This window comes from Amycolatopsis sp. NPDC051903 (assembly GCF_044452505.1).
Taxonomy (GTDB): domain Bacteria; phylum Actinomycetota; class Actinomycetes; order Mycobacteriales; family Pseudonocardiaceae; genus Amycolatopsis.
Genome location: NZ_JBITBT010000014.1, coordinates 55,954 through 113,624, shown reverse-complemented (window position 1 = coordinate 113,624; position 57,671 = coordinate 55,954). Strand labels below are relative to the sequence as shown.

The window sequence follows — 57,671 nt, the reverse complement described above, 5'->3', positions numbered from 1 at the left end:
CCGGCACCGTGCTGAGCCAGCGCAGCGGCGACACCGACCTGCACCGCCACCTCGAACGCGTGGAGCTCGTCCCGGGGTTCAGCTACGGCGAGCGGTTCGTGGGCACCAACGGCATCGGCACCGCGCTCGAGGACGACCAGCCGACGCACGTGTTCGGCCACGAGCACTACGCGGAGCACCTCGAAAACCTCGCGTGCGCGGGCGTGCCGATCCACCACCCCATCTCGGGGAAGCTCATCGGGGCGATCGACCTGACGTGCTGGCGCAAGGACGCCGGCGGGCTGCTGATCGCGCTCGCGCGCAGCACCGCCGAGCAGATCCAGCAGGCGCTGCTGACCCACAGCAACCTGCGCGAGCTGATGCTCTTCCAGTCCTACTTGCAGGCTTGCCGGCGCACGACCGGGATCGTGATGGCGTTCAACGACGACATCGTGATGATGAACGACAGCGCGCGCCAGCTGCTCAACTCCGCCGACCAGTCGATCCTGCTCGGGCACGCCGCGCAGGCGCTTTCCGAGCACCGGCGCAACACCGCGACCGTGGGACTTTCGGGCGGGGGCAAGGTCAAGATGCACTGCCGGCGCGTGGCCGGCCAGCACGAGGACGACGTGGTGGGCGGCGTGCTTTCGGTGAAGCTGCTCGTGTCCGAGGACGAGACGAGCGGCGTGCCCGTGCCGATGCTGCCGATGTTCCTGCCCGGGCTCGTGGGCTCCGCGCCCTCGTGGCTGCGGTGCACGCACGACGTCGACGCCGGGTACAGCCGCGGCGAATGGCTCGTGCTCGCCGGTGAGCCGGGCACCGGGAAGCTGAGCCTGGCCCGCGGTGTGCACCAGCGGCGCAACCCGACCGGGCGGCTGCACACGCTCGACGCGCGCGAGGCGGCGGAGGACGACTGGTTGTCGGACCTGCGGCGCGACCTGGTCGACGACCCGGTCGACTCGCTCGTGGTGCAGCACCTCGAAGCACTGCGCGGCGAACAGCTCAAGGCGTTCACCGCGGTGCTCGACGAGGTCCGCACGGCGTACGGCGCCAACGCACCGTGGCTCGCGGTCACGCTCGCGCCCGAGGCCGAGACGACCCCGGATCTCGCGGAGCCGCTGGCCTTCTTCCCGCGCACCGTCACCGTGCCGCCGCTGCGCCGGCACGTCGACGACCTCACCGAGCTCGTGCCGTTCTTCCTCGCGAAGCTCTCGCGGTCCAACCGGCTGACGTGCTCGCCGACGGCGCTGCACCTGCTGATGCGGGCCGACTGGCCGGGCAACACCGCGCAGCTGAACCAGGTGCTGCGCAAGGTCGCGCAGCACCGGCGGCTCGGCTCGATCCAGCCGAGCGACCTGCCGGCCGAGTACCAGGCCGTGGCGAAGCGCCCGTTGAAGGGCCTCGAATCGATCGAGCGTGACGCGATCGTGCGCAGTCTCGAAGAGGCGCACGGCAACAAACCGCGCGCGGCGCAGCTGCTCGGCATCTCGCGCGCCACGATCTACCGCAAGATCCACGAGTACGGGATCGTCACGCCCGATCACTGATCAGCGGGCCCACCGTCCCCTTAGGGTGACGGCATGGATCTCGCGCGGCGCTACGCGGCGGGCACGCTCGCCGACGTCGTCCCCTCGGCTCTGGCCGGGCTCGGCGTGCCCGGCGAACGCGACGCCCTCGGGCTTCCCGCCGCCGAGCGCGTGTGCGTGCTGCTCGTCGACGGGCTCGGCTGGGAACTGCTGCGCCGCCACGCCGAGACGGCGCCGTTCCTGTCCTCGCTGGCGGCTCGCCCGCTCACGGCCGGGTTCCCGAGCACGACGGCGACGAGCGTCGCGTCGCTGGGCACCGGGCTCACCCCGGGCGAGCACGGCGTGGTCGGCTACGCGTTCGAAGCCGGGCGCGACGTGCTCAACGTGCTCGGCTGGCGGCGCCACACCGGGGGCAAGCCGATCGATCTTCGCCGGCGCGTGGTGCCCGAAGAACTGCAGCCGCGCCCGACCGCGTTCGAGCGCGCGGCCGCCGCGGGCGTCGGCGTGTGCGTGGTGGGGCCACGCGACCAGCGCGACAGCGGCCTGACCCGCGCGGCTCTGCGCGGCGGCGAATTCCGTGGCGTGCACGCCTTCGGCGACCTGGTCTCGGCGGTCGGCGCGGCGCTCGCCGAGCCCCGGTCGCTGTGCTACGCCTACCACGCGGACCTCGACCTGCTCGGCCACGTCCACGGCCCGGGCAGCGAGCCGTGGCGCTTCCAGCTGTCCTTCGTCGACCGCCTCGTCGAGACGATCGCCGGCACGCTGCCGGCCGGCTCGGCGCTGGTGGTCACGGCCGACCACGGCATGGTGACCGTCGGCGAGCGCGTCGACTTCGACGCGACGGCGGACTTGCAGGCCGGGGTGCGCGCGGTCGCGGGCGAGGCGCGGGCCCGCCACGTCTACGCGAGCGACGGCGCCGCGCCCGACGTGCTGGCCGCCTGGCGCGAAACGCTCGGCGAGCGCGCGTGGGTGCTCGGCCGCGACGAGGCGGTCGCCGCGGGCTGGTTCGGCCCGCGCGTGAGCGCGGAAGTGCTGCCGCGCATCGGCGACGTCGTGGCCGCGGCCCGCGGCACGGCGGCCGTCGTGCGCACCGAGGCCGAACCGCGGCTGAGCCGCATGATCGGCCAGCACGGTTCGGTGACCGACGAGGAACTGGTGGTACCACTGCTGATCGCGCGGCGCTGACCGTCCCTTGTGGACAGCCGGACGCGCTCAGCCGGCGGTGTGCGGCGTGCCGTGCTCCGCGAGCTGGTCGATCGCCCCCACCAGTTCCGCGAGCGCCGGCACGGCCGACGCGATCAGGTGCCGCCACGCCGGGTGCAGGCGGTCGATCGCCGCGGCGAGGATCTCGGCGTTGTGGTGCTGCCAGCGGTCCACGGCGGCGCGGCCGCTGTCGGTGAGCTCGAGTTCGACCGTGCGGCGGTCCGCGCTGCCGCTGGTGCGGGTCACGAGGTCACGCGCGCGCAGGCCGGTGACCATCGTCGTCACGGAGTTGGGTGCGAGCTTCAGCAACTGGGCGACGCGGCTGGGCCGCGCGCCGGGGTTCTCGGCCAGGCACGAGAGCAGTTCGAGCTGCGCGACCGACAGCGTGTTGTCCGGGTCGGCGGTGCGCGCGGCGCGGCGCATGGCGCGCCGCAGCCGGGCGACGACGTCGGCGAGGTTCGGTTCGGGGGTCATGCGGTGCGAGGGGTGCGCGGCGAAGCCAGTCCCGTGACGGCGGCGAGCACGGCCGCCCCGGCGAGGACACCGAGCGCGAGCGCCTGACCGCCGGTGCCGCCGGCGTGGAGGCAGAGCGTCACGAGCGCTACCCCGAGCGCCGTGCCGAGACCGCGGGCCATGTTCACCAAACCTCCTCCGGTGGCCGACATCCGGGTCGGGATGGCGCCCATGACGGCCGAGTTGTTCGCCGGGATGAACACTCCCAGACCGAGGCCGACCGCGAACAGCGACACGCCAACTTCCCACGGACCGGACACCAGCACCAGGACCACGCAGCCGGCCGCCGCGAGCACGGCGCCGGCGCCGATGCGGGTGCGCGAGCCCAGGCTCGCGGGCAGCACGCGGTCGGCGGCGATCGCCGACCCGGCGAAGCCCGCGGGCAGGCACGTGAGCACCGCTCCGGTCGCGCCGTGCGCACCCAGGACCTGCGGCAACAGCGCGAGCGGGCCGAAGAGCACGAGGTATCCGCACAGCGCCCCGACCAGGCCGAGCGACACGACCGGCGGCCGCAGCACCGACAGGTCCAGGATCGGGCTCGCCGCCGAGCGCTCCCGCACCACGAACGCGGCCGCCGCCGCGGCCCCCGCCACGAACAGCACCGGGATCGCCCACCCGGGCAGCTCCAGGCCCGACAACCCCGACACGGCGAGCAGCACGGCCGTCGACGCGGTCGCCAGCAGCGCGACGCCGGCGCCGTCGAAGCGGCCCAGCGGCGTGCGCTCGCGGGTGCGTGGCAGCAGGTACCGCCCGGCGATCAGCCCCGCGACCCCCACCGGCGCGTTGACGAGGAACACCCACCGCCAGCCGACGGTGTCCACGAGCAGCCCGCCGACCGCCGGCCCGAGCGCGAGGCCGAGCGCCTGCGCGGCGGCCTGCACCCCGAGCGCCGAGCGCATCTTCTCGCGGCGGACGCTGCCCACGACCAGCGCGACGCTGTTGGCCTGCAGCATCGCCGCCCCCAGCGCCTGGACCACGCGGAACACGACGAGCCAGGTCAGCGTCGGCGCGAGGCCGCACGCGACCGACGCCGCGGTGAACACGCCGAAGCCGTAGACGTAGGTGAGCTTGCGCCCGTACGCGTCGGCGAGCCGGCCGACCGCGGCGAGGATCCCCACAAGCGTCAGCAGGTACGCGAGCGACACCCACTGCACGGCCGCCAGCGGCTCCCCGAACTCGCGCTGCAGCGCCGGGAACGTGAGCGTGACGATGCTCGCGTCCAGCTGGCCCATGAACGCGCCGAAGCACACCGCGCCCACCGCGAACCAGCCCGCGAGCCGGTGCTCGCGCACCGCCCGCGGCCGCGGCCGCTCCGCCAGCACTGCCACGGCGTCCCCTTCCCTCGACCATTTCGTTCTCCTACAGAACTATATGGGCGGAGCTTTCGCCAGTGCAGCGCGAGCGACACCACAAAATTAGTTCGAGATCCGAAGCACTATCCCCGACTGTCGCACATTGAGACCCGCACCGGGGCCGAGGTGCGCTCTGATGACGGCAACGTTTGTCGCCGGCAGGACAGGAGCGTCCCGGATGTCCCACCCCACGGCACCGGTCACCAGCGCACGCCAGCTCAAGACACCGCTGGCGCTCTCGCTGGCCGACCTCGCGGCGATCTTCGACGACCTGCAGTTCACGCTGCGCTGCTGCGAGCGCCTGCTCGTGGAGCTGGACCGCGGGGTGCAGAGCGACCCCGCCGTGGTCGAGTCGCTGTGGATCTCGGCCCTGAACTCCTACGCCCGCTGCTTCCGCCCCGGCGAGCGCGGCATGGGGCTGACCGAGGCGGACCTCAAGGCCACCGGCGTCGAGGGCGACGTCGTGGAGTGGCACGGCCTGCTGCGCAAGATCCGCAAGTTCGCCGTCACCGGCGAAACCAACCCGCGCGAGACCTACTCGATCGGGGTCACGCAGGACGCGGACGGACGGCCCGAGGGCATCGTCATCACCTCGGTCGTCAACCCGGTCGTGGACGACGTGACCGTCCGCCAGACCGGCCGGCTCGCGTTCGAGCTGAGCAAACTGCTCGACGAGCGCATCAAGGAGCACCAGAAGAAGGTGTTCGCCGCCGTCGAAGAGCTGCCGCGGGCGAAGCTCGACGAGCTGCCCGCCATCGAAATCACTTCCTGAGCCCCGCCGGGATGTCCTTCGGGCACCAACCGGCGAGAAACGGGCACTCCCGCCCGGCCGCGCGTGCGCGCGGCGGGGCGGGAGCGATGACCTGGTGTGGACGCGGGTGCGGGAGCCTTCCCTCGCGCACCCGCGTCCTTGCCAACCGGCGGCCGGCACTCAGCCGGTGATGCTGTCCGAACCGTTCTCCAGGTGCCCGACGTAGCGGCGCGACCAGGAGCTGTCGCCGACCAGCGTCACGCTCAGGTCGTACCAGCCGTGGGAGGAAGCGCACGGGTCCACCGAGTGCAGCGCGCGGCCGTGCGCCGGCACGCGGTAGGTGCGCGGGCGGTCGTTCGAGTAGTGGTTCGGCGCGACGGTGAACGTGACGGCGCGCGAGCCGTCGTTGACCAGTTCGAGCAGCAGCCGCGGCGCCGAGCCGAGCCCGCCGTCGTGGTAGGTCGCGGTGACCTGCGCGGTGCGGCCGGCGGCGTCGACGTCACCGGTGAAGTGGCGCAGGAAGCGGTTCGGGCCGACGACCGTGAGGTCGTAGGTCCCGCCGCCGATCTCCACCGAGCCGGGCACGGTCTTGTCCTGGACCGCCTTCGACGGCGCCACCGTGTACTGGCCCGGGAACTTCGCCGGGTAGTCCGCCAGCGACGGGGTCGGCGCGGTGTTGTCGTACACGGAGAAGTGGCTGGCCTTGCTCACGTGCTTGCCGTTGTTGCTGAACGACAGCTTCGCCGTCACCGAACCGCCGGAGCCGAAGGAGAACCCGTCGAGGTTCGCGTTGGGCTGGTAGGGCAGAGCCCGCGCCTTCTTGGTCCCCGCCTCCTGCACCGGCAGCTTGTTCGTGGTCACCGGCGGCTGGTACGCACCACCGGCCGGGTCGCCGATCACGGCGGTCTTCGGCAGCGCCGGCAGGCCGTAGACCGGCGCCTTGAAGTCGAACGCGCCGGTGAGGTCACCGCACACGCTGCGGCGCCACGCGCTGATGTTCGGGCAGTGCGCGGGTTTGCCGAGCGCGTCGGTCCACTTCTCGAGGAACTGGATCACCGACGTGTGGTCGGAGACCTCCGAGGTCACCCAGCCGCCGCGCGTCCACGGCGAGATCAGGATCAGCGGCACGCGGAACCCGAGCCCGACCGGCATCGGCTGCGTGGCGCCGGCGTTGGCGAGCGCGCCGGAGGTCTCGAGGTAGAACTCGTCGGTCGTGCCCGGCGCCGGCACGGGCGGCGGCACGTGGTCGAACTGCCCGTCGTTCTCGTCGTAGTCGATGATCACCAGCGTCGAGTTGAACACGTCGGGGTCGGCGTTGAGCGACTCGAGGACCCGGTTGACGTAGTAGGCGCCGTCGTTCGGCGGGCCGTCGGGGTGCTCGGAGAAGGCCTGGTTGGTGACGACCCACGACACCTGCGGCAGCTTGCCGGCCACGACGTCGGCGCGGACCGCGTCGGCGAGGTTGTCGGCGTTGGCGGACAGGCCGGTGTGCGGTTCGGGGACGATCGCCACGCCCTGGTCGTAGTAGACGTTGCCGGGCGCGGCGGTGCCGCCCTGCGACGGGTCGAGCTTGGCGAAGGTGTCGAAGTACTCGAGGCCGTTGTCGCCGTAGTTGTCCGAGCCCTGGTAGACCTTCCAGCTGTAGCCGGTCTTCTGCAGCGTCTCGGCGTAGCTCTCCCACAGCAGGTGCTTGCCGAGTTCGTCACCGCCGTTGTAGGCCACGTAGTCGCCGTGCTGCTTGGCGGCGTTGATCGAGCCGCTCCACAGGTACGTGCGGTTCGGGCCGGTCGCGCTGAGCACCGAGCAGTGGTAGGCGTCGCCGACGGTGAACGCGTCGGCCAGCGCGTAGTGCCACGGGATGTCGGAGCGGTCGAGGTAGCCGAGCGTGGTCGGGCCGCCCTTGGCGTAGTACCAGCCGTTCATCAGGCCGCCGTACCAGGCGCCGTGCTGGTCGTCCCAGCTGTGCGAGGTGCCGCCGTAACCCTGCGCGCCGACCTCCGAGGTGGGCGGCTGGTGGCCGGCCGGGTAGTCGGCCACCGCGGCGTCGGACAGGTGCCACGGGAACTGCGTGGCCTTCACCGGCGCGCCGGGCGCGGTCGTGGGCTGCTGGAACACCGACAGCCCGCCGGGGAGCCGGATGGTCGAGCGGTCGCCGAAGCCGCGCACGCCCTTGAGGCTGCCGAAGTAGTGGTCGAAGCTGCGGTTCTCCTGCATCAGGATCACCACGTGCTTGATGTCCCGCAGGTCGCCGTTGCGCTGCTGTGGGGCGGACGGCCGGGGCGCGGCCGCGGCTTCGGCGGCGGACGCACGGCCCCCGACGACCGCTGCGCCGGTGACCGCCGCCGCGGCGCCGAGGAAACCTCTACGGGAAAGATCGGACATGGGTGGGAACCTCCGGTAACGGCCGGCACGCGCGCACGGGCGCGTCGGATCCGCCGAAACCTACGGCCGCGGAACAGGTTCGGAGCGAACTTCCCCTGAACACCCGCTGACGTGACCGGGAACCGTGGCCGGGCTCGTCCGACCGGCGCAGTCCACACCGGACAGAGCGGACACCTCGGCTCCGCCGGACGCGCGTCGATCACGGCTCGGTCACGCCCGCAACTTCGCGGCGATCCGGGCGTCTTCTCCCGTACAGCAAGCTCGACCGTTTGGGGGGGGAACCGGAAATGACCCGCGCCACCGTCTTCAGAGCCGCCCTCGCCGCCGCTGCCGTCTCGGCCGCCCTGCTCGCCACGGCGTGCACCGGCGGACCCGCGACGCCGCCCGCGCCCCCGGCGCCCGTGAGCACCTCCGCGGCGCCGACCGCGACCGCGTTCCCGATCATCCCGGCGGCCCCGGTCCCGGCCGCGCAGCCGCCCGCCGGGGCCGCGGGGCCGAAGCCGGCCGACGCGGCGAACGCCGGGCGGCAGTTCCCCGGCAAGAGCCTCGACGTGCGCTTCACCGCGTACGACCGCACGACGAACCTGGCGTCGTTCTACGTCACCAGGACCGTGGCGACCGGCGGCGCTCCCCAGGTGGTCGACGTGCCGGGCCTGCACCGGCTGCCGCTGGCCCCCGCGGCCACGGTCACGTCGGTCGATCCCGGGGGTTTTCCGTTCGAGACCTGCCCTCCGGTCCACTGCACGCCCGCGAACGTGCTCGAGTCCGTGGTCGGCCACTACCCCGGCGGCCTCTTCGCGCGCATGGACGTGAACACCGCCGACCAGATCACCGCGATCACCGAATCGGCGTACTGACGTGCCGGTGCTGCGGACGTCAGGCGCGTCCGCAGCCTCGTCAGCCGTTCTGCTGCGACCGCTTGCGCGCCCGGTACGCCCGCAGGTTCACCGCGTTGCCGCACACCTGAACGTTGTGCCACACACCGCTGTTGTTGCGCGAGCGGTCGTAGAACGCCACCGCGCAGCGGTTGTTGCGGCACGTCTTCAGGCGCCGCCAGCGATCGGCGCGCTGGGCTTCCAGGACCTCGATGAGCGCGATCGACGCCACGCGCCGCCAGCCGGTGCCGCGGGGTTCGAGCCGCAGCCGGCCGCCGGGGCCCGGCTGCAGCAGCACGGGAGCGCTGGAAAGGGCGCCGGCGTCTTCGGTGTCGTGGCCCGTGGCGGCGCGCAGTTCGTCGCGCAGGTCGCGCAGGTGCTCGACGTCGTCGACGGTCAGCTCGACGCGTTCGGCCGGGCGATCGGTGTCCTCGGCCCACCGCTGCAGCGCGGCGTCGAGCCAAGCCTGCGCGTCAGCCACTTCGCCGAGCAGGTCCGTCTCGCGGGGTTTACCCGCCGAGAGCGTGTTGAGCAGGTCGTGCACGAAACCCAGGCCGCCCGGGCTCACCTCGAGCTCGTAGCGGTCCGTGGCCGGCCAGTTCATCCGCGCCCCCTCCGGCATAGTCGTCGATCTGTCGACTCTTTCAATTCGACTATACCCGAGCCGCGCGGCACGGTTGTCCGAACGGAGATCGGCCGGCCTCCGACGCAAGCCGTGGTGCTTCGGTTGCGTCGCCTACTCGCCGTCGAACGCGAGCACCGGGCGGGGCCGCCCCGCTTGGTACGCGGCGATCGCCGACGCGAGACCGCGCCGGACGTCACCGGACTCGAACAGCGGCATCGCGACGTCGAACACCGCGTGGTCCGCCGCCGAGTTCCCCCGTGCGTAGCAGCGCCTTGTGCACGGCGTGCGCACGTCGCCGGCGAAGAGCACGTCCGCCCGCAGCGCGAGCTCGAACCCGCCGCGGGCCATCGGCGCGCAGCACCACGGCTCGCACTCCCCCGGCGGTGATCTCGTCGACCACGGCGACGGTGTCCTCGTGCGCAAGGGAAAGGTGGGCCACAGCGAGGCTCCTCAGGACAGGTGCTCTGCGAACCAGGACCGCGCGGCCGCACTGGAGCGGGCGAATTCGGCGACGTACGGGTCGAAGTGCCCGCCCGGGATCAGCTCGAGTTTCTTCGGCTGCAGCGCGCGTTCGTACGCGGCGAGCGCGAGGTCGGTCACGGTGATCGTGTCGCCCAGCGCGACCACCAGCAGCAGCGGCGTCGGCGACACCCGGCTGATCCACGCGCCCGGCTCGTACATCCGCGCGGCGCGCGTCGAGCGCACGGTGACCTGGTTGTCCCAGATCCCCTCGGGGATGTCCTGCAGGTAGAACTCGACCGCGTCCGGCGCGCGGTACGACGCGGGCACGGCCGGATCGGCGCTCACGATCGCCTGACTGCGCGGCGGCTCGCCGCGGCCGACGGCGCGGTCGTCTTCGGCGAACGCGTGCTCCAGCGCGGCGACCGCGTCCGGCGGCACGCGGCGCAGGCCCTGCTCCACCCCGCTGATCGTCGGCACCTGCGCGACCACGGCCTTGAGGCGCCGGTCGGTGGCGCCCAGCACGAGGGCGTGACCGCCCGCGTAACTGGTGCCCCACAAGCCGATCCGGCCGGCGTCGACCTCCGGCCGGGCCTCGAGGTAGGTGATCGCCCGGCGCCAGTCCGCGATCTGGCGCCACGGATCGACGTCCTGGCGCGGGGTGCCGTCGCTGGTGCCGAACGAGCGGTGGTCGTGCACCAGCACCACGAACCCCGCCTCGGCGAACGCTTTCGCGAAGGGTTCGAGGCCCTGTTCCTTCACCCCGGCGTAGCCGTGGGCCATGGTGATCGCGGGTCGCGGCCCGGGCGCGCCGGGGACGAACAGCCAGCCGCGCAGGGTGGCGCCGTCCTCGCCGGCGAACGCGACGTCGGTGCGGGTGAACGGGGTGGTCATGTCAGGCCTCCTGGTGGAAGTGGCCGGCGTCGAGGTCCGGCAGCCGCCGGCCAAGTTCGGCGGAGAACGCCAGCGCGCCGCCGAGCGGGCGGTGGTGGATGGCGGCGTGGACGATGCGGCCGTCCGCGTCCTTCGTCAGGACGGTGACGCCGGACAGCGCGGTGCCGCCGAACGCGACGGCCTCCCACTCGAGGTAGGTGCGGTCGCCGGCGTCGGTCTGGTGGGTGAACTTGAGCGATTCGTAGATCCCGCTGGCGGCGGCCATCACGCGCTGCACGGCTTTCCGGCCGCGGACGGGCTGGTACAGCGTGGCCGCTTCCAGCGCCACGTCCTCGGCGAAGTTCTCACCGAAGGCGTCCTCGGTCTTGCGCGAGAACCCGCCCGCCCAGCCGCGGGCCCGGCCGCCGGCGAACCGCGCGATCAGCTCGGCGACGCGCCCGGGCGCCTCGGAGTGCGTCCAGTGCCCGGCGCCCTCGACGACCTCGGTGACGGGCGCCGCGAACCGCGGTGCGACCGCGGTGGTCACGAGGTCTTCGGTGATGAACGGGTCGGCGCCGCCGCGGACGATCAGCACCGGGCCGGCGAAACCGCTCGGCGCGTCGCCTTCGGCCGCGCCGTTGTTCCAGCAGTCCGCCAGCGCCCGGACCACCTCCGGGCGCATCCGCAGCCCCGCCCGGCCGATGCGCTCGGACGTCTCCACGCTCAAGTTCGGCGAGAGGTTCGCGCGAGCCGAACGCTGTGCGCCGGCGCCGGCCGCGCCGAGAACGCGGAACGGTTCGATCGCCTCGTCCGCCAGCCCCGTACCCGCGAGCGGAATGGGGTTCACGAGCACCAGCCCGCGCGTGAGCTCGGGCCGCGCCGCCGCGACCAGCTCGGCGACGGCGGCGCCCATGCTGTGCCCCACGAGCACGAACGGGCCGCCGAGTTCGTCCACAGTGGACAGCACGTCGGCGGCGAACCGATCGTAGGTGAAGGGGCCGGCCGCACCGGCGCGCTCGCCACTCCCGGCGAGGTCGACCACTACGCGCTCCCCACCCGAGGGCAGGGCCGCCACGACGCCGTCCCACACGTGGTGGTCGTCCAGGAACCCGTGCACGAAGACAGTCGGTTCGGTCATGATCATCCTCGATCAGGTCGTACCGGCGTCGGGCGACTACCGGGTGGTGACCTAACCGTAAACCGATAGCCTCTGTCGTGTCATGGGCAGCACGAGGTGACACCCGCCACAGGATCTGCTGGCTCAGCCCGCCTTGGGCTCACCCTTCTGACAGAAGTAAAGCGAGTTCACTGCCGGTACGGTGCGGCCGCGGCCTGCGCCGCCGTGATGAACGCGCCCTTGTTCTTCGGCCAGAACGTGCTGTCCACGCAGGAGTAGCGCGGCAGGAACCCGCCGCACGTGCCGCTGGAGGCACCGACCTCGAAGGTGAAGCTGGCGACGCCGAGCGCGCCGTAGGTGAAGTCGTCGGTGGTGCCACTGGTGTCGTAACCGACGGTCTCGCGGTTGGTGCCCACGAGGTAACCGTTGGCCGCGGTGAACTTCGCCCCGAGCTTGCGGTACTGCGCGTCGTTGGGCGATTTCGCCTGGGTGAAGCCCCACGGGATGACGATGTCGTTGCCGTAGCTGTGCAACGTGATCATCGTGCCGCGCGCGGTCGCCGGCGCCGGATCGTCGTTCCCGGTCCCGCGCTGCACCGGGTAGATCGCGCGGAAGAACTTCTCCAGCGCCTGGGTCTCGGGCTCGGACCCGGCGCTCGCGCCCTGGTAGGTCTCGGCGCACGGCGAGTTCGAATCGCCGCCCCACTGGAACGTGGAATTGCGGTTCACGTCGATGCCGATGTTCGCGCCGGTGCAGCCACCGCGACTGTTGTCGGCGTTCTTGCGCTGCAGCTTGGGCGAGTTGCCGCCGGAGGCGACAACGTCGACGCCGTCGGGGTTGGCGATCGGGATCACCCACACCTCGGTGGTGTCCAGGATGGACTTCGCGGTGGCATCGCTCGCGTAGCCGTCGGCGAGGTAGTCGATCCAGCGCCACGCGAGCTCACCCGTCGAGATCTCGCGCGCGTGGATCTGGGCCATCAGCACGAACTTCGGCTTGGGCGAGGTCGTCGAGAGCGCGCAGTCGCCGGCCTGCTTCTCGCTCAGGCAGATCGCCTGGAGGTCGTGCCCGCCCTGGCCCTTCGTCTTCTTCCACGACGGGCCGAGGTCGTACACCGTCGCGAGGTCCGGGTGCGCGGCCGCGACCTGCGCGAGGTGCGCTTCCTGGGCGGCCACCGTGCGGTACCCGCCGTAGAACGTGTCGGCGGCGGCCGCGCGGGAGGTGGTGGCGGGCAGGTCTTTGTAGACGCTGTCGAAGTAGGACGGCCGGTAGCCCAGCGTCCGCAGCCGGGCCGCGACGGATTCGTCGCCCACGACGTAGGCCGCTCCGGCGTCGGACTCGCCGACGTCGAACCCGGCGCGGGCGAGCCCGGCGACCTGGTCCGCCGTCGCCGGCACGCGCCAGAACACGGGGGTGCCGGCGGCCGGCACGGCGGCCGCGGTGCCGGCGGCCGGCCCGGCCACCAGCACTGCGACCGCCGCGAGCGCGGCCTTCCACGACGACCTGACCTTCATCGGGACTCCTCACGACGCGCGTCCGAAGCGGACCGACGGTGACCGGACCGCGACGCACAGTGTGACCGCCGTGGACAAACCCGGCACACCTGCGAAAGTCGGAAGTCCCCCGGGTTCAGCCTTCCGTGAGGATCGTGGCCAGCAGCCCGGCGGCGATGTTGCGCCCCGACACCACGAGCACCACGGGCCGGTCGGCGGGCACGAGGCCCGCCCGCAGCGCGGCGAGCGCCGCCGCGGACGACCCCTCGGCCACGAGCCCGGCCGTGAGCGCGAATTCGCGGACCGACCGGCGGATCGCGGCCTCGTCGACGTCGACCAGCCGCACCCCGGCCTCGCGCACGATCGCCGGCGTGATCGACTCCGGTTCGAGGTTGCCGACGAGCCCGTCGGCGATGGTGTCGCCCACCGGCACGGTCACCACGTGCCCGGCCGCGACGGCGGCGGACACCGCGTGGCACGCCGCGGATTCGACGCCGAGCACCCGCACGTCGGGCCGCGCCCGGCGCGCACCGAGCGCGGTGCCGGCCAGCAGGCCACCGGCACCCGTGGGCACCACGATCGTGAAGTCCTCGCCGAGGGTTTCGGCGACCTCGCCGACGAGCGTGCTCTGGCCCGCGATCACGTGCGGGTCGTTGTAGGCGGACACGAACTTCCGGCCCCCGGCCGCGAGTTCGAGCGCTTTCGCCTCCGCGCCGTCGTACCCACCGGGCGCCAGCACGAGCTCGACCGGGTAGGTGCGCAGGGCCGCGATCTTCGCCGGCGACCCGTCCTCGGGCACGACCACAGTGGACTTCGCGCCGAGCAGGCGCGACGCGTGGGCGATGCCGAGCGCGTGGTTACCCGCCGACGCCGTGACGACGGGGACGCCTTCGGCGGCGTACGCGGTGAGCGCGGCGACCCCGCCGCGGACCTTGAACGAACCGGTGGGCTGCGCGCCCTCGTACTTGAGGTACACCGGCACGTCGAGGCCCGCGGCGTGGTAGGGCAGCAGCGGGGTCGGCGCGAGGTTCCGCGCGACGGTTTCCCTTGCGCGGTCGAGGATTTCGTCAGCGAGCACGGTTCTCCTTGGGGATGGGGGTTCAGGCGTCGCCGGCGAGCTCCCGGCGCAGCCGCGTGAGCAGTTCGTAGGTGTCGAGAGCGGGGTCGCGGCCCGCGGCCATCGTGGCGAGCACCAGCATGTCGGCGATGAGCAGCCCGCCGATCGGTTCGGCCGTGAGCCCACCCGGCGACGCCTCGTCGCGCAGCACGACGTCGACGGCGCCGGTGATCTCCTCGCCGAGGTTCTCGGTCACGAGGATCAGCCCGGCCCCCGCGGCCCGCGCGTGGGCGACGAGCAGCCGGAGCTCGGGCAGCACGCGCCCGGGCGCGAAGATCACCACCGCGTGGTGGGACGAGAGGGCGAGCAGGTCGTCGGCGAGGGTGAAGCCGGTGGCGCCCGAGGAAACGGCGAACTTGCCCGCCCGGTTGAGCTTCAGCGCGAGGTAGCGCGCGGACAGCTCGTTGACACCCCAGCCGTAGCAGAACACCGTCGACGCGGGCGCGATGAGCTGCAGCGCGCGGCCCAGCGCCGCCGGGTCGGTCTTGCGGCCGAGTTCGGCGACGCGGTCGCGGACGTCGGCCACGACGCGGGCGGCGGTCGCCGAGAGGTCACCGGCGGAGCGGGCGAGCTGGAGGCGTTCGCTGATCTGCGGCGCTCCGGTGGCCACCGTCGTCAGGTGCGCGCCGAGAGCCGCTTTGAGGTCCGGCAAGCCCGCGTAGCCGAGGCGGCGCGCGGTGCGCACGACCGTCGCGTCGCTCGCTCCCGTGGCGCGGCCGATGTCGCCGGCGGTGGCCAGCATGACGCGCTGGGGCGGCGCCGCGACCAGGTAGCGGGCGACGACGCGTTCGGTCTTGCTCAGCCGGGTCCACTCGTGGTTCACCCGGCTCGCGAGGGACAACCCCGATTCTGAAGTGTCCAATTCAGCTAGTGCCGTTTCTGTCGTCACTGCTACAGTGACCGCAGCTTAACCCCCGCCGGCCGGAAGCGCACCGGCCGGTTCCCACCCCGGTCCGCCCCGCCGCGAAGAAGGAGCCGCCTTGTCCCCGACCACCGGTGCGATCGCGTCCCCCCACTCGCTGGCCACCCGGGCCGGCGAAGAAGCGTTCCGGGCGGGTGGCAACGCCCTCGACGCCGCACTCGCCGCGGCGACGGCGCTCACCGTCGTCTACCCTCACAACACCGCCCTCGGCGGCGACCTCGTGGCCCTCGTGCGCACGCCCGGCGGCACGATCACGTGCGTCAACGCCACCGGCACCGCCCCGGCCGCGCGCGACCTCGCCGCACTGCGCGCCCGCCACGGCGACCGGCTGCCCGAACGCGGCCCCGACACGATCACCGTGCCCGGCGCCGTCCGCGGCTGGGAGGCGATCCGCCGGCACGGCGCGGCACTGGACTGGGCCGCGCAGTTCTCCGCCGCGATCGGCTACGCGGCCGACGGCGTGCCCGTGGCCCGCTCGCTGGCCGCCGCGTTCGTGACCGACCGCGCCCTGCTGGAGGCCGACGCCGGTGCGCGCGCGGTGTTCGCGCCCGGCGGGGAGTTCGTGCGCGAACGGCTCACGCAGCCCCGGCTGGCCGAGTCGCTGCGGGCCCTCGCGGCCAGCGGCCCCGGCGAGTTCTACGAGGGCGCCGTCGGCGCGGCGCTGGCCCGCGGTTTGCAGGGTCTCGGCTGTCCACTGACGACGGACGACCTCGCGCGTTACCGCGTCCGCGAGACAGCCGCGCTTTCCGCTCCGCTGGGCGGGTTCCGCGTGCACACGAGTCCACCCAACACGCAAGGTTTCGCGCTGCTGCGCACGGTGCGGGCGCTGACCGAACTCGGGCTCGCGGCCGAGCCGTGGACCGCACCCGCCGCCGTGCTGGGCCGCCTGTTCCACGACGGCACCCGCGTCCGCGACACCCTGCTGGCCGACCCGGACTTCGCCGCGACCGACGTGGAGAACGACGGGTTCGCGGACCTGCTCGCCTCGCTGCGGGAGCCGCGCGGCGCCGCCACCGTGTCCGCCCCGGCCATCCCCCGGGGTGACACGGTCGGCGTCGCGGCGGCCGACTCCTCGGGGTACGCGGTGTCGATCATCCAGAGCGTCTTCGACAGCTTCGGCGCCGGCGTGCTCGAACCGGAGACCGGGATCATCCTGCAGAACCGCGGCAGCAGCTTCTCCCTCGACCCGGGCTCGCCCAACGCAATCGCGCCCGGCAAGCGGCCGAAGCACACGCTGATGCCGGTCCTCGTCACGACCGGGGACGACCGCGTCCGCTGGGTCACCTCCACGATGGGCGGGCACGGCCAGCCGCAGATCCACGCCCAGGTGCTGCTTCGCCTGCTCGCCGGCGACCCGCCCCAGGAAGCGGTGAGCGCGCCGCGCTGGGTCGTCGGCGCCCGTGCCGACGGCCAGGCCTCCGACACGGTGCACCACGAAGCCGACCTCGCCCCCGCCGTCGTCGCGAACCTCGCCGCCGACGACTTCCCGCTGCGCGAAGTCCCGCCGCGCACCGAGTTCCTGGGCCACACCAACGTGGTGTCGATCGACGGCGAGGGCGCGTTCACCGCCGGCAGCGATCCGCGCTCCGACGGTTCCGCCGCCGTGGTGCGGCGGTGACCCCTCGCCGCCGGCCGGGTTGAAGGGTGGCGGGCGCGTGCGCACCCGCCACCCGGGCGGCGTCACGCGCCCTGCGCCAGCTCCATCGCCCCGAGGAACGTCTCCAGTGCGACGTTGCGTCCACAAAGGACCACCGCGACCTTCTTGCCCCGGTACTCCTCCGCCGTGCGCAGCAACCCGGCCACCGCGACCCCCGCGGCGCCCTCGACGATCCAGCGCTCGCCTTCGGCGATCGTGCGCATGGCGCGGGCGATCTCGGCCTCCGTGACCGTCACGGTCTCGTCGATCACGTCCTGGCAGATCGGGAACGTGACGGACCCGGGTTCGACCGCGCCGGCCGAACCGTCGGACAGGGTGGGCCGCTCCGGGGTCGCCACGATGTGGCCCGCCCTCAAGGAATCGAGCAGGCACGTCGACGCTTCGGGCCACACGCCGACGACGCGCGTGGCCGGGCTCAGCCGCTTCAGCGCCGTGCCGGTGCCGCCGATCAGCCCGCCGCCGCCGACGCACACGAACACCGCGTCGAGATCCGGCGCCTGCTCGGCCAGCTCGACCCCGACCGTGCCCTGACCGGCGACGGTGTCGAGGTCGTTGTACGGCGCGACGTACGGTTTCCCGGTCAGCTCGGCCTGGCGCCGGGCTTCCTGTTCCGCGTCGAGCGGGTTGCCCTCGACCAGCACGACTTCGGCGCCCAGCGCTTCGATCGCCGCGATCTTGCCCGGCGTCGTGATCGAGGCGACGTACACGGTCACCGCGACACCCGCGAACTGCCCGGCCCGCGCGACGCCCTGGCCGTGGTTGCCCGTGGAGGCCGTGATGACGCCCGTCGCCCGGGCGCTCTCGCCGAGCACGCGGAGCTTGTTCGCCGAGCCCCGCACCTTGAACGAACCGGTGGGCATGAGGTGCTCGGTCTTGAGCCACACGTCGCACTCGAGTTCGCGCGAGAGCCGCGTGCTGCGCTCCAAAGTGGTCAACGGCACCTGCGGACGGATCCCGCGGTGCGCTTCGAGGATGCGGGCGAACAGATCGGACACACCAAGCTCCTGCTGGGTTTCGGCGGCGATTTCGGTGGTGGTTCGGCGGACCCGGCCGGGCCACTGGCCTCCCCTTCGCGGCTAATATAGCCTATAAGCTGTATGGAAGGAGCGCCTTGAGCACACAGCCGTCGTCCGGCAGCTACGCCAGCCTCGCCCACCTCGACCTGGGCGGTGAGCGCTACCGGGTGCACCGCCTCGATGCCGTACCGGGCGCCGAGCGGCTGCCCCTGAGCCACAAGATCCTGCTGGAGAACCTGCTGCGGCACGAGGACGGGCACACCGTCACCGCCGAGCACATCGCGGCCCTCGTGCACGGCGGCGCCGAGCAGGCCCACGACGTCGTCGCGTTCTCGCCGTCACGGGTGTTCCTGCACGACACCAACGGCGTGCCGGTGCTCACGGATCTCGCCGCGCTGCGCGACGCGGTCGCCGCGGCCGGTGGCGATCCCCGCAGCGTGCGCCCGCGCATCCCAAGCCACCTGACCGTCGACCACTCCGTGGCCACCGAGGTGTCCGGCCGCGCCGACGCCCTGCGCCGCAACGTCGAAATCGAGTACGCGCGCAACGCCGAGCGCTACCGCTTCCTCAAGTGGGGCGAGAAGCTCGACGGCGTGCACGTGGTGCCGCCCGGCACCGGGATCATGCACCAGATCAACCTCGAGTACCTCGCGAGCGTCGTGGAACGCCGCGACGGCTGGGCGTTCCCCGACACGTGCGCCGGTACCGATTCCCACACCACGATGGTCAACGCGCTCGGCGTGCTCGCGTGGGGAGTCGGCGGCGTCGAAGCGGAAGTCGCGTTGCTGGGCCAGCCGCTGAGCCTGCTCGTGCCGCCGGTGGTCGGCGTAGAGCTCACGGGCGAACTCGGCCCCGGCGTCACCGCGACCGACCTCGTGCTCACCGTGGTCGAAACCCTGCGCGCGCACGGGGTCGTCGGCAAGTTCGTGGAGTTCACCGGCGACGCCGTGGCGCGGATCCCGCTCGCGCACCGGGCCACGATCGCGAACATGTGCCCCGAGTTCGGGGCCACCGCGGCGATGTTCCCCGTCGACGGCGCGACGCTCGACTACCTCCGCCTCACCGGGCGCACCCCGGACCACGTGTCCACCGTCGAGGTGTACGCGAAGGAACAAGGCCTCTGGCACGATCCCGCCGCGGCCCTCCGGTACGACGAGCGCGTGCGCATCGACCTCTCCGGTGTGACGGCTTCCCTGGCCGGGCCCCGGCGCCCGCAGGACCGCGTCGCGCTGGCCGCGGTGCCCGGCAACGCGACGGCCGCCGTCGAGCGCGTGCGCGCGGCGCGCGAAGAACCCGGCCTGACCGCGAGCCCGGTGCCCGACGGCGCCGTCGCCATCGCCGCCATCACCTCGTGCACCAACACCTCCAACCCGCACGTGATGGTCGCCGCGGGCCTGCTGGCGCGCAACGCCCGCGCCCGCGGGCTGACCACGAAGCCGTGGGTGAAGACGAGCCTCGCGCCGGGGTCGAAGACCGTCACGGAGTACCTCGCGCGCGCCGGGCTGGCCGGGCCGCTGGACGAGCTCGGCTTCCAGCTCGTGGGCTACGGCTGCATGACGTGCATCGGCAACTCCGGCCCGCTGCTGCCCGACGCCGCCGCGGCCGTCGCCGACTACGGCGCGGTCGTGGCGTCCGTGCTGTCGGGCAACCGCAACTTCGACGGCCGCATCAACAACGACGTCTCGCTCAACTACCTCGCCTCTCCCCCGCTGGTCGTCGCCTACGCGCTGGCCGGATCGGTCACCCGCGACCTGACGACCGAACCGCTCGGCACCGACGCCGACGGCCGGGCCGTGCTGCTGGCCGACCTCTGGCCCGACGACGCCGAGATCGACGAGGTCGTCTCCGCGCACCTCACGCCCGAGCTGTTCCGCGAGGCCTACACCGACGTGTTCGCCGGCGACGAGCACTGGCGCGCCGTGCCGGAGTCCGGCGGGCACCACTTCGAGTGGGAACCGGACTCGACGTACCTGCGCCGCCCGCCGTTCCTCGACGCCGTGCCGGAAACCGCCGCGCCACCGCAGGATGTGCTCGGCGCGCGCACGCTGCTGGCGCTCGGCGACTCGGTGACGACCGACCACATCAGCCCCGCCGGCCGCATCCCCCGGGACAGCTGTGCCGGCCGGTACCTCACCGCGCTCGGGGAGACCGACCTCAACACCTACGCCTCGCGGCGCGGCAACTTCGAGGTGATGGTGCGCGGCGGGTTCGCCAACCCCCGGCTGGCCAACCGGCTCGCACCCGGCGCCGGCGGCGGCGTCACGCCGGACTTCACGCGCGGCGGCGAACTCGTTCCGATCCACGACGCTTCGGTCTCCTACGCCGCCGCGGGCGTGCCGTTGATCGTGCTCGCGGGCCAGGAGTACGGCACGGGCTCCTCCCGCGACTGGGCGGCCAAGACGACGGCGCTGCTGAAGGTGAAAGCCGTGCTGGCGCAGTCGTTCGAGCGGATCCACCGCGCCAACCTCGTCGCGCTCGGCGTGCTGCCGCTGCAGTTCGCCGACGGCGACGGTGCCGAATCGCTGGGCCTCGACGGCACGGAGGAGTTCGACCTCGTCGGGATCACCGACGTGGTGCGGGATCCGGCGCGGCCGCTGACCGTGCGCGTGCGCCCGGCGGACCGGCCCGCGTTCGAGTTCGCCGTGCGCGCGCGGCTCGACACCCCGCGAGAGGCCGCGTATTACGCGAACGGAGGAGTGCTGCCGTACGTCCACCGCCTGATCCTGCGAGGTGAGCTTGACTGATCCCGCGCCCGTCGTCGAGCCGCTGCTGCTCGGCTACGGCCTCGCGTCCGAGCAGGGCAGCATCGGCTTCTGCGGGGTCTACCTCGTGCAGACCCCGCGGCGGCGGATCCTGTTCGACTGCGGGCACGCGGGCCGCCGCCGCGCGCTGCTGCGGGCGCTGGCCCGCCACGGGCTCGGCACGCGGGACGTCGACACCCTGGTGCTCTCGCACGCGCACTACGACCACGTGCAGAACGCCGACCTGTTCGCCCACGCCGATGTGCTGCTGCACCCGGCCGAACGCGACTTCCCCGCCGGCGACCCGGTCAAGCCCCCGTGGACGGGCGCCATCTTCGCCGGACTGCGGGTGCTCGACGCCACCGACGGCCTCGAGCTGGCGCCGGGCGTCACCGTCACCGGCCTGCCGGGCCACACGGCGGGTTCGGTCGGCCTGACCGTCGCCACGACGACCGGCACGGCCGTGCTCACCGGCGACGCCCTGCCCTCGGCCCGCGCGCTTCGCGCCGGGCGCGCCACCACCGCGGCGGCGGGCGAAGAGGTGGCTGCCGCGTCGATCGAGCTCGTGAGGCAGCGGGCCGACGTGGTGTACCCCGGCCACGACCGGCCGTTCACGCTCGAGGCCGGGCACCCCGGCCGCTACCTCGTCCCGCGCGTGGACCTCAGCGTGCTCGCGCCCGACCCCCGCACCGAAGACCCCACCACACCAGCAGACCCAGCACCGTCCTGAGTGCGGGCCCACCGGGAAAGGAAGCCCCCAGCATGACCACCGCCACCGGCATCTTCGCCGAACCGGCACCGAAGTTCTCCGCCGAGGGCCTGGCTGCCGTGCTCGCCGAGCACTGGGCGCTCACGGACCCGCAGCTGAAACCGCTCGACAGCGAACGCGACCTCAACGTGCTCGTCGACGGCCGCTTCGTGCTCAAGATCTCCAACCCGGCCGAGGACGCCGCCGTCGTGGACATGGAGACCCGCGCGCTCGAGCACGTGCACGCCGCGGACCCCGGCCTGCCCGTGCCGGAGACGGTCGTGACCGCCTCCGGCGAGCCGGTGGCGCACCCGCGCGACGACGCCGGGCGCACCTGCCTGGCCCGGCTGATCACCCTGCTGCCCGGTTCCCCGCTCGAAGGCGGCCCGCTCGACGAGGACCTCGCGGAGCAGGTCGGAGTGGTGGCTGCGCGAGTTTCGGTTGCGCTGCAAGGGTACTTCCACGCCGCGGCCGGGCGCACGCTGCTGTGGGACATCCGCCGCGTGCCGGAGGTCGTGGCGACGGCGGTCGTCGGCGCGGGCCGGCTGGGCGAACTCGCCGAACGCGTCGCCCCGGCGCTGGCGGCGACGGCCACGCTGCCCTCAGGCGTGCAGCACGCCGACGTGACCCTCACCAACGTGCTCGCCTCGCGCGCCACCGTGACCGGTGTGATCGACTTCGGCGACATGCACCACACGGCGGCGGTCGCGGACCTCGCGGCGACGCTGACGTCGGTGCTGCGGTTCAGCGGCGGCGACGCGAACCGCTTGTGGCGGCTGACCGACGCCGTGCTGCGCGGGTACCAGCGCCACCGCGAGCTCTCGGCCGCCGAAGTCGCGGTGCTGGGCGAGCTGGTGATCGCGCGGCTGCTGACGACGCTCGCCGTGTCGGCGGCCCGGCGCGACGCGCACTCCGACAACCACCGCTACATCACGCAGTACGACACGAACAGCGAACAGGCGCTGGACCTGCTCGCGGCGCTGTCCCCGGCCGAGCTCGCGGACCGGCTCGCGCGGCTGGCCGGCACGCGCGACCTCACGAACGCGATCTCCCCGGAGGACCTGCCCGCGCGGCGCGCGGCGGCCATGGGCGGCAAGCTCTCCCCGCTGTTCTACCGGCACCCGCTCGAACTCGTGCGCGGCGAGGGCCCGTGGCTGGTCGCCCGCGACGGCGCGCGCTACCTCGACGCGTACAACAACGTCGCCGTCATCGGGCACACGCACCCGGCCGTGACGCGCGCGGTGAGCCGGCAGCTGGCCGAGCTGAACACGCATTCGCGCTACCTGCACGCGGGCATCGCCGAGCTGGCCGAGCGGATCCTCGCGACCATGCCGGAGCCGCTCGACACGATCCTGTTCACCACGTCCGGCACCGAGGCCAACGAGCTGGCCTGGCGGCTGGCCACCGAATTCACCGGCGGCGGCGCGGCCGTGATCGCGGAACACGCCTACCACGGCGCGTCGAAGTGGATGGCGGACCTGAGCTCCAACGAGTGGCCCGCCGGGTACCGGCCGGCGCACGTCGCGACCTTCGAGGCGCCGCACGGTGCCCCGGACGAGCTGACGGAAACCGTTGCCGTGGAACGGATCCGGCTGGCCGGCGAGACGCTGAGCGCCGCCGGTGAACGCCCGGCGCTGGTCCTCGCCGACTCGCAGTTCACGTCGGAGGGCATCCTCGACGCGCCGGGCGAGTTCGTCGCGGGCCTGGTCTCCGGCGCCCACGCGGCGGGGGCGCTGTTCCTCGCCGACGAGGTCCAGTCGGGTTACGGCCGCGGCGGCCCGCGGCTGTGGCGGTTCCTGCTCGCCGGTGTGACACCCGACCTCGTCACGCTCGGCAAGCCGATGGGCGCGGGTTATCCCATCGGCGCCGTCGTCACGCGCCGCGAAATCGCCGACGTGCTGGCGCGGGACTACGAGTACTTCTCCACCTTCGCCGCGACCCCGGCGGCCGCCGCGGCCGGCCACGCCGTGCTCGACGTGCTGCAGCTGACGGGCTTGCCCGCGCAGGCCGCCGCGACCGGCGAAGTGCTGCGCTCCGGGCTGCGCGAGGTGGCCGCCGGCGAACCGCTGCTGGGTGCCGTCCGCGGCACCGGCCTGCTCGCCGGCGTCGACGTCCGGTCCTCCGGCGCGACACCGTCGCGCGCGGTCACGAAGGCGCTGCTGGCCGAACTCGTCGCGCAGGGCGTGCTCGCGGGGTCCACCGGCCCGGGCGGCGACGTGCTCAAGGTGCGGCCACCCCTGGTCTGGGAGCAGCGCCACGTGACGCTGTTCCTCGACCGGCTGCGCCGCGCGCTGGCCGCGCTGCGGGACTGACCGCACCGGCCGGACAACTGAAACCGGCCGTGAGGCCCGCCGGCAGTGCGGCAGACCCCACGGCCGGGGGTTCGGGGGAAGAGCTACGCCCGCAGGAGTCCCCGGGCGGGCGGCAGGGCCGCCGGGCCCGAGTTGACGTTCGTGGCGTGCTCGACGGTGACGCCGGCGTCGTCGAACACCAGCCGCAGCCGATCGATGAACGGCGACTCCAGGTAGTGCCACGTCAGCTTCAGCACGTCGGCCGACTCCCACTCGGCGGCGGCGAGCACGGCCGCGACCGGATCCTGGTAGGAGTGGTGCAGGCGCCACCCGCTGACGCCGGTGTCCTGCCGGCGCCACGAGCCGACGCCGTGCTCGAGCGAGTGGCTGCCGAGTTCGTCCTCGACCGTCAGCCGGACCGCGGCACCGGTGACCGAGACGGCCAGCGACACCAGGCCCTGGTCGTTGGGCTCGAAGTCGTACGCCGCGGAGAAGCCGGTGCGCTGCGCGGCCGCGGACACGGCTTCGGGCTCCTGCGCGCGCCGCACCCACTCGGTCACGGCGTCCATTTCGGACTTCTGTTCCGCAGCGTCCACATCGGACTGGTCCGGGGACGGGTCGAACGCGGAGCGGAACGCCGACCGGAGCATCCCCGGCAGGTCGTGGTAGGTACCGTCGCCCATGGCGCCCAGGACGACGACCACGCCGCCGTGGCGCGGGAAGACCATGCACTCCTGGCCGAAGATACCCGAGGCGTTGTAGATGCCGTCCGCGGTGGTCCAGAACTGGTAGCCGTAGCCCTCTTCGGTGACGACGTCGGGTGCGGGCGGCACGAGCTCCTTGCCGTTCCACTCCCCGCTGATCGCGCGGCGCACGTGCAGCGCCGAGGCCTTCTGCACCCAGCCGCTGGGCAGGATGCGGTCCCCCTCCCACACGCCGTCCTGCAGGTGCAGCACGCCGAACTTCAGCAGATCGCGCGGCCGCAGCGAAAGGCCGTTGCCACCGCTGGACACCCCCTCCGGGTCGCGCTCCCACGTGTAGTCCGTGATCCCCAGCGGGTCGAACAGCCGCGGCCGCAGGTACTCGTCCACAGCCCGGCCCGACACCTCCTGCACGATCGCCGACAGCACGTGGCTCGTCGTGCTGCTGTAGGTGAAGTTGCGGCCCGGCAGCTCGACGACCGGTTCTTCGAGGAACTCCCCGACCCAGCCCGTGCGCCGCAGCCGCGTGGTCGCCCCGGACAAGCCGCGCGCGTGCCCCGTGCACATCGTCAGCAGGTCGCGCACGCGCATCCGGTCCAGGTTCGCGCTCGGGTCGGCGGGCAGGCGGCCGCGGAAGAAGCCGACGACCGGGTCGTCCAGCGACAGCAGGCCCTCCGCCTCGGCGAACCCCACGGCCGCCGACGTGAAGCTCTTGGTGGCGGAGTGGATCTTGTGCTTCAGGTCCGGTTCGTGCGGCCACTGCCACAGGTCGAGCACGGTCCGCCCGTGCCGGTGGACGAGCAGGGAGTGCACCCGCATCCCGCGCTTCGCCAGATCCTTCAGCAGGGTGTGGACGGGACGGGGGTCCAGGGCCGGTTCCTCGTGGGTCATGCTCACCGTTCTCGTCGCGATCTTCTTACAGGACTTGCGAAAGGAACGTCTGCAGCCGCGGCGTCTTCGGTTCGGTCAGCAGCTCCCGCGCCGGGCCCTCCTCCGCGATCACGCCGCTGTCCATGAACAGCACGCGGTCGGCGACCTCACGGGCGAAGTTCATCTCGTGGGTCACGACCAGCATCGTCATCCCCGAGTTCTCGGCGAGATCGCGCATCACGTCGAGCACACCCTTCACCAGCTCCGGGTCGAGCGCGGAGGTCGCTTCGTCGAACAGCATGACGTCCGGCTCCATCGCCAGCGACCGCGCGATCGCCACGCGCTGCTGCTGCCCACCCGAAAGGTGCGAGGGCCGCGCCGACGCGAGCGCGCGCAGGCCGACCTTGTCGAGCTGCTCCAGCGCGCGTTCGCGGGCTTCCTCGCGCGACATCTTGCGCACGCGCCGCAGCGCGAGCGTGATGTTGTCGAGCGCGCTCTTGTGCTGGAACAGGTTGAAGTGCTGGAACACCATGCCGGTGCGCGAGCGCACGGCGTTGAGGTCCACCTTCGGGTCGGTGATCGCCTCGCCGTGCAGGCGGATGGTGCCGGAGGTCGGCGGCGACAGCAGGTTCACGCACCGCAGCAGGGTCGACTTGCCCGACCCCGAAGCGCCGATGAGGCACACGGTCTCACCGTGCGCGACGGTCGCGCTCACGCCCTTGAGCACGTCGACCGTGCCGAACGACTTGCAGATGTCCACCAGCTCGATCGCGGGGACTTCGGTGCCCGCCCCGGTGGTTTCGGTCTGGGCCACGGTTGCCTGGTCCATTCTCACGCCCCCGCTTCGAATCCGGTCGCGCCGACGGGTACCAGCGGCTGCGGCGCGGCGCTCGGCCCGGTGCCGCCCGACGTCGGGCGCCGGCCTTCGCGCAGGCGCCGGTCGAACCAGTTCACCAGGTGCGTGAGCGGCACGGTGAACACGATGTAGACGAGGCCCGCGGCCACGAACGACGACGAGTTGTACGAGATCGCTTGCGCCTGCTGGGCGATGAAGTACAGCTCGCGCTCGCCGACGGCCAGGCCGAGCAGGTACACCAGCGAACTTTCCTTGACGGCCACGATGAACTGGTTCGCCAGCGCCGGCAGCACGTTGCGGATGCCCTGCGGCACCACGACGAGCAGCAGCGTGGTCAGGTGGCTCATGCCGAGGCTGCGGCCCGCCTCGGCCTGTCCCGGCGGCACGGCCTGGATGCCCGAGCGGAAGATCTCGGCGATGTAGGCCGCGTTGATGAGGCCGACGGCGAGGATCGCGTAGCCCATGGGCGACTGACCGAACAGGCGCACGCCCGCCGACGGCAGCCCGATGCCGATCAGGCTCACCGTCACGATCGCCGGCAGGCCGCGGAACACGTCGACGTAGATCCGGGCGGGTGCCCGCAGCCACCAGCGCGCGGAGATCAGCAGCATCGCCAGCAGCAGGCCCACGGCCAGCCCGAGGACCAGCGCGAGCGAAGCGATGATCAGCGTGTTGCGCAGTCCTTCGCCGAGCAGCGCGGGCAGCACGGCGAGGATCTGGTGGATGTCGAAGAACGAATGCAGGAAATCGCCCATGGGACCAGGTGTCCTTACCTCGGTTCGGCCGGGCCGCGGGAGACGGTGCGGCCCCGGCTTCCGCGGCCGGTGAGCAGCACCGAATCGCGGTGGGTCTTATAGACTATAAGTATGGCGTGGCGCTCACTGTAGCAGGTTCGACAGGACAGTCAACGGCTGAAATGCCTGTTTCAGCTGGTCCCTCCGGCCAGCAGCCCGGCGACGAAGTCCTGCACCACGGGGATGACCTGGCTGCCCTTGTGCGCGACGCCCGGCACCACGTCGAACCGCACCGGGATCCCGTTGCGCTCGAAGCTCGCCCGCAGCGTCTCGAGCCGCTCGATCCGCGTGCGGCCGGTCTTCTCCACGCCGTCCATCCAGTTCGGGCCGCCGGCGTTGTTGATCTCCCAGGTCTCCACGTCCTCGGAGCCCACGAGCATCTGCACCGGCACTCGCCGCAGCGCGTCGAGGTCCACGTCGATGCCGAACTTCTCCTTGAACCCGCCCGTGCCGAGCCACCACGGCAGCGAGTCGTCCAGCTGCGTGATGCGCCCCGGCGCGCCGATCGAGACGCCGGCCAGCCGGTCGGGGTGGGCGTAGCAGAAGCGGTGCGCGAACTGACCGCCGCCCGAGAAGCCGTGGAGGATGAACTTCGCGGTCTCGGTGGCGAACTCCTCGCCGACCTCCTCGACCATGTGCAGCAGCTCTTCGTCGAACCGGATCCCCTGGTACTCCAGGAACTTGAAGCTGTGCAGCTCGCGCCGCTCGACGATCCCGGCCGGGAACAACGGCGTGAGGATCACGCAGCGGTGCAGTTCGGCGAACTCCGCCCACTGGTTGCGGTAGAGCTCGGCGGAGCGCCCCGTGCCGTGCTGCACGACGACGAGCGGCAACGGCGCGGCGTCGGGCGTGTGGTCCTTCGGCACGTACAGCCCGTAGGACAGCCGCTGGTCGTGGCGGGACGCGAAGAACGGCGTCCCGCCGACGAAGTGGGCACCCTGCGAATCGGGTTCGGTCGTGGTGGTCATGGTGCCGGGACTCCTCGGTCGATCGATGGGGACGGAAACGGAGGACTTCGCGAGCAGAGAATATAAGCTATAGAATCACCGGATGAGCTCCGCGAACCCGCCGGGGGCTCCGGCCCGGCGCGCCCGGCCGGTCGTCCGGGCGCGACAGGATGCAGCCCGCAGGCCACAGCTTGCCCGCGTGCCGGGCCCGCGCTCGGTATCCTGGCGCATTGCCCGTTCCGAGCGCGGTTCCCGAACACCGGTCCGCCGGTCCGATCCCCCAGCCGTCCGGGCGCCAGCCCGCGAGAGATTGTCAGGTCGATGAGCGTCAACCCCCGCCCAGCCCTCACGAAGAACGCGTACGTCTACGAGGAGCTGCGCCGGCGCATCCTGGCCGGCGAGCTGGTCCAGGGCCAGTCCATCTCCCAGGAACAGCTCGCGGCGGAGCTCGGCGTGAGCACCACTCCCCTGCGCGAGGCGCTGCGGCGACTGGACGCCGAGGGGCTCGTCACGATCGACGCGCACCGCGACGCACGCGTGAGCCGGCTCAACGCCGAGGAGGCCCGCAGCCTGTTCGAGGTCCGGGAACGGCTCGACCCGCTGGCCACCAAGCTCGCCGCCGCACGGCGGACCGACGCCGACATCGCGGCGATCGGGTCGGCGCTCAAGGACCTCGAGCCGCTGAGCACGTCCACCGGCTTCGAGTCGCTGCTCGTGCACCGCGCGTTCCACCGCAGCATCTACACGGCCTCGCACAACCCGCTGCTGATGACGCTGCTGGAAGGCCTGTGGGACAAGGCCGACCGCTACCGGCTGATCGGGCTGCAGTCCAAGCCGGACTCCCCGCAGGACCAGGAACGCGTGCGGCGCGAGCACATCGAGATCGCCGAGGCCGTGATCGCGGGCGACGCGCGCACGGCCGAGCGGGCGATGAAGAAGCACGTGCAGGGCAGCCTCGGGCGCCGGGCGATCGCCGCACTGGACGCCTGAGCGCCCCCGCGCCGGTCACAGGAGCGCCAACGGGTTGACCGGCGACCCCGTCCCGCCCTCGACCACGAGCGGCGCGAGCACGAAGAGGAACTCGTGACGACCTTCCTGGGCACACGCGGCGACGAGCGGTTCCAGCTCGCAGTTGTCCACCAGGGCGAGGCCGTAGGCGAAGATCGCGCCGTGCACGGTCCACGGCACGCCGCCGTCGTTCGGGGCGCGGTCGAGCATGTCCCAGGCCAGCACCGCGCAGTCGTGGTCGCGCAGGAAGGCCAGGCACGACGCGTGCAGGCCCGGCCGCGTGGCTTCGGTGCCCCACGCGGGGTTCTCGCGGTCCCACGCGTCGCGTCCGGAGTGGACGACCAGCGCGTCGCCGGGCCCGACGCGCACGCCCTGCGCCTTCGCGACGGCCTCGAGTTCGTCGCCGTGCACCGGCCGGTCCAGCGTCACGTAGGGCTCGCCGCGGAAGGCCGGCACGTCGAGCAGCACACCGCGGGTGACGATGCCCTCGCGCCAGTGGTCGACCGACCCCCAGCGGCTGCCGCGCGAAGTCAGCTCGGCGTCGGGGTCCCGGCCCTGCCACAGGCCGCGCTCGTCCCAGACGTGGCAGAGCGCGTCGACGTGGGTGGAGGCGACGCCGTGGTACTCGATGCCGTAGTAGTCGCCCGAAATGCCGCCGGTGCCCCGTGGTGTCTTGGTCGTGTAGTGCGAAGCCGGGCGCGGGTTGTTCTCGTGCGGCCGCGTCGGGAACGGGCGGCTCAGCGAGACCGGCCGGCCGCTGCGCACCAGCCCCGCGGCCTCGACGCGCTTGGCGCCGGTGATGAGGTTGACGGCGCCGACCTGGTCTTCTTCACCCCAGCGGCCCCAGTTGCTGCGGCCGTGGAGCTGCCGATCGACCTCGGCGCGAGTCCAGTCGCGCACCGCGGCAGGCGCTTCGCGCTCGGCCACGCCGGCACCCGCCTTTCCGTACGTCCTTTGTGGACGCCCTTCCGCAGGGCATCCCAGTGTTGGTATTTTCTAAGCGACAAGTACCAACTTGTCAACCGCGCGAAAGGTGGCCACCGGTGAAGAAGATCGTCCTGTTCGGCGACAGCATGCTGGGCCGGTTCACGAAACCGCGCATCGACCAGCTCGAAGCCGAGGCCGGCGACGTCGTGGTGTTCAACTGCGCCGCGGGCGGCTGGAAGAGCGACGACGGGGCCCGGCGCGCCGCCGGCATCGCGCTCATCGAACCCGACGTGGTGGTGCTGTCGTTCGGCGCGAACGACTGCGCCCCGGACCGGCTCGTCGAGCTCCCGGCGTACGAGAAGAACATGCGCGTGATCGCCGAGGCGTTCGCGCCGGCCGCGCTCGTCGCCTTCCTGCCGCCGGCCATCGAGGAGATCGACGGGATCGGCAAACGCGGCCGGACCAACGCCGTGCTCGACACCTACCGCGGCGTGCTGCGCGGGCTCGTTTCGGCGCCGAACGCGGTCGACACCGACGCGGCGCTGGCGCCGCTGATCGCGCGCGGCGAGCCGGTCCACGAGGACGGCCTGCACCTCACCGGCGACGCGTACCGGCTCGTGATCTCGGCGCTGGCCGAGCGCATCGCCGCTGTCACGGCAGGCTCCGACCTGCGCTGATCCACTTCAGCTTTCGGGAATTCCGTCGTTGACGCTACAGAGTCTTATAGCCTATAGTTCCGCTCCACCGTCGATGTGCTCCCCGTTTCCCCAGAGCTGTTCCCGTTCCCTCCCCCGGTCCCGCCCAAGGAGACCCATGTACCGACTCCCCTTCCGACGCCTGCTGGGTGTCCTCGGCATCGCCGCGCTGTCCGCGGCCACGGTCACCGCGTGCGGTGGCGGCGACTCCTCCGCCGGCGCCGACGACTACGGCCTCGCGCAGCCCGGCACGATCACCGCGGCGGTCACGGCGGGCGACTACCCGTTCGTCTCCCCCGACGCCAGCGGCAAGCCCGTCGGCATGCTCGTCGACCTGAACAACCTCATCGCCGACCGCATGCACCTCAAGATCGTCTACAAGACCACTACCGTCGCGGCCGGGCTGCCGGGCCTCACGAGCGGCCAGTACGACATGATGTCGGTCGGCCTGGTGGCGAGCGCCGAGCGCAAGAAGAGCGTGGCGTTCACGAAGGCGATCTTCTGGGGCCAGAACGTGGTCGTGGTGCCGGCGAACTCGACGGTGAAGGCCATCGGCGACCTCACGGGCAAGCGGGTCGGCGCGGGCGCGAACAGCACCCAGGAGGACTTCGCGAAGAAGAAGCTGTCGAACGCGCAGCTCGTGTCCGAGGCCACCGACGGCGCGGGCGTGAACCAGATCCTCGCGGGCAACCTCGACGCGATGGTGCTGGGCTCGACGCACGTCGGCCAGATCTTCAAGGAACACCCCGGGGCGCTGAAGGTCGCGATCACCTCGCCGCAGGACCAGCCGGGCGCGGAGGCGGTCAACAAGAAGCTGACCAAGTTCCTCGACGCCTACAACAAGGAACTCACCGATCTCGCCAACGACGGCACGTTCCTGAAGCTGTACCAGAAGTACTTCCCGGACCTGCCCTACCCGACGCAGATGTACCAGTTCTGGCCGTCCATCAAGGACCAGATCGAGAAGCAGGGCGGCAAGCCGACCCCGTAGCCGGACGGGGTTTCCCGCTCGCGCCGCAGGTCGTTCCCGCGGTGCGCGGCGCGAGCGGAGACGGACGAGGGGTTTCCCGCCGGCAGTGGCGGGAAACCCCTTGTCGCGTCAGGGGGTGCGGCACCGGCCTCAGCAGGTGACGGACACCTTGGCCCCGGACTTGAAGGACACGTGCACGTGGTCGAAGTGGTTCGCGGTGGGGCTGCCGCGATCCTCCATGGCCGTCCAGCCGCTGCCCAGGTTGATGCGCTGGCGCCAGATCACGTACGTGACACCGAACTGGCTCTGGTGCGCCAGCACGTAGTCGGCGAGCGCGTTGCCGGTCGCGGTGTCGACCATGAAGTCGAGCGCGAGGCCCGCGGGGTGGTCGCTCGTGCCGGAGCGCCCGGCGCGCCCGCCCACGGAACCCACCTTGAACTTGGTGAGGATGTGGTTGCCCACCTGGGCGGCGTTGGGCTGCGCACCGGCCAGGGTGGACGAACAGGCTTTGCCTGCGGACAGCGTCTGCTGCGCGGTCACCGGAGCCGGGGGCTTGGTCTTCGGGACCGGCTTCTTCGTCGGCGTCGACGGTTTCAGGGTCGGCTTCTCGGCCGGTGTCGACGTGCTCGGGGTCGTCGGCGTTGTCGGGGTTGTGCTCGGGGTCGTCAGGGTCGTGGGCGTCGTGGGCACCGTCGAGCTCGTCGGAGTGGAGCTCGTCGGCGTGCTGAGCGCCAGGCGGTCGGCGGCGGCGACGGGTTCGCCGCCCGGAGTGCCGCCGATCAGCCACCCGACCGTCGCCAGGCCGAGGGCGGCGAGCACGCCGACCACGACGGGCAACCGCCACGACAGCGACCGGAGGCGATGTCGTCCGGACATCCTTGTCTGCACCATTTTCTTCGCTCGGGGAACGGACGCCGCGAATTCGGGGGATACGGTGTCCGCAAAGCCCGTCCGACATTACGAATCGGACACGGCGATGTCACGGCCGAGTGATTGTCGGCACAGATCAACACCGATCTCCAGTGGTCAGCACCTCTCCGAGGTTCCGGCTAGCCGCCATTGACACACGGCAGGCGACATTTTCCGCCGGTGTCGATCACTTTCCGCGAACCCGCCGTCACGCCTTTTCCGCACCGTTTCCGATGGTCACCACCACCCGCTCGACCGAAGCCGATGTTGCTTCGGAACCGATACCGATGGGTGGTCCCGGTTGACGTGGGACCGTTTTGGATCCAAACTTCCCCGCAACCTGACCCGACCACTGGAGGCGGTATGTCGTTCTCGTTCCTGTCCCATCTGGAGTGCTCCCGCACCGGCGAGCGGTACGAGGCCGACCAGGTGGCGGGCACGTCGGCCGCGGGGGCGCCCCTGCTCGCGCGGTACGACCTGGAGCGGGTGCGGGAGACCGTGACGCGCGAGGACCTCGCCGCCCGCGAGCCCAGCCTGTGGCGCTACCACGAGGTGCTGCCCGTGCGCTCGCCCGAACACGTCGTGAGCCTCGGCGAAGGCCTGACCCCCCTGCTGCCGCTGCCGAACCAGGGCAAGCAGTCCGGCGTGCCGAAGCTGCTGATGAAGGACGAGGGCCTCGTGCCCACCGGGTCGTTCAAGGCGCGCGGCGCGGCCGTGGGCGTGTCGCGCGCGGCCGAGCTCGGCGTGCGCGGCGTGGCGATGCCGACCAACGGCAACGCCGGCGCGGCCTGGGCCCTCTACGCCGCCCGCGCCGGGCTCGACAGCCTGATCGCGATGCCCGCCGACGCGCCCGCGATCACCATGAAGGAGTGCCTCGCCGCCGGCGCCGAGCTCTACCGCGTCGACGGGCTGATCGGCGACGCGGGCAAGCTCGTCGGCGCCGCCGTCGCCGAGCGCGGCGGCTACCAGGACGTGTCGACGCTCAAGGAGCCCTACCGGCTCGAGGGCAAGAAGACGATGGGTTACGAGATCGTCGAGCAGCTCGGCTGGCGGGTGCCCGACGTGATCCTCTACCCGACCGGCGGCGGTGTCGGCATCATCGGCATCTACAAGGCCCTGCTCGAGATGCGGGAGCTGGGCTGGATCTCCGGCGACCTGCCGCGCCTGGTCGCGGTGCAGGCCACGGGCTGCGCGCCGATCGTCGAAGCGTTCAAGGCCGGTGCCGCCGAGAGCACGATGTTCCCGGACGCCCACACCGTCGCGTTCGGGATCACGGTACCCAAGGCGCTCGGCGACTTCCTCGTCCTCGACGCGGTCCGCGCGACCGAGGGCACCGCGATCGCCGTGACCGACGACGAGCTCCTCGCCGCGCAGCGCCGCCTGGCCGCGCTCGAGGGCGCGTTCATCTGCCCCGAGGGCGCGGCCTGCTTCGCCGCGCTCGACCAGCTGCGGGAATCCGGCTGGGTGAGCGAGGACGACGAGGTCGTCGTCCTCAACACCGGTGCCGGCATCAAGTACCCCGAGACGATCGAGGTCGACGCCCCGCTGCTGGCCAAGACCGGCGCCATCCCGCCCCGCGGCGTGTTGCGGGCGGATTAACTCCTCGCGCAGGCCTTTGCCCTCCCGATTGGATCTGATCTGATGTCCCCACCCCAGGCTCCACCTCAGCCCCCGAACTGACAGGGACCAGCCCATGAACCGACGACGTTTCCGTGCGGCCCTGCTCCTAGCCACGGCGCTCGCCCTGGGTACCGCCTCGTGCGGCATCCAGCCGGCGAGCGCCGGGCGCGGCCCCGACACCATCACGATCGACACCGCGAACTACCCGTCCACCCTGGACCCCGGCAAGCAGTACGACACCGACACGTACTCGGTGTACCGCAACATCTTCGACCAGCTGCTGCGCCGGAACCCGAAGACCAACGCGATCGTGCCGTGGCTCGCCACCGCGTGGCACCAGACCGATCCGCGGACCTGGCGCTTCACGATGCGCCCCGGCGTGACCTTCAGCGACGGCAGCCCGCTGACGGCCGAGGACGCGGCGTTCTCGATCAGCCGGATCTTCGACAAGAAGTTCGGCAGCCAGCAGTACGCGAACTTCTCCGTGATCGACAAGGCGAGCGCCGACGGCAGCGACCTCGTGGTGCACACCTCCGTGCCCTCCCCCACACTGCTGAGCTACCTGACCACGCTGTCCGTGGTGCCGAAGGCCTACGTGCAGCGCGTCGGGGCCAAGCAGTTCGCCGTGAAGCCGGTCGGGTCCGGCCCGTACGTGCTGCAGTCGGCGACGGCCGGGTCAGAAGTGGTCCTCAAGGCCAACCCGAAGTGGTGGGGCCCGCAGCCGCAGATCCGCACCGCCGTGTTCCGCGCGGTGCCCAACGTGGCCAGCCGCGTGGCCGACCTGCAATCGCGCAAGGTCGACCTCGCGACGACGCTGACGCCGGACGCCGCCGACCAGATCCGCCGCGACCCCACGCTGCAGATCCTGTCGACGCCTACCGAACGCGTGGCTTACCTGGCGTACAACACGATCAAGGGCGGCGCGACGAACGACCCGCGCGTGCGCAAGGCCATCGCCGAGGCGATCGACTACAACGCCATCATCCAGAACCTGGAACGCGGGTACGCCGAGCCGATCAACTCGATGGCCACCCCGCTCGCCTTCGGCTACGACAAGTCGTTGCCGGACAACCGGCACGACGCCGAGGACGCGAAGAAGCTGTTGCAAGAGGCCCACGCGGTGGGCGCGAAACTCGTGATGGCGACCTCGCCGTCATTCGACCCGCAGGTGGTGCAGGCGATCCAGGCCGATCTCGGCGCGGTGGGGCTGCAGGTGGAGATCCAGAACAGCGACCAGGCCACGTACCTGAAGAAGGTGCAGGACCCCTCACACGACTGGGGGTCCATCCGGTTCGGCAAGTGGTCGTGTTCGTGCCTCGACTCCGACGGCGTAATCTACCCGCTCTTCCACACCGGTGAGATCTGGAGTTCCTACAGCAACCCGGACTTCGACAAGATCGTGGAGCAGGCGCGCGAGACGACCGACTCGGCCAAGCGGAGCGAGCTCTACCGCTCGGCGTTCGAACTGCTCAACCGCGACCTGCCGGGGATCGGCCTGTTCCAGTCCTACGCCGTGTACGGCGCGAACTCGCGTCTGAAGTGGACACCCGACGCGTCGGAAAGCCTGTTCCTCGACCAGATGAAGGTGAGCTGACATGACGGCGATCGCGGTGTCCGCCCGCCCGCGGCGGACGAGGAGCGTGCCGGCGACCCCCCGGTACGTCGCCGGCCGGCTCGGGCAGGCCGTGCTCGCGCTGTTCGGCGTGACCACCATCGTGTTCTTCGCGTTGCGCCTGTCGGGCGACCCGGCCCGGCTGCTGGTGCCCGAGGGCGCCACGGGGGCCGACATCGAGCGCGTGCGCGAACAGCTCGGCCTGAGCGATTCCCTGTGGCACCAGTACGTCTCGTTCCTCGGCAACGCGGTGCGCGGCGACCTGGGCTACTCCTACGTGCAGAACCGGCCGGCCACGGCGCTCATCGCCGAACGGCTGCCCTACACGGCGAACCTGGCCGTGGCGGCGCTGATCCTGTCCGTGGTGTTCGGGGTGACGATCGGCGTGATCACGGCGCTGCGCCGCGGCCGGTGGCAGGAGCGGGTGCTGATGCCGATCGTCCTCATCGGACAGGCGATGCCCGCGTTCTGGACCGGGCTGCTGCTCGTGCTGGTGTTCTCGGTGGCCCTGCGCTGGCTGCCTTCGACCGGCTACGACGGGCCGCTGTCGCTCGTGCTGCCCGCCGTCACGCTCGCGTCGCTGTCCGCGGCGGCGATCGCCCGCGTGACGCGCGGCGCGGTGCTCGAACAGCTGTCGCAGGACTACGTGCGCACGGCGCGGGCCAAGGGCGCGAGCACGACGCGGCTGGTACTGCGCCACCTCGCGCGCAACAGCGCGATCCCGGTGCTCACCGTCGCCGCGCTGGAGCTGGCGAACCTGCTCGGCGGCGCGGTGGTGACCGAGGTGATCTTCGCGTGGCCCGGCATCGGGCAGCTGACGATCCAGTCGGTCTCGGCCCGCGATTTCCCCGTGGTGCAGGCGATCGTGCTGTTCGCGTCCACTGTGTACATCGTGGTGAACCTGGCGACCGATCTACTCTACGGCGTGCTCGACCGGCGCGTGACCGCCGGCGGCCGGGGAGGTGCGGCGTGAAGCGGCTCGTGATCCCTTCGGTGGTGCTGCTCGTCTACGTGCTGGCGGCGGTGTTCGCACCGCTCCTCGCACCGTTCGACCCGAACAAGGTGACGCTCGCGCAGCGGCTGCTGCCCCCGGGCGCGCACCACTGGCTCGGCACCGACGCGCTCGGGCGCGACGTGCTTTCGCGCGTCATCTACGGCACGCAGGTGTCGCTGCTCGTGGCGATCGGCGCGGTCGTCATCGGCGGCGTGGTCGGCGTGGCGCTCGGCGTCATCGCCGGGTGGCGCGGCGGCTGGCTCGGCGCGGTGATCATGCGGGTGGTCGACATCGTGCTGTCGGTACCGTTCTTCCTGCTCGCGATCCTCGTCGTGGCGGTGCTCGGGCCGAGCCTGCTCAACGTCGTGGTGTGCCTCGCGCTCGTGCGCTGGCCGCGCTACGCCCGCGTCGCGCACTCCGCGACGCTGCAGGCCCGCGGCCGCGGGTTCGTCCGCGCGGCCACGGCGACCGGCGCACCGGCGTGGTGGATCGTGCTGCGGCACGTGCTGCCGGAGGTCCTCCCGGTGTCCATCGTGGTCGGCACGCTGGAGCTGGGCCTGATGGTGATCTACGAGGCGTCGCTGTCGTTCCTCGGCCTCGGTGTGCAGCCGCCCACCGCGTCGTGGGGCTCGATCCTCTCCGACGGCCAGCAGTACATCGCGTCGGCCTGGTGGCTCGCGACCTTCCCGGGCATCGCGCTGTTCCTGCTCGTGCTGGCCGTGAACCTGCTGGGCGACGCCGCCCGCGACCGGCTGGACCCGGCGAAACGCGCCGAGCTGCCGCGCCCGCGGCTCCTGCGGCGCACGACACGGATGGCGAGGCAGACCGCATGATCCCCGACTACCGAGGTGAGTTCACCGGCAAGCGCGTGGTCGTCACCGGCGCCGCCGGGCTGATCGGCACGTGGACGGCCGAGGCGTTCCGCGACCAGGGCGCCGAGCTGCTGCTGTCGGACAACCGGGAGGAACCACTGCAGGAGCTGGCCGGGCGGCTCGGCGCGCACACCGCCGTGGCCGACCTGGACACCGGCGCCGGCGTCGACGGGCTGATCGCGGCGATCGACGAACGCTGGGACACGGCCGACATCCTGGTCAACAACGCCGGGGTCTACCCGCGCACCCCCGTCGCGACGACCGACCGCGCGACCGTGGAGGCCATCTTCGCGATCAACGTGCTGGCGCCGTACCAGCTGGCGCGCCACGTGATCGGCACGATGACCCGCACCGGCACCCCCGGCTGCATCGTCAACCTCTCCTCCGGTGCGGCGAAACGCCCCACCCGCACCGGCGGCGTGTACTCCGCCAGCAAGGCGGCGCTGGAGATGCTCACGCGCTCGCTCGCGCTCGAGACCGGCGAGGCCGGGATCCGCGTGAACAGCGTGGGCCCGGGTTTCGCGCCCGGCAGCGAGGTGAGCGAGCTGCCCGAGGAGCACGTCGCGAAGATGCGGCGCGCGATCCCGCTGGGCCGCACGTCCGGGCCGGGCGACGCGCCGTCGGCGATCCTGTGGCTGTGCTCCAGCGCCGCGTCGTTCGTCACCGGCACCACGCTCGACGTCGACGGCGGCCGCACCGCCGGCGACTTCACCCCGTCGGGAGGCAAGCCGTGACCCACCCCTGGCCCGGCGGCGCCCGCGCGGCCGTCTGCTTCACGCTCGACTTCGATCGGTGTTACAGCCCCGCACCGTCCCCGACCGCCACACCCGCGGGAGGCAAGCCGTGACCCACCCCTGGCCCAGCGGCGCCCGCGCGGCCGTCTGCTTCACGCTCGACTTCGATCGGTGTTACAGCCCCGCACCGTCCCCGACCGCCACACCCGCGGGAGGCACATCGTGACCCACCCCTGGCCCGGCGGCGCCCGCGCGGCCGTCTGCTTCACGCTCGATTTCGACGGCGAATCCCCGCACCTGTGGCGCACGCGGGCGAACCCGCCGGCGTCCGTCGGCGAGCTGGAGCAGCGGCGCTACGGTCCGCGGCGCGGGATCCGCAACCTGCTGTCCATGATGGACAACTTGAACCTGCGGGCAACGGTGTTCGTCCCCGGCTGGATCGCCGCGAAGTACCCGGAGCAGGTCGCCGAGGTGCATGCGCGGGGCCACGAGCTCGCGCTGCACGGCTGGTGCCACGAAGCACCGACCGGGCTGACGCGCGACGAGCTGCACCGGACGCTGGCGCGCGCGGCGGACACGCTCACCGGGATCTCCGGGGTGCGGCCCACCGGCTACCGCTCCCCCAGCTGGGACATGACCACCGACGTCTTCGGGGTGCTGCACGAGCTCGGGCTGACCTACGACAGCTCGCTGATGGGCGACGACCGGCCCTACGTCGTCGACGGGCTGGTCGAGGTCCCCGTGGACTGGGCCACCGACGACGCGCCCTACTACCGCTACGTCGGCGGTGATCCGCGGCCGCCCGCGACCACGCCCGAGGTGCTCTCGGGCTGGGCCGCGGAGATCGCGGCGGCGAAGAAGCTCAGCACGCTGTGCATGCTCACCGTCCACCCGTGGCTCTCGGGCCGGCCCGCCCGCGTGGCCGCGCTCGAAGAGCTGCTCGCCCCCGTCGTCGCCGATCCCGAACTGGCCACGCCGACCGCCGGCGAGCTCGCGGCGCACCACCTCAAGTACGGCGGTGGCTACACCGTCCCCCTCGAAGAGTTGGGCAGGCCCGGTCATGACTGAGCTGCTGGAAGTGCAGGACCTGAAGGTGTCCTTCGGCGCCCGGCGCGAAGCGGTGCGCGGTGTGAACCTCACCGTCGGGCGCGGCGAAACGCTGGCCGTGGTCGGGGAATCCGGCTGCGGCAAGAGCCTCACCGCGCTGTCGCTGCTCGGCCTCGCCCCCGCCGCCGCGCAGGTGTCGGGGTCGGCGACGCTCGGCGGCACAGAGCTGATCGGGCGCGGCGAGCGCGAGCTGCGGCGCATCCGCGGCGACCGCGCCGCGATGATCTTCCAGGACCCGATGAGCTCGCTGAACCCGACCACGCGCATCGGCACGCAGATCGCCGAGGTGCTTTCGATCCACACGCCGATGCGGCGCGCGGCGCGCTTGCGCCACGCCGTGGAGCTCATGGAGTCCGTCGGGATCACCGACGCGGCGGCCCGGGCGCGGCAGATGCCGCACGAGCTCTCCGGCGGCATGCGCCAGCGCGTGATGATCTCGATCGCGCTGGCCGGTAGTCCCGAACTGCTGATCGCCGACGAGCCGACGACGGCGCTCGACGTGACGGTGCAGGCCCAGGTGCTGGCGCTGCTGCGCGAACGCACCCGGGACACCGCGCTGCTGTTCATCACGCACGACATGGGCGTGGTCGCCGAGATCGCCGACCGCGTGGCCGTGATGTACGCGGGCAAGGTCGTCGAGACCGGCACCGTGCGCGAGGTCCTCGAAACCCCGCGCCACCCCTACACCGCGGCGCTGCTGCGCTCGGTGCCCGACCCCGACCGCCCCGTCGACGGCGAACTGCCCACCATCCCCGGGCAGGTCCCCGCCGTCGGGGCGATCATCGAGGGCTGCCCGTTCCGGCCGCGCTGCGAGCGGGCCGACGACACCTGCGCCACGGCGCCGCCGCTCGAAGACGACGTGGCGTGCTGGCACCCCCACCCCGGCTATCGAACGGAGGTCGCGTGATGTCGGATCTCGTGGTCGCGGACGGACTCGTGAAGCGCTACCCGGTGCGCGGCGGCACGGTCGCCGCCGTCGACGGGGTCAGCCTGCGGGTGGCGCGCGGGACGACGCTGGCGCTCGTCGGCGAGTCCGGCTGCGGGAAGTCCACCACCGGACGGCTGCTGCTCGCGCTCGAACGGCCGGACGAGGGCCGGGTCGAGGTCGCCGGCCGGGCCGTGCACTCGATCGGCAAGCGGGAGCTGCGCGAACTGCGGCGCACGATGCAGCCGGTGTTCCAGGACCCGTACGACTCGCTCAACGGCCGCATGACCGTGGGGCAGATCGTCGCCGAACCGCTGCGCGTGCACCGGTTCCGCGGAGATCTCGAGGCGCGGGTGCGGGAGCTGCTGGAGGCCGTGACGCTGGCGCCCGAGCTGGCGCAACGCTACCCGCACGAGCTGTCGGGCGGGCAGCGCCAGCGCGTGGCGATCGCGCGGGCCATCGCGCTCGACCCGGAGTTCCTCGTGTGCGACGAACCCGTGTCCGCTTTGGACGTCTCGGTGCAGGCGCAAGTCGTGAACCTGTTGCGGCGCTTGCAGGACGAGCGCGGCATCAGTTACCTGTTCATCAGCCACGACCTCGCGCTGGTGCGCCACCTCGCCCACCGCGTCGCCGTGATGTACCTCGGCCGGATCGTCGAGGAAGGCGACACCGAGGAGCTCTTCGCCGACCCACGCCACCCGTACACGCAGCTGCTGCTGGCAGCCGCGCCCCGGCCGCGCGTGCGCGAGCACTCCCGCGAAGACCCGGTGGAGCAGCTCGGTGAAGCGACGAGCGTGCTGACGCGCTCGGGCGGCTGCTCGTTCGCCCCGAGGTGTCCCCTCGCAACGGACCGCTGCCGCGCCGAAGACCCCGCGCTGCGCACGCTGGAGGGCACGCGCACCGCGGCGTGCCACTTCGCCGAAACCGCGCAGGTCGGCGCCGCATGATCACGAGGGACGCGTACGGGATCCCCACCATCGAGGCGGAAACCGAGGAGCAGGCGTGGTTCGAGCTCGGTCGCGCCGCCGCCGAGGACCGGCTGTGGCAGCTGGAGTACGACCGCCGCCGGGCGCGCGGCCGGTGGGCGGAGGTCGTGGGCGAACCCGCGGTGGCCGCCGACCGGCTGGCGCGCCGGCTGCGGCTGGCCGACGCCGCCGAGCGCGACCTCGCCGCGATGGACCCGCGCACGCTCGCGACGTTCGAGGCGTACGCGGCGGGGATCAACGCCCACGTCGCCGAGCACGGCACGCCCGTGGAGTACGAGCGCGGCGGGATCGGCTGGGAGGCGTGGACCCCGCGTGACTCCCTGCTGATGTTCAAGATCCGCCACGTGCTCATGGGCGTGTGGCAGTACAAGATCGCGCGGGCCGTGCTGCGCGCGAGCGCCGGCGCCGAAGCGACCGCGAAGCTGGATCCGACGCCGCTGCCCGGGATGCGTGTGACCGTGCCGCCGGGCGGGCGGGTCGACGGCGCCCGGGCCGACCTGCTCGAGCAGGCCCGGGCGGACGTCGAGGCGGCGGCCGGGCACCTGGGGTTCCTGAGCGAATCCGAGGGCGGGTCCAACGCGTGGGTGCTCGGTCCGAGCCGCACCGCGAGCGGGAAACCGTTGCTGGTCAACGACTCCCACCGCGCGCTGGACGTGCCGAACGCCTACTGGCAGGCGCACGTGCGCTGCCCGGAGTTCACGGTGTCGGGCGCGACCTTCCCCGGCCTGCCCGGCTTCCCGCACTTCGGGCACAACGGCCGCGTCGGCTGGGCGATCACCAACGCGGCGGCCGACGCGCAGGACCTGTACGTGGAGCACTTCGACGGCGAGCGCGTGCGCACGGCCGAGGGCTGGGCCCCCGCGCAGGTGCGCGACGAGGTCATCCACGTGCGCGACGGCGAAGACCGCGTCGAGCGCTGCTGGCTGACCCCGAACGGCCCCGTCGTGCACGGCGACCCCGCGAGCGGCGCCGCGCTGTCGTTGCGCTGGACCGCCACCGACGGGCCGTGCGAACAGTTCGGCGTGCTGCGGCGCATGCTGCTCGCGCCGGACGTGCGCACGCTGCTCGACGGGCAGGACGGCTGGGTCGACCCCGTCAACAACCTCGTCGCGGCCGACGTCGACGGGCACCTCGGTTACCTGTTGCGCGGGCAGCTGCCCGCCCGCGACCGGCTCGCCGCCACGCAGGTGCCGGTGCCGGGCTGGGCACCGGAGTTCGGGTGGCGCGGCCGGGTGCCGTTCACCGGGATGCCGCGCACGGAGGACCCGGCCGACGACCTGATCGTCACCTCGAACAACACGGTGACCGCCGACGTCCGGCCGTTCGTGTCGCACGCGGTCAACGACGCCTACCGCGTGGAGCGCATCCACGAACTGGCCGCGGCGACGGAGCGCGCGACCGCCGCCGACATGCGCGCGTGGCAGGGCGACACGACCTCGGTCGCGGCCCGGCGCTGGGCGGAGCTGTTCGCCGGGCGCGGCCCGTTCACCGGCGACGCCGAGCTCGCCCGGGCCGCCCTCGTGGCCGGGCGGGGCGACCTGGGCCCGGCCGGGACGACGGGGCTCGTGCACGCGTGTGTCCGCCGCGAGCTCGCGCAGCGCGTGCTCGACCAGGAGATCGGCGCCGCCGCGAGGGCGTGGCTGATGAAGTGCGGCCTGCCGGGCCTGCCCGTGGTGCTGCGCCGCTGGTTCGCGAGCCTGACCTGGCCGCGCGAGGACCGGTGGCCGGCCGCGGACCTGTCCGACGAGCTGCTCACCGACGCGCTGGCCGCGGGCTGGCGCCGGGCGCGGGAAGCCGGGTTGCGGCCGTGGGGCGAGGTGCACCGCACCGCCGCTCGGCACCCGCTGCACCCCGTGACGGGCGCGGAGTTCGACCCGCCGGCCGCCGGCATCGGCGGGGACAACGAAACGATCCAGAACGGCGCGTACGGCTGGGCGCCGGGTGGGTCGTTCGCCATCACCAACCTCTCGGTCTACCGGCAGGTGCTCGACCTGGCCGAACTCGACGCCGCCGGGTGGGTGATTCCCGGCGGGGCGTCCGGCTCGCCCGGTTCCGAGCACTATTCTGACCAGTTGACCTCGTGGCAACGGCACGAGCTCGTCCCGATGACGCCGACGACAGGAGCCCCGACGCGGTGAGTGCCCAGCCACCCGAACCGGCCAGCCTGGTCCGCACCGCGTACCGGGCGATCCGCGAAGCGGTGCTGGAACGCGAGCTGTTGCCCGGCGAGCGCGTGACCGTGCGCCCGCTCGCCGAGCGCCTCGGCATCTCCCCCACGCCCGTGAAGGCCGCGCTGGCGATCCTCGAACGCGAGGGGTTCCTGGTCGCGCGGCAGCACTCGGGCTACTTCGTGGCCGAGCTGAGCGTGGCCGACATGCGCGACATCTACGAACTGCGCTCCGCCGTGGACATCCTGGCCGCGCGGGACGTCGCCCGCGCCCGACCGGCCGAGCTGCTCGAGCGCCTCAGCGGCCTCGTCGCCGGCCAGCACGCCGCCCTCGCCGAAGGGGACGTCCCCCGCTACGCCGAGCTCGACCGCGAGTTCCACGCCCTCATCTGGCAGGGCTCCGCCAACCGCCGGCTCCTCGCGATCGCCGACCTGCTCGGCGCACAGCTCCAGCTGGGTCAGAACGTGACCATCACCGTGCCCGGCCGCCCCGAAGCCAGCCTCGGCGAGCACCAGGAGATCCTGGACGCGCTCCGCTCGGGCGACACGGCGGCCGCGGAACAGGCGACGCGCAGACACGTCGCGCAGGTGATCCGCGCGCTGGAGTCGGCACTGCCCGAATGACAGTGCCTGCGAGCCGAATCGGAGGTGACGGGTGGACTTCGCGTTCACCGAAGACCAGGAAGCGGTGCGCCGCGGCGCCCGTGAGCTCGCGGCGAAGTTCCCCGACGAGTACTGGGCCCGCTGCGACGCCGAGGGCGAGTTCCCGTGGGACTTCTACACCGCGTTCGCCGACGCCGGCTGGCTCGGCGTCGCGATCCCCGAGGAGTACGGCGGGGGCGGGCTCGGGATCTTCGAAGCCGCGCTGCTGCTGGAGGAGGTCGCCGCGTCCGGCGCCGGGATGAACGGGTGCAGCACCATGCACCTGACCATCTTCGGGCTCAACACGATCGTCAAGCACGGCAGCGCCGAACTGCGCGAGGAGATCCTGCCGAGAGCGGCCGACGGGTCGCTGCACGTCTGCTTCGGCGTCACCGAACCGGACGCGGGCACCGACACCACGCGCATCCGCACCTTCGCCCGCCGCGACGGCGGTGCCAACGGGGGCTACGTGATCGACGGCCGCAAGGTCTGGATCACCAAGGCCGGGCAGTCGCAGAAGATGGTGCTCATCGCGCGCACCACGCCGCTCGAGGAAGTCACGCGCCCGACCGACGGGATGTCGCTGTTCCTCGTGGACGTCGACCCGGCCGCGATCACGCTGAACGCGATCCCCAAGCTGGGCCGCAACGCCGTCAGCTCGTACGAGGTCGCGATCGACGGCCTGCGCGTGCCGGCCTCGGCGCGGATCGGCGAGGAGGGGCAGGGGTTCAAGTACCTGCTCGACGGGCTGAACCCGGAGCGCATCCTGCTTGCCCACGAGGCGCTCGGCATCGGGCGCGCCGCCGTCGAGCACGCGGTGTCCTACGCGAAGGACCGCGTGGTGTTCAACCGGCCGATCGGGCAGAACCAGGGCATCGCGTTCCCCCTCGCCGAAGCCCAGACCCGGCTCGACGCCGCCGCGCTCATGGCCCGCAACGCCGCCTGGCGCTACGATCGCGGGCTCTCGTGCGGCCGCGAGGCCAACATGGCCAAGTTCCTCTGCGCCGACGCGGGGTTCACGGCCGCCGACCAGGCCATCCAGACCCTCGGCGGCATGGGCTACGCCAAGGAGTACCACGTCGAACGCTACTTCCGCGAAGCGCGGCTGCTGCGGCTGGCGCCGGTCAGCCAGGAGATGGTGCTGAACTACGTCTCGACGCACGTGCTCGGGCTGCCGAAGTCCTACTGACGGCTCCGAAGGCGAGCGGTCCCGCCCGGAGGTGTCCGGACCGGACCGCTCGTTCTCCTTGCCCTGCCTAGATCTTCGGCAACGCCACGTCCGTCACCGTGGCTTGCCCGGCTTGCACCTTCGTCTGCCGGAACTGCGGCTGGTAACCGTTGGCGGCGACCGTGACCACCAGCGGGTTGTAACCCTTGTCCAGCCACAGCCGGTAGTGGCCGTGCGCGTCGGTCTTGAGGGTGTAAGACACTTCGCCGCACACTCCGTTGTGGACCATCGTGCACACCTGCACCGTGGCGTTCGCGATCGGCGCCCCGGACGCGGCGTCGGTCACGTCACCCGACAGCTCGCCCCACGCCTTGGGCGGCGCGGCCTGCAGCGAGACGGGCAGGGCCGCCACGGCGTACGGCGAATCGGTGTCGAGCGCGATCGTCGCCGTGTACTTGCCGGGCTGGGTGACCTTGCCCGAGTCGACGGTCACCGTGACCTTGGTCGTGGCGCCGGGCGCGAGGTCCAGCTCCGTGCTCGCTTCCGACAGCCAGCCGGCGTCGTCGTCTCCGCACTGGTCGTAGCCCGTCAGCACCGCCGTGGTGCGCAGCGCCGGCACGAATGAACCGACCTGGTACAGCGCGCAGGCACCGCGGCCACCACCGTAGTACTCCTGGGGCAGGTCCGGCAGCGACGACCACTTGTCGCTCACCGGGTCGTACTCGACGGTGTGCGCGGTTTCGCCGAGCGGCACCTTCGGGCCGCCGCCGGTGAACCCACCGGCGAGCTGCAGGCGGCCGTTCGCCCCGCTGTAGGCCATCTGCGAAACGGTGTAGGGCGCGTCGGTCACCTTCGTCCACGTGCCGGCGGCGGGCTTGAACACGTAGGTCGAGCTCGTGTTCACCCCGCCGGAGAGGTAACCGCCCGCGCAGACGAGTTCACTGTGGACACCCGCGCACGCCGCGTCGCTCTCGGCCTCCGGGTAGTCCGGAAGCGCTGACCACGTGTTGCGCGCGGGGTCGTAGACGTAGGCCGACTTCACCGGGTCCTGGCCGCACACCGTCACGCAACCGCCGACCACGTACAGCTTCCCGCCGAGCGTGGCGGCGGTGCCGCCGTAGAGCTTCGCCGGCAGGTCCGCCAGCCGCGACCACGTGTCCGTCTCCGGGTGGTAGGCGTACGTCGTGGACAGGATTCCGGGCATCCCGGCTCCCCCGACGACGTAGAGCGAACCGTTCAGGAACGCCGCTGCGCCGCGCATCACCGGTTCCGGCATGTCCGCGATCGGCGACCACGCCGCGGTGACCGGGTCGTACACGTAGCTGCGCGCCGAGGGCGAGAGCATGTGCATGGGCATGCCGCCCGCGCTGTAGACCTTGCCCTGGTACGCCCCGAGTGCGCTGTTGTACGTGAACTCCGGGACGTTCGCCATCGGCTGCCAGCCCGCGGCCGCCGACGGGTCGACCGCCGTGAACCCGGTGGCGTGCTCCCCGAGCGACACGTGCAGCGCTGCCGTGCCCGAGTTGGTGAGCTTCACCGTCTGGGTCGCGACCTGCCCCATCGTCTTGCTCACGGCCAGCCCCGTCGAGCCGACGGCCAGCTGCCCGGCCTTGAGCTCGACGTCCTGGCGCGCCACGGAGTTCAGCCCCGTGGTCGTCGACAGCGCCGGCGACGTGTAGCGCGGCAGGCTCGCCGTGTACTGGTGGGCGCCGGTGGTGTCGAACAGTTCGTAGAAGCCGTCCGCCAGCGCCGCGTCGTCCGGCGTCGCCGTGCTGACCGCCGAGTGCGCCGCGGCAGCCGCGTCGGCGACCGTCGCGTCGTCGAGCGGCTGACCGGTGTTGGCGTCGGTGACGGCACCCGCGACCAGGCCACCGTCGACGGGTGAGCACGAGCCGATCACGACGTCGTCGACCTCGGCGAGCGAACCGCCGCCGCCCTTGAAGTGGAACCGCACGCGCACGGACTGCTTGCCCGCGGCCTGCGGAACCGGGATCGACACCTGCGACTGCACGACGCTCGTGGTCTGGTGCCACACATTCGCCCACGTGGCGCCGCCGTCGAGGGACAGGTCGGCGTCGAACGAGGTCCCGGCGTCCGGCACGTACACGCCACCGAACGACAGCACCGGCGCGGAGTCGCCGGTCAGGTCCACGGCCGGCGAGCCGAGCGTGGTGTCCTCCGCCTTGCCGTCGCGGGTCAGCGGGCTGGCGAGCGCGTAGTTGCCGCTGCTGATGAAGTTGTACAGCTCGGTGTCGTCGTCGAAGACCCACCCGGTCGAGGCCGGGTCGGCGTTGCTGAGGGTCCAGCCGTCCTTCGGCGTGGTGCCGAGCCAGCCGTCGAAGTGCGTCAGCGCGGCGTGGCCGTAACCGAGCGCGGTGCACGCGTCCGGATCGATCGTCGCGGTGAAGTTCTGCCGCACCCCGGCGTCGCCGACGGTCACCTTCGGGTCGAGCTGCCGGTAGCCGGGCAGGACCGGGCTGACGTGCAGCTGGTAGTCCGCGCCCTGGGGCAGGTCGACGCTGTAGCGGCCCGAGAACGGATCGGTGTACACCGCGCCATCGGGGTAACCGTCGATGGTGATCTTGGCGTAGAGCGGCCAGCCGTGGCCGGAGCCGTCGGTGACGGTGCCCGAGACGGTCTGCGTGGCGATCTTCGTGACCGCGTAGTCCGCCGTGGCCGCCTGACCGTCCACGATGGACAGCGAGCCGCTGCCGGCTTCGTACCCGAACCGGGTCACCTGGACCTGGTAGGAGTCGGCCGCGACGGCGAGGTGGTAGGCGCCCTGCGCGTCGGTCGTGGCGTGGTAGACGTTGCCGGTCACCGTGCCCGTCGCGGTCACCGTGGCGCCCGCGATCGCCGCGCCCGCGGAGTCGCGGACGTGCCCGTCAACCGTCCCTTGTGGAGTGTAGGCGAGCGTGGCGACGCCGTGCGGCGAGCCGAGGCCGGTCGGGCCGTCCCAGCCGGGGCCGGCGGTGCACAGCACGGTGCCGCACGTGCCGTTGGTGCCCTCGGTAACGTCGTAGAGGTCGTTGCCGTGGTTGAAGTACGGGTAGGTCGCGGGGTTCGTGCCCGGCCGCGGGTCGCCGGCCAGCGCGTACATCGCGGCGATCAGCGGCGAGGACAGGCTCGTGCCGCCGACCTGGCCCCAGCCGCCGGTCTTGCCGGTGTCGTAGATCGCGAAGCCGCTCGCCGGGTCGGCGATCGCGGAGACGTCGGCGATGGCGCGGTTCGCGCACCCGGTGGCCACGTCCTGCTGGTAAGCGGGTTTCGCCTCGTACGGGGAGCAGCCCGAGCCGGCGTCGGACCAGGCCTGCTCGCTCCAGCCGCGCGGGTTCGCCGGGTCGCGGTAGAGGTTCGTGCCCCCGGCGGCGACCACGTCCGGGTTCGACGCGGGCCAGTCCTGCCTGGCGTAGGCGTGGTCACCGGTCGAGGCGACCATCGCGACGCCGGGCACGCTGTAGTGCGAGTCGAGCGTGCCCTCCTCCGGGTCCTCGCCGTCGATGCCGTAGGAGTTCGACACGAACTTCGCGCCCAGCTTCACCGCGGTGTCCACGGCCACGACGATGTCGTACGGGCTCGTCGAATCCGCTTCCACGAGCAGGATGTGGCACGCGGGGCAGGCGGCCGACACGGCGTCGAGGTCCAGCGAGGTCTCCTGCGCCCAGCCCTCGTCGTCGGCCGGGAAGTAGATCCCGCCGCGCTGGTCGACCTTGCGGAAACAGCCGTTGTCGCCGGTGCAGGCGGGCAGGCCGTACTGCGCGCGGTACACGGCGAGGTCGGCTTCGGCGTGGGAGTCGCCGAGGGCGTCGACGATCGCGACGGTCTTGCCCGCGCCACCGTCGGGCAGGTCGTAGGCGGCCCGGATGTCGGCCGGGCCGAGCGAATCCGCCAGCGGGCCGGTGGCGCTGGTCAGCGGGCGGAGGTCCGTGCCCGCCTTGAACAGCGAGTTGCACGTGACGGTGTGCGGCTTCGGCTTGGCCGGGTTGCAGCCGGCCGGCGCGTACAGCGCCTTCGGCGGCTTCGCGGGGGTTTTGCCGGTCGTGGCCTGGGTCGCCTTGGCGGTGGCGGCGGGCTTGGCGTCGCCGGACGTGGCGGTCGCGTCGCGCGCGGTGTGCGCGGCCGACGACGCGGACGCCGGCGCGGTGGCCGCGATCGGGTCGTCACCGCCGGGTGAGAGGGCGGGTTGGGTGGTGCCGACGACCAGCGCCAGGCCGGCCAGCACCGGGACAGCGAGCGCCAGCAGGCGCCCCCGGGGGACTCTCAAGGAGGGTTTCCTTCCGTTCGCCCGCGCGGGCCGGGGCGTCACAGGGGTTCGTAACCCGCGGGCAGTTCGCGCCCGTGGTCCTCGTCCGCGCGGCCGGACCGTTCGCCGGGCCGCGGTGCGGCTGCGGCGGGATCCGCGGTGGTGGAGTGGGGATCCGTTCCCGCGGCGGGCCGGGGAGGCACGGTGCCGCCGGTGACAGTGGTGCAGTCCACCGCGCGGTCATCGTCGGGTCTCGTCGCGTTCACCGGCGAAGTATCGGGGCGCCCACGCCGTGTTCGCGATTGGGCGGATGACCTAATTTGCGGGCGCGGTCCGGGTGGCGGGCTTGATCCCGGCCTGGGTCGCGCTCACCGCGAGCGCCGTGCGCGAGGTGACGCGGTGCTTGCGCATCGCCGAGTTCAGCTGCGCGGCCACGGTTTTCGGCGAGCGCGAGAGCACCTGCGCGATCTCCGGGTTGGTCAGGCCGGTCAGCAGCAGCCGCACCACTTCCAGCTCCCGCGGGGAGAGCTGGTCGCCGTAACCGCGCCGGCCGCCGCGCCACACGGGCGGGGTGGCGCCGTGCTCGCCCCGGGTGGCGCGGACGCGTTCGGCGGCGGCCGTCGCGCCGAGCCTTTCGTAGCCGGTCAGGACTTCTTCGAGGCGATCGAGCCCTTCGGCCCGCGTGCCGGTACCGGCGAACAGGCACGCGGCTTCGCGTTCGCGGGCCAGTAACGCGTCGTAGGGCCGGGGCAGCTCCGCCCACGCGCTCGCGGCGGCGGCCCACTCCGCCGCGGCCCGCACCTGCTCCCCGCTCGCCTGCGTCACGAGCGCCCGGCAGACCAGCGCCGCCGCCGCGACCGTCGCGCCGGAACGGCTCGCGGCGAACTCCGTCGTGAGGTGTTCCGCTTCCGCGCCGCGCCCGGCGGCGAGCAGCGCTTCGACGCGCACGGGCGCGAGTTCCTGCGCCCACAGCCAGATCTGCTTGTGCGCCACCACGGCCATCGGTTCCTCGGTGACCTCGAGCGCCTCGGCGACGCGGCCGGCGGCGAGGTGCAGCCGGGCGAGCGCGGCCGCGGGTTCGAGCGGCATGTCGGCGATCCCGCGCTTTTTGGTCTCGTCGAGCACGAGCGTCAGCCTCCGGCCGACGTCTGGCCCCGGCGCGGTGGCCGCCGCCAGCAACGCGCCCACGAGCGTCGTGTCGAGCTGGATGAGCGGTTCCTCGGCGAGGTCGGCGAATTCGGCGACGCGCTCGGCGAGCCCGCGCCACTCGCCGGTGAGCCAGTCGAGACGGATGAGCGTCGCCAGGACCATGTCGCGCAGCCGCTGCAGCCCGTGCCGCTGCGCCAGTTCGGCCCCGCGCGTGAGCTTGGCGCGGGCTTCGCCGTAACGGCCCCAGTGCAGGGCGGCGTCGCCGAAGTTCAGCAGGCCGCGGGTGCTCTGCAGCGGATCGCGCGGGTCGTCTTCGGGCACGGTCGCCGCGACGGCCCAGCCCGCTTCGTCGCCCATCTCCAGCAACGCCGTCGCCCGGTCCACGATGAACGACAGCCGTTCGTCCTCGGGCACGGCCGAACGGATGACGGTTTCGGCGCGGTCGAGCCATTCCCGGTGCTCCGGTGCGGACCACGCCGTGCCGGCGGGACGGCCGAGCACCGCCATCGCCTGTGCGACCGCGACCGGGTTGTCCGCCAGGTCGGGGATCGCGCGGGTCAGCTCGGCGGCGCCGGTCGCGTAGTCCCCCGCGTGCATCAGCAACCGGCCGAGCTGGCTGCGGATCTCGGCGCGCTCGTGGCGGTCGAGCACCGCGCTGTCGAGCACGCCGCGCACCGTGCGCACGAGGTCGACGCGGCCGAGGTACCCGGTGAACGCGAACAGCGGGGTCTTGCGCGCGAGCCGCGCCACCGCCGTCGGTGGCAGTTCGGGTTCGGCGAGCAGGCCGTGCAGGAACGACACGGCGGTGTGGTGGTCACCGGACGCGAGCGCGAGATCCGCCGCGCGTTCGGCGTACTCGCACCACTTCGCCGTCTCGCCCGCCTCGCGGAAGTGGTGCGCCAGCACGGCGACCGGCGCCGGATTTCGCGCGGCGAGCGCCCGGCCCGAGCGCCGGTGCAGCTCACGGCGTTCGCGTCCGCCGATGCCGTCGTACACGGCTTTGGCGGCCAGCAGGTGCCGGAACGCGAGCCGGCCGCGCTCGTCGTCGGCGAGCAGGCCGCTGCGCGCCGCCTCGTCGATCGCCCGGTCCGCCCGCTCGGCGGGCAGCCCGCAGACCTCGGTGACGTCGTCCTCCGTCGCGGGGGTCGACAGCGCGGCGCAGGCTTTGAGCACCGCCTGCGCGTCGGGCGTGAGCCGCCCCAGGCGCTCGGCGACGGCGTCGCGGATCGTCGGCGGCACGGCGATCTCGTCGAGGGACCGGCGGATCCACTCGCCGCCCTGGCGGATGAGGTCGGCGCGGTCGCGCAGCAGCCGCACGGACTCCTCGAGCGCGAACGGGATGCCGTCGCTGTGCCGGTGCAGGAACCGCGCGAACGGTTCCGACACGCGCTCGTCGCCCAGCATCGACGACACCAGGTCCGCGGTCTGGGCCACGTCGAGCGCGCCGAGCGTGATGCGCGGGTAACGCGAAGACAGGCGCAGCAGCAGGCTGTCGTCGCCCACCTCGTCGGGCCGGTACGTCAGCACGAGCCCGGGGCGCCGGTCCTGGCGGGCGGCGAGGAAGAGCAGGAACTCCAGCGTCGTCTCGTCGGCCCAGTGCACGTCCTCGACCACGAGCACGCCGACCTCGAAGCGGTCGAGCAGTTCGCCGAGCGCGCGCAGCAGCCGGTGGCGGGCCGCCCCCGCGTCGGCGAGGCCTTCGGGCGCCGGCGGCAGGTCCCATTCGGGGAAGAGCGGGCGCAGCGTGCCGGCCAGCGGGCTCAGGTCCAGACCGGCGACGCCGGGGCGGGCTTGGCGCAGCGCGTCGACGATCGGACCGAGCGTGAGAGCTTCCCGCAGCGGCGGGCACCGGGCGACCAGCACACCCGGCGAAGGCAGCAGTTCCCGCACGAGCCTGCTCTTGCCGATGCCCGCTTCGCCGGAGACGAGCACGACACCGGGCTCGTCGAGGGCGGCGGTGAGCCGGGAGAGCTCGTGGTCGCGGCCGATGAGCCGGGGCGTGCCGACGGCGGGGAGATCACGCGCGTCAGCCGTCACCTCTCCCCCGTTCCTCCGCCACCGGATGCACCGTCGGAGGATTCTGGGCGGGCAGGGCACCGGCGGGCAAGCGTTCCGGGTCGGGTTTCACACGTCTGCAACGTCGTTCCGACAAAAAAGGACAACCCCGCGGGAGCCGGGGCCGAGGCCGAACGGCGCAGCACCCTGCGCCGTTCGGCGGTGTCCGAAGAGGACGGTCGTCAGAGCGAAGGCGGGATCTCCGCGGAGTCGGTGAGGCGCAGCTTGCGGCGCGCGCGCTGGAAGAACGTGGTGCGGCCCAGGCGGACCACGCGGGCGGCGCTGGGCCGGGCGCACAGTTCGATGCGCTCGCCCGGGTCGACGTACCCCTCGACGATGCCGTCGACCTCCACCGCGAGGCGGCCGCTGTTCGGCAGGACCTCGAGGGCGAGCGTGTCGTGCACGGACAGGACCACGCCGCGGCCGTACGCCGAGTGCGGGGCGGCCGGCGTGACGAGCAGGGCCTCGACGGCGGGGCTCGTGATCGGGCCGCCGGCGGAGAAGCTGTAGGCGGTCGAGCCGGTGGGCGTGGCGACGATGACCGCGTCGGCCGCGTAGCTCACGAACTGCTCTTCGTTCACCCGCACCGCGACGAGCGCGCCGCCGTCACCGGGCACCCGGACCACGGCCACGTCGTTGAAGGCGGTCACGGACCGGCCGCCGATCGTCGCGTCGACGGCGAGGCGGGGTTCGACGGTGAACTCGTGCGCGTCGATGGCCGACAGCGCGCCAGGCAGGTCCGGCACGTCGACCTCGGCGAGGAAGCCGAGCTTGCCGAGGTTCACGCCGAGCACGGGCGCGTGCTGGCCGTCGGCCAGGCGCATCGCGCGCAGCATCGTGCCGTCGCCGCCGAGGCTCACCAGCAGGTCGGACTGCGTGGCGAGCTCGTCGGCCGACACGCCGACGGCCTTGCAGTCGAGCCGCACGATCTCCTCGGCGATCCCGAGGATCTTGATCCCGCGGTTCGCGGCCCACCCGAGGACGGCCTCGACCGCCGGGGCCGAGTCCCGCTTCGGGTGCAGTACCAAGCCGGCCGAATGCATGTCAGCGCTCCGTGAGTTCGGGAAGCATGAAGACAAGTCTGCCCGGATCCGCCGCCGTTGGCGAGCCCGGCCTAGGCTGGGCGTTCGTGATCGACAGTGCGCGCACCAACTGGGCCGGAAACCTCACCTACGGGGCCCGCGAGGTCCTGACCCCGCGGTCGCTCGACGAAGCCGGGGAGCTCGTCGCGGCCGCCGACCGGGTCAAGGCGCTGGGCAGCCGGCACAGCTTCAACGACGTCGCCGACACCCCGGGTCTGCTGCTCGACCCGTCGGGGCTCGACGTCCCGGTGACGATCGACGCGGAGGCGGCCACGGTGACGCTCGGCGGCGCTGCCCGCTACGGCGACGTCGTGCGGCAGCTGGACGAGGCCGGGTTCGCGCTGGAAAACCTCGCGTCGCTGCCGCACATCACCGTCGCGGGCAGCGTCGCCACGGGCACCCACGGCTCGGGCGAACGCCACCCCGGCCTCGCCGCGGCCGTGTCCGCCGTCGAACTGCTCGCCGCCGACGGTTCGCCGCACACCTTTTCCCGCGGCGACACCGACTTCGCCGGGGTAGTGGTCGGCGTCGGCGCGCTCGGCGTCGTCACCCGGCTGACGCTCGACCTGGTGCCGGCGTTCTCCGTGCGCCAGGACGTGTACGACGCCCTGCCGTGGTCCGAAGCGCTGGCGCACTTCGACGAGATCCAGGCGGCGGGCTACAGCGTCAGCCTGTTCACCAACTGGGCCCGCGACGTGGTCGACCAGGTGTGGCTGAAGAACCGCGTGCCGGGGGCCGAGCCGCCGGGCTCGCTGTTCGGCGCCGTCCCCGCCGACGGCCCCCGCCACCCCGCCCACGCCGCCGGCGTCCCGGCCGGCAACACCACCGAGCAGCACGGGGTCCCGGGCCCCTGGTACGACCGCCTCCCCCACTTCCGCCTCGGCTTCACCCCGAGCGTCGGCGCCGAACTGCAGACGGAGTACTTCGTGCCGCGCGCGCACGCCGCCGCGGCCTTCGAGGCCCTGCGCGGCATCGGCGACCGCATCGCCGAACTGCTGCTGGTCTCCGAAATCCGCACCATCGCGTCCGACGAGTTCTGGCTCAGTCCCACCACCGGCGGCGACCGCGTCGCGCTGCACTTCACCTGGCAGCCGCGCCAGCCCGAGGTCGAGGCGCTCCTGCCGCTCATCGAAGCCCGCCTCGCCCCGTTCGCCGCCCGCCCGCACTGGGGCAAGCTCTTCCACGGCGAAGCGCTCGACCTGGCCTACCCGGGCCTGCCCGCGTTCCGCGCCCTGGCCACCCGCCTCGACCCGGCGGGCAAGTTCCGCAACGCGTTCCTCGACCGGCACGTCTTCGCCGGCTGATCCCCCCGACCACGGCGCCGCGCACCCTCGTCCGGCCGACGGGGACGAAGTGCTGCCGCGAGCCGAGTTCCCCTGATCACACCGCACGGCAATATCCAGCGCGTGCAACTATTGTCAACGACGGTAGTTGTCCACGCATCAGGAGGAAGTCCCATGCCGCTTGCCCTGCTCGCGCTGGCCATCGGCGCGTTCGGCATCGGCACGACGGAGTTCGTCATCGCCGGGCTGTTGCCCGAGGTGGCCGCCGACTTCGGCGTGTCCATCCCCGCCGCGGGGTGGCTGATCACGGGGTACGCGCTCGGCGTCGCGGCCGGCGCCCTGCCGATGACCGCCCTCGGCACGCGCATGCGCCGCAAGCACCTGCTCATGCTGCTGATGGCCGTGTTCATCGCCGGCAACGCGCTGTCTGCGCTGGCCCCCACCTACGGAGTGCTCGTGGTCGGGCGGATCGTCGCCGCCCTCACGCACGGCGCGTTCTTCGGCGTCGGCGCCGTCGTGGCGGCCGACCTCGTGAAACCCGAGAAGAAGGCCAGCGCGATCGCGCTCATGTTCACCGGCCTCACGCTCGCCAACGTCCTCGGCGTGCCGATGGGCACCTTCATCGGCCAGGGCCTCGGCTGGCGCGCGACGTTCTGGGTCGTCGCCGGGCTCGGAGTGCTCGGCCTCCTCGGCGTCGCCGCGCTCGTGCCCGACACGCCGCGCCCGGAAGGCACGCGCATCGCCGCGGAGTTCGCCGTGTTCCGCCACGCCCGCGTGTGGCTCGCGATCGGCACGACGGTGCTCGGCTTCGGGGGCGTATTCGCGAGCTTCACCTACATCGCGCCCATGATGACGGACGTGGCCGGCCTGCCCGCGGGTGCCGTCAGCTGGCTGCTCGTGCTGTTCGGCGTCGGGCTCGTGCTCGGCAACCTGCTCGGCGGCAAGTTCGCCGACCGCGCGCTCATGCCGACGATGTACACCGTGCTCGTGGCGCTCGCGGTGGTCCTGGCCGTGTTCGCCTTCACCGCCCACGCGGCCGTGCCCGCGATCGTCACGCTGTTCCTGCTCGGCGGGTTCGGCTTCGCGACCGTGCCACCGCTGCAGATGCGGATGCTGGCGAGCGCGGAGGCCGCTCCCACGGTCGCCTCGGCGGTGAACATCGGCGCCTTCAACCTCGGCAACGCGCTCGCCGCGTGGCTCGGCGGCGTCGTCATCGCCGCTGGGTACGGCTACGCCTCGACCAACTGGGTCGGCGCCGCCATGACGGTCGTCGCGCTGGCGCTGGCCGTCGCCTCGGGCACGCTCGACCGCCGGGCAGCGGCGCGCCCGGAACCGGTCCCGGCCCGCTGACCACTGTGGACGGTGCGGGGCCCGGGCGCGCACGCCGGGCCCCGCACCGCGGTCACACCAGCTCGCGCAGCTTCGGCAGGATCTCGGTGCCGTAGGCCTTGAGGAACCGCTCCTGGTCCGGCCCGGGGGCGTGGAACACCAGGTGCGTGAACCCCAGGTCCAAGTAGCGCTTGATCGCCGCCACGTGCTCGTCCGGGTCGGACGACACGATGAACCGGCTCGCGGCCCGCTCGATCGGCAGCGCGTCGGCCAGCCGCTGCATTTCGACCGGGTCCTCGACGCCCGTCTTCTCCTCCGGCTTCAGCGCGAGCGCGCCCCAGAACCGCGTGTCCTGCAGCGCGCGCCCGGCGTCGGCGTCGAAGGACACCTTGACCTCGATCATCAGGTCGAGGTCACCGATCGCGCGGCCCGACTGCTCCACACCTTCGCGCACCGCGGGCAGCAGCGTGTCCGTGTACAGCGACGGCGCCTTGCCGCTCGTGGTGATGAAGCCGTCACCGCGGCGGCCGGCCAGGCGCGTGGCCGCCGGGCCGGACCCCGCGATGTACAGCGGCACCGGGACGTCGGGGCGGTCGTACACGGTCGCCTTCTCGGTGCGGTAGTACGTGCCCTCGAAGTCCACGCGCTCCTCCGTCCACAACGTGCGGATGAGCTCGATCGCCTCCTTCAGCCGCCCGAAGCGCACCTTCGGCTCCGGCCACTCGATGCCCAGCGGCGACTCGTTCATCGACTCGCCCGACCCGATGCCCAGCACCACCCGGCCCGGGAAGAGGCACCCGAGCGTCGCGAACGCCTGCGCCACCACGGCCGGGTGGTAGCGGAACGTCGGCGTCAGCACGCTCGTGCCGAGCACCACCCGCTGCGTCGCCGAGCCGAGGGCGCCGAGCCACGGCAGCGCGGCGGGCGCGTGCCCGCCGTCGTGGCGCCACGGCTGCAGGTGGTCGCTCACGAACACCGAGTCGAACCCGTTCTCCTCGGCCAGCACGCCGTAGCGCAGCAGCTCGGCCGGCGCGAACTGCTCGGCCGACGCCTTGTACCCGAACCTCACCATGGACCTCGTCCTCTCTCAGACTCCCGCGTTCACCTTGCCGATGATCTCCGACCCCAGCAGCTCGATCTGATCGAACCACCGGTCGAACTTGAACCGGAAGTCGAACACCAGGTGTTCCACCCCCGTAGCGGCGAAGCGGTCGATCTCCTCCAGTGCATCTTGGGGGGTCCCGACGATGAGCTGACCTGAGAGATCCTTCACGGTCTCGAACCGGCCGGACGGCGGCTTGACCGCGAACTTGGCTTTGTTCGCCCAGGCCAGCAGGCCCGGGATGTTCACGTGCTTCACCGCCTCCTCGTACGTGCGCTCGATCG

The 57,671-nt window shown here is 72.5% G+C and carries 47 protein-coding genes (2 of these 47 only partly in view); 24 read left to right on the top strand and 23 right to left on the bottom strand.

Translation table 11 applies throughout. The features are described 5' to 3' along the window. Both ACIA77_RS27130 and ACIA77_RS27125 read left to right on the top strand, forming a co-directional pair. A protein-coding gene (locus ACIA77_RS27130) for a sigma-54-dependent Fis family transcriptional regulator (protein ID WP_395888795.1) crosses the window boundary here: on the top strand, positions 1–1,526 show its 3' portion. The gene continues 313 nt to the left of window position 1, outside the view; the window shows 1,526 of its 1,839 coding nt (coding positions 314–1,839); the start codon falls outside the window, past its left edge; the stop codon is at positions 1,524–1,526. Positions 1,527–1,559: 33 nt separating this feature from the next. Further along, positions 1,560–2,690, top strand: coding sequence for an alkaline phosphatase family protein (locus tag ACIA77_RS27125; protein WP_395888794.1), 1,131 nt, complete (start codon positions 1,560–1,562; stop codon positions 2,688–2,690). Positions 2,691–2,717: 27 nt separating this feature from the next. Here the strand turns inward: ACIA77_RS27125 and ACIA77_RS27120 are convergent, their stop codons facing one another. Both ACIA77_RS27120 and ACIA77_RS27115 read right to left on the bottom strand, forming a co-directional pair. Beyond that, positions 2,718–3,182 carry a MarR family winged helix-turn-helix transcriptional regulator gene (locus tag ACIA77_RS27120; RefSeq protein ID WP_395888793.1) on the bottom strand — a complete coding sequence of 155 codons (465 nt, stop codon included), beginning with the start codon at positions 3,180–3,182 and terminating at the stop codon, positions 2,718–2,720. Continuing rightward, the gene (locus ACIA77_RS27115) at positions 3,179–4,549 is read right to left on the bottom strand and encodes an MFS transporter (protein WP_395888792.1); all 1,371 of its coding nucleotides are present in this window, start codon (positions 4,547–4,549) and stop codon (positions 3,179–3,181) included. The genes ACIA77_RS27120 and ACIA77_RS27115 overlap by 4 nt, the downstream gene beginning before the upstream one ends. A 202-nt stretch (positions 4,550–4,751) precedes the next feature. Here ACIA77_RS27115 and ACIA77_RS27110 point away from each other — a divergent pair, with 202 nt between their 5' ends. Beyond that, positions 4,752–5,345, top strand: a complete 594-nt coding sequence (locus ACIA77_RS27110; protein ID WP_395888791.1) for a hypothetical protein — start codon at positions 4,752–4,754, stop codon at positions 5,343–5,345. A 159-nt stretch (positions 5,346–5,504) separates the two neighbouring features. Here the strand turns inward: ACIA77_RS27110 and ACIA77_RS27105 are convergent, their stop codons facing one another. Beyond that, positions 5,505–7,706, bottom strand: a complete 2,202-nt coding sequence (locus ACIA77_RS27105; RefSeq protein ID WP_395888790.1) for a phosphocholine-specific phospholipase C — start codon at positions 7,704–7,706, stop codon at positions 5,505–5,507. Positions 7,707–7,993: 287 nt separating this feature from the next. Between ACIA77_RS27105 and ACIA77_RS27100 the strand changes: the two genes are divergently transcribed. Next, positions 7,994–8,563 carry a hypothetical protein gene (locus ACIA77_RS27100; RefSeq protein WP_395888789.1) on the top strand — a complete coding sequence of 190 codons (570 nt, stop codon included), beginning with the start codon at positions 7,994–7,996 and terminating at the stop codon, positions 8,561–8,563. A gap of 40 nt (positions 8,564–8,603) precedes the next feature. Here ACIA77_RS27100 and ACIA77_RS27095 read toward each other — a convergent pair whose 3' ends face one another. From ACIA77_RS27095 to ACIA77_RS27065, 7 genes are all read right to left on the bottom strand, one after another. Continuing rightward, positions 8,604–9,185 carry a CGNR zinc finger domain-containing protein gene (locus tag ACIA77_RS27095; protein ID WP_395888788.1) on the bottom strand — a complete coding sequence of 194 codons (582 nt, stop codon included), beginning with the start codon at positions 9,183–9,185 and terminating at the stop codon, positions 8,604–8,606. A gap of 132 nt (positions 9,186–9,317) precedes the next feature. Next, complete coding sequence (locus tag ACIA77_RS27090; RefSeq protein ID WP_395888787.1) at positions 9,318–9,554, bottom strand: hypothetical protein; 237 nt, start codon at positions 9,552–9,554, stop codon at positions 9,318–9,320. A 102-nt stretch (positions 9,555–9,656) separates the two neighbouring features. Further along, positions 9,657–10,559 carry an alpha/beta hydrolase gene (locus tag ACIA77_RS27085; protein ID WP_395888786.1) on the bottom strand — a complete coding sequence of 301 codons (903 nt, stop codon included), beginning with the start codon at positions 10,557–10,559 and terminating at the stop codon, positions 9,657–9,659. Between the two features lies 1 nt (position 10,560). Continuing rightward, positions 10,561–11,676, bottom strand: coding sequence for an alpha/beta fold hydrolase (locus ACIA77_RS27080; RefSeq protein WP_395888785.1), 1,116 nt, complete (start codon positions 11,674–11,676; stop codon positions 10,561–10,563). A gap of 167 nt (positions 11,677–11,843) precedes the next feature. Further along, entirely contained in the window at positions 11,844–13,169 is a 1,326-nt protein-coding gene (locus tag ACIA77_RS27075; protein WP_395888784.1) for a M14 family zinc carboxypeptidase, read from the bottom strand. Between the two features lie 115 nt (positions 13,170–13,284). After that, entirely contained in the window at positions 13,285–14,226 is a 942-nt protein-coding gene (locus ACIA77_RS27070) for a threonine/serine dehydratase (RefSeq protein ID WP_395888783.1), read from the bottom strand. 22 nt (positions 14,227–14,248) lie between these two features. Next, positions 14,249–15,127 (bottom strand): MurR/RpiR family transcriptional regulator, encoded by an 879-nt coding sequence (locus ACIA77_RS27065; protein WP_395888782.1) that lies wholly within the window; start codon positions 15,125–15,127, stop codon positions 14,249–14,251. Positions 15,128–15,245: 118 nt separating this feature from the next. Here ACIA77_RS27065 and ACIA77_RS27060 point away from each other — a divergent pair, with 118 nt between their 5' ends. After that, positions 15,246–16,805, top strand: coding sequence for a gamma-glutamyltransferase family protein (locus ACIA77_RS27060; protein WP_395888781.1), 1,560 nt, complete (start codon positions 15,246–15,248; stop codon positions 16,803–16,805). Positions 16,806–16,867: 62 nt separating this feature from the next. On the opposite strand, the gene ACIA77_RS27055 is transcribed toward ACIA77_RS27060, so the two are convergent. Further along, positions 16,868–17,839, bottom strand: a complete 972-nt coding sequence (locus tag ACIA77_RS27055) for a threonine/serine dehydratase (protein ID WP_395888780.1) — start codon at positions 17,837–17,839, stop codon at positions 16,868–16,870. Positions 17,840–17,955: 116 nt separating this feature from the next. Here ACIA77_RS27055 and acnA point away from each other — a divergent pair, with 116 nt between their 5' ends. Genes acnA through ACIA77_RS27040 form a run of 3 tightly spaced genes read left to right on the top strand, consistent with a single transcriptional unit; the run spans position 17,956 to position 23,661 of the window. Further along, on the top strand, positions 17,956–20,604 hold the full coding sequence (gene acnA / locus ACIA77_RS27050) for an aconitate hydratase AcnA (protein WP_395888779.1): 2,649 nt from the start codon (positions 17,956–17,958) through the stop codon (positions 20,602–20,604). Continuing rightward, complete coding sequence (locus ACIA77_RS27045; protein WP_395888778.1) at positions 20,597–21,331, top strand: MBL fold metallo-hydrolase; 735 nt, start codon at positions 20,597–20,599, stop codon at positions 21,329–21,331. Before acnA ends, ACIA77_RS27045 begins: the two co-directional genes overlap by 8 nt. Positions 21,332–21,363: 32 nt before the next feature. Further along, positions 21,364–23,661 (top strand): aminotransferase class III-fold pyridoxal phosphate-dependent enzyme, encoded by a 2,298-nt coding sequence (locus ACIA77_RS27040; RefSeq protein ID WP_395888777.1) that lies wholly within the window; start codon positions 21,364–21,366, stop codon positions 23,659–23,661. 83 nt (positions 23,662–23,744) lie between these two features. On the opposite strand, the gene ACIA77_RS27035 is transcribed toward ACIA77_RS27040, so the two are convergent. The 4 genes from ACIA77_RS27035 to ACIA77_RS27020 form a co-directional block, all read right to left on the bottom strand. Continuing rightward, positions 23,745–25,232, bottom strand: coding sequence for a serine hydrolase domain-containing protein (locus ACIA77_RS27035; RefSeq protein ID WP_395888776.1), 1,488 nt, complete (start codon positions 25,230–25,232; stop codon positions 23,745–23,747). A gap of 25 nt (positions 25,233–25,257) precedes the next feature. After that, positions 25,258–26,040: an amino acid ABC transporter ATP-binding protein gene (locus ACIA77_RS27030; RefSeq protein WP_395888775.1), complete on the bottom strand. Its 783-nt coding sequence runs from the start codon at positions 26,038–26,040 to the stop codon at positions 25,258–25,260. A 2-nt stretch (positions 26,041–26,042) separates the two neighbouring features. Further along, positions 26,043–26,822: an amino acid ABC transporter permease gene (locus ACIA77_RS27025; RefSeq protein ID WP_395888774.1), complete on the bottom strand. Its 780-nt coding sequence runs from the start codon at positions 26,820–26,822 to the stop codon at positions 26,043–26,045. Positions 26,823–26,992: 170 nt separating this feature from the next. Beyond that, positions 26,993–27,829 (bottom strand): alpha/beta hydrolase, encoded by an 837-nt coding sequence (locus ACIA77_RS27020; RefSeq protein WP_395888773.1) that lies wholly within the window; start codon positions 27,827–27,829, stop codon positions 26,993–26,995. A 300-nt stretch (positions 27,830–28,129) separates the two neighbouring features. On the opposite strand from ACIA77_RS27020, the gene ACIA77_RS27015 reads away from it, so the two are divergent. Beyond that, the gene (locus ACIA77_RS27015) at positions 28,130–28,798 is read left to right on the top strand and encodes a GntR family transcriptional regulator (protein ID WP_395888772.1); all 669 of its coding nucleotides are present in this window, start codon (positions 28,130–28,132) and stop codon (positions 28,796–28,798) included. Positions 28,799–28,813: 15 nt separating this feature from the next. Here the strand turns inward: ACIA77_RS27015 and ACIA77_RS27010 are convergent, their stop codons facing one another. Continuing rightward, positions 28,814–29,743, bottom strand: coding sequence for a cyclase family protein (locus tag ACIA77_RS27010; protein WP_395888771.1), 930 nt, complete (start codon positions 29,741–29,743; stop codon positions 28,814–28,816). Positions 29,744–29,859: 116 nt separating this feature from the next. Between ACIA77_RS27010 and ACIA77_RS27005 the strand changes: the two genes are divergently transcribed. Further along, complete coding sequence (locus ACIA77_RS27005) at positions 29,860–30,420, top strand: SGNH/GDSL hydrolase family protein (protein WP_395888770.1); 561 nt, start codon at positions 29,860–29,862, stop codon at positions 30,418–30,420. Positions 30,421–30,556: 136 nt separating this feature from the next. Then, positions 30,557–31,429, top strand: a complete 873-nt coding sequence (locus tag ACIA77_RS27000) for a substrate-binding periplasmic protein (RefSeq protein ID WP_395888769.1) — start codon at positions 30,557–30,559, stop codon at positions 31,427–31,429. Positions 31,430–31,558: 129 nt separating this feature from the next. On the opposite strand, the gene ACIA77_RS26995 is transcribed toward ACIA77_RS27000, so the two are convergent. Further along, positions 31,559–32,284, bottom strand: a complete 726-nt coding sequence (locus ACIA77_RS26995) for a hypothetical protein (protein ID WP_395888768.1) — start codon at positions 32,282–32,284, stop codon at positions 31,559–31,561. A 396-nt stretch (positions 32,285–32,680) separates the two neighbouring features. Between ACIA77_RS26995 and ACIA77_RS26990 the strand changes: the two genes are divergently transcribed. The 11 genes from ACIA77_RS26990 (at position 32,681) to ACIA77_RS26940 (ending at position 45,165) form a co-directional block, all read left to right on the top strand. Further along, on the top strand, positions 32,681–33,916 hold the full coding sequence (locus ACIA77_RS26990; protein WP_395888767.1) for a threonine synthase: 1,236 nt from the start codon (positions 32,681–32,683) through the stop codon (positions 33,914–33,916). Between the two features lie 94 nt (positions 33,917–34,010). Beyond that, complete coding sequence (locus ACIA77_RS26985) at positions 34,011–35,531, top strand: ABC transporter substrate-binding protein (protein ID WP_395888766.1); 1,521 nt, start codon at positions 34,011–34,013, stop codon at positions 35,529–35,531. 1 nt (position 35,532) lies between these two features. Further along, on the top strand, positions 35,533–36,522 hold the full coding sequence (locus ACIA77_RS26980) for an ABC transporter permease (RefSeq protein WP_395888765.1): 990 nt from the start codon (positions 35,533–35,535) through the stop codon (positions 36,520–36,522). Continuing rightward, positions 36,519–37,376: an ABC transporter permease gene (locus ACIA77_RS26975; RefSeq protein WP_395888764.1), complete on the top strand. Its 858-nt coding sequence runs from the start codon at positions 36,519–36,521 to the stop codon at positions 37,374–37,376. The genes ACIA77_RS26980 and ACIA77_RS26975 overlap by 4 nt, the downstream gene beginning before the upstream one ends. Beyond that, entirely contained in the window at positions 37,373–38,149 is a 777-nt protein-coding gene (locus tag ACIA77_RS26970; RefSeq protein ID WP_395888763.1) for an SDR family NAD(P)-dependent oxidoreductase, read from the top strand. Before ACIA77_RS26975 ends, ACIA77_RS26970 begins: the two co-directional genes overlap by 4 nt. A 222-nt stretch (positions 38,150–38,371) precedes the next feature. Continuing rightward, on the top strand, positions 38,372–39,217 hold the full coding sequence (locus ACIA77_RS26965) for a polysaccharide deacetylase family protein (protein WP_395888762.1): 846 nt from the start codon (positions 38,372–38,374) through the stop codon (positions 39,215–39,217). Then, positions 39,210–40,163 (top strand): ABC transporter ATP-binding protein, encoded by a 954-nt coding sequence (locus ACIA77_RS26960; protein WP_395888761.1) that lies wholly within the window; start codon positions 39,210–39,212, stop codon positions 40,161–40,163. The genes ACIA77_RS26965 and ACIA77_RS26960 overlap by 8 nt, the downstream gene beginning before the upstream one ends. Continuing rightward, entirely contained in the window at positions 40,163–41,128 is a 966-nt protein-coding gene (locus ACIA77_RS26955; RefSeq protein ID WP_395888760.1) for an ABC transporter ATP-binding protein, read from the top strand. Before ACIA77_RS26960 ends, ACIA77_RS26955 begins: the two co-directional genes overlap by 1 nt. Continuing rightward, the gene (locus tag ACIA77_RS26950; RefSeq protein ID WP_395888759.1) at positions 41,125–43,305 is read left to right on the top strand and encodes a penicillin acylase family protein; all 2,181 of its coding nucleotides are present in this window, start codon (positions 41,125–41,127) and stop codon (positions 43,303–43,305) included. The genes ACIA77_RS26955 and ACIA77_RS26950 overlap by 4 nt, the downstream gene beginning before the upstream one ends. Continuing rightward, positions 43,302–43,958, top strand: a complete 657-nt coding sequence (locus ACIA77_RS26945) for a GntR family transcriptional regulator (protein WP_395888758.1) — start codon at positions 43,302–43,304, stop codon at positions 43,956–43,958. The genes ACIA77_RS26950 and ACIA77_RS26945 overlap by 4 nt, the downstream gene beginning before the upstream one ends. 31 nt (positions 43,959–43,989) lie before the next feature. Next, entirely contained in the window at positions 43,990–45,165 is a 1,176-nt protein-coding gene (locus ACIA77_RS26940) for an acyl-CoA dehydrogenase family protein (protein ID WP_395888757.1), read from the top strand. Positions 45,166–45,232: 67 nt separating this feature from the next. Here ACIA77_RS26940 and ACIA77_RS26935 read toward each other — a convergent pair whose 3' ends face one another. The 4 genes from ACIA77_RS26935 to ACIA77_RS26920 form a co-directional block, all read right to left on the bottom strand. Further along, a complete protein-coding gene (locus ACIA77_RS26935) occupies positions 45,233–49,408 on the bottom strand; it encodes a carboxypeptidase regulatory-like domain-containing protein (protein ID WP_395888756.1) in 4,176 nt (1,391 codons plus the stop codon). Between the two features lie 38 nt (positions 49,409–49,446). Further along, positions 49,447–49,653 (bottom strand): hypothetical protein, encoded by a 207-nt coding sequence (locus ACIA77_RS26930; protein WP_395888755.1) that lies wholly within the window; start codon positions 49,651–49,653, stop codon positions 49,447–49,449. A gap of 49 nt (positions 49,654–49,702) precedes the next feature. Further along, positions 49,703–52,573, bottom strand: coding sequence for an ATP-binding protein (locus ACIA77_RS26925; RefSeq protein ID WP_395888754.1), 2,871 nt, complete (start codon positions 52,571–52,573; stop codon positions 49,703–49,705). Positions 52,574–52,773: 200 nt separating this feature from the next. Next, complete coding sequence (locus ACIA77_RS26920; protein WP_395888753.1) at positions 52,774–53,634, bottom strand: NAD(+)/NADH kinase; 861 nt, start codon at positions 53,632–53,634, stop codon at positions 52,774–52,776. Between the two features lie 86 nt (positions 53,635–53,720). On the opposite strand from ACIA77_RS26920, the gene ACIA77_RS26915 reads away from it, so the two are divergent. Together ACIA77_RS26915 and ACIA77_RS26910 are read left to right on the top strand one after the other, a co-directional pair. After that, on the top strand, positions 53,721–54,977 hold the full coding sequence (locus ACIA77_RS26915; protein ID WP_395888752.1) for an FAD-binding protein: 1,257 nt from the start codon (positions 53,721–53,723) through the stop codon (positions 54,975–54,977). A 153-nt stretch (positions 54,978–55,130) separates the two neighbouring features. Further along, positions 55,131–56,306 (top strand): MFS transporter, encoded by a 1,176-nt coding sequence (locus tag ACIA77_RS26910; RefSeq protein ID WP_395888751.1) that lies wholly within the window; start codon positions 55,131–55,133, stop codon positions 56,304–56,306. Between the two features lie 52 nt (positions 56,307–56,358). Here ACIA77_RS26910 and fgd read toward each other — a convergent pair whose 3' ends face one another. Both fgd and ACIA77_RS26900 read right to left on the bottom strand, forming a co-directional pair. After that, on the bottom strand, positions 56,359–57,357 hold the full coding sequence (gene fgd, locus ACIA77_RS26905; RefSeq protein WP_395888750.1) for a glucose-6-phosphate dehydrogenase (coenzyme-F420): 999 nt from the start codon (positions 57,355–57,357) through the stop codon (positions 56,359–56,361). Between the two features lie 15 nt (positions 57,358–57,372). Then, a protein-coding gene (locus tag ACIA77_RS26900) for an LLM class flavin-dependent oxidoreductase (protein ID WP_204089696.1) crosses the window boundary here: on the bottom strand, positions 57,373–57,671 show its 3' portion. 685 nt of this gene lie beyond the right edge of the window; only the last 299 of its 984 coding nucleotides appear in the window; the start codon falls outside the window, past its right edge — the gene reads right to left on this strand; the stop codon is at positions 57,373–57,375.

Bases quoted from the DNA above. Each gene is read 5' to 3' on its own strand.
- ACIA77_RS26920 (WP_395888753.1), bottom strand. From the start codon at position 53,634: ATGCATTCGGCCGGCTTGGTACTGCACCCGAAGCGGGACTCGGCCCCG.
- ACIA77_RS27000 (WP_395888769.1), top strand. From the start codon at position 30,557: ATGTACCGACTCCCCTTCCGACGCCTGCTGGGTGTCCTCGGCATCGCC.
- ACIA77_RS27020 (WP_395888773.1), bottom strand. From the start codon at position 27,829: ATGACCACCACGACCGAACCCGATTCGCAGGGTGCCCACTTCGTCGGC.
- ACIA77_RS27075 (WP_395888784.1), bottom strand. From the start codon at position 13,169: ATGAAGGTCAGGTCGTCGTGGAAGGCCGCGCTCGCGGCGGTCGCAGTG.
- ACIA77_RS27100 (WP_395888789.1), top strand. From the start codon at position 7,994: ATGACCCGCGCCACCGTCTTCAGAGCCGCCCTCGCCGCCGCTGCCGTC.
- ACIA77_RS27080 (WP_395888785.1), bottom strand. From the start codon at position 11,676: ATGACCGAACCGACTGTCTTCGTGCACGGGTTCCTGGACGACCACCAC.
- ACIA77_RS26960 (WP_395888761.1), top strand. From the start codon at position 39,210: ATGACTGAGCTGCTGGAAGTGCAGGACCTGAAGGTGTCCTTCGGCGCC.
- ACIA77_RS26995 (WP_395888768.1), bottom strand. From the start codon at position 32,284: ATGTCCGGACGACATCGCCTCCGGTCGCTGTCGTGGCGGTTGCCCGTC.
- ACIA77_RS27015 (WP_395888772.1), top strand. From the start codon at position 28,130: ATGAGCGTCAACCCCCGCCCAGCCCTCACGAAGAACGCGTACGTCTAC.
- ACIA77_RS26980 (WP_395888765.1), top strand. From the start codon at position 35,533: ATGACGGCGATCGCGGTGTCCGCCCGCCCGCGGCGGACGAGGAGCGTG.
- ACIA77_RS26955 (WP_395888760.1), top strand. From the start codon at position 40,163: ATGTCGGATCTCGTGGTCGCGGACGGACTCGTGAAGCGCTACCCGGTG.
- ACIA77_RS26985 (WP_395888766.1), top strand. From the start codon at position 34,011: ATGAACCGACGACGTTTCCGTGCGGCCCTGCTCCTAGCCACGGCGCTC.
- ACIA77_RS27030 (WP_395888775.1), bottom strand. From the start codon at position 26,040: ATGGACCAGGCAACCGTGGCCCAGACCGAAACCACCGGGGCGGGCACC.
- ACIA77_RS26950 (WP_395888759.1), top strand. From the start codon at position 41,125: ATGATCACGAGGGACGCGTACGGGATCCCCACCATCGAGGCGGAAACC.
- ACIA77_RS27125 (WP_395888794.1), top strand. From the start codon at position 1,560: ATGGATCTCGCGCGGCGCTACGCGGCGGGCACGCTCGCCGACGTCGTC.
- ACIA77_RS27090 (WP_395888787.1), bottom strand. From the start codon at position 9,554: ATGGCCCGCGGCGGGTTCGAGCTCGCGCTGCGGGCGGACGTGCTCTTC.
- ACIA77_RS27040 (WP_395888777.1), top strand. From the start codon at position 21,364: ATGACCACCGCCACCGGCATCTTCGCCGAACCGGCACCGAAGTTCTCC.
- ACIA77_RS27095 (WP_395888788.1), bottom strand. From the start codon at position 9,185: ATGAACTGGCCGGCCACGGACCGCTACGAGCTCGAGGTGAGCCCGGGC.
- ACIA77_RS27110 (WP_395888791.1), top strand. From the start codon at position 4,752: ATGTCCCACCCCACGGCACCGGTCACCAGCGCACGCCAGCTCAAGACA.
- ACIA77_RS27105 (WP_395888790.1), bottom strand. From the start codon at position 7,706: ATGTCCGATCTTTCCCGTAGAGGTTTCCTCGGCGCCGCGGCGGCGGTC.
- ACIA77_RS27035 (WP_395888776.1), bottom strand. From the start codon at position 25,232: ATGACCCACGAGGAACCGGCCCTGGACCCCCGTCCCGTCCACACCCTG.
- ACIA77_RS26970 (WP_395888763.1), top strand. From the start codon at position 37,373: ATGATCCCCGACTACCGAGGTGAGTTCACCGGCAAGCGCGTGGTCGTC.
- fgd (WP_395888750.1), bottom strand. From the start codon at position 57,357: ATGGTGAGGTTCGGGTACAAGGCGTCGGCCGAGCAGTTCGCGCCGGCC.
- ACIA77_RS27025 (WP_395888774.1), bottom strand. From the start codon at position 26,822: ATGGGCGATTTCCTGCATTCGTTCTTCGACATCCACCAGATCCTCGCC.
- ACIA77_RS26910 (WP_395888751.1), top strand. From the start codon at position 55,131: ATGCCGCTTGCCCTGCTCGCGCTGGCCATCGGCGCGTTCGGCATCGGC.
- ACIA77_RS27120 (WP_395888793.1), bottom strand. From the start codon at position 3,182: ATGACCCCCGAACCGAACCTCGCCGACGTCGTCGCCCGGCTGCGGCGC.
- ACIA77_RS26990 (WP_395888767.1), top strand. From the start codon at position 32,681: ATGTCGTTCTCGTTCCTGTCCCATCTGGAGTGCTCCCGCACCGGCGAG.
- ACIA77_RS27085 (WP_395888786.1), bottom strand. From the start codon at position 10,559: ATGACCACCCCGTTCACCCGCACCGACGTCGCGTTCGCCGGCGAGGAC.